This window comes from Arthrobacter sp. B6 (assembly GCF_001663775.1).
In the GTDB taxonomy this organism is placed as follows: Bacteria; Actinomycetota; Actinomycetes; order Actinomycetales; family Micrococcaceae; genus Arthrobacter.
Genome location: NZ_KV467169.1, coordinates 337,118 through 393,876, shown reverse-complemented (window position 1 = coordinate 393,876; position 56,759 = coordinate 337,118). Strand labels below are relative to the sequence as shown.

51 protein-coding genes, 4 tRNA genes and 1 other RNA gene (2 of these 56 running past the window's edge) are annotated in these 56,759 nt (G+C 65.3%); 33 read left to right on the top strand and 23 right to left on the bottom strand.

What is annotated here, in order from left to right; all coding sequences use genetic code 11:
• Both gndA and AU175_RS16460 read left to right on the top strand, forming a co-directional pair.
• Positions 1-1,392: the 3' portion of an NADP-dependent phosphogluconate dehydrogenase gene (gene gndA, locus AU175_RS16465; RefSeq protein WP_066292096.1), read on the top strand. Its footprint begins 45 nt before the window's first position; 1,392 of the gene's 1,437 nt are visible here — the last part of the coding sequence; its start codon lies off the left edge, out of view; it ends in the stop codon at positions 1,390-1,392.
• Positions 1,393-1,536: 144 nt separating this feature from the next.
• Complete coding sequence (locus AU175_RS16460) at positions 1,537-2,373, top strand: oxidoreductase (RefSeq protein WP_066292093.1); 837 nt, start codon at positions 1,537-1,539, stop codon at positions 2,371-2,373.
• 3 nt (positions 2,374-2,376) lie between these two features.
• On the opposite strand, the gene epsC is transcribed toward AU175_RS16460, so the two are convergent.
• The 3 genes from epsC to msrA all read right to left on the bottom strand — a co-directional run bounded on the left by epsC (position 2,377) and on the right by msrA (position 4,526).
• Entirely contained in the window at positions 2,377-2,961 is a 585-nt protein-coding gene (epsC, locus tag AU175_RS16455) for a serine O-acetyltransferase EpsC (RefSeq protein WP_066292091.1), read from the bottom strand.
• 39 nt (positions 2,962-3,000) lie between these two features.
• Positions 3,001-3,936: a cysteine synthase A gene (cysK, locus tag AU175_RS16450; protein ID WP_066292084.1), complete on the bottom strand. Its 936-nt coding sequence runs from the start codon at positions 3,934-3,936 to the stop codon at positions 3,001-3,003.
• 65 nt (positions 3,937-4,001) lie between these two features.
• Complete coding sequence (msrA, locus tag AU175_RS16445) at positions 4,002-4,526, bottom strand: peptide-methionine (S)-S-oxide reductase MsrA (protein ID WP_066292081.1); 525 nt, start codon at positions 4,524-4,526, stop codon at positions 4,002-4,004.
• A gap of 99 nt (positions 4,527-4,625) precedes the next feature.
• On the opposite strand from msrA, the gene AU175_RS16440 reads away from it, so the two are divergent.
• Both AU175_RS16440 and AU175_RS16435 read left to right on the top strand, forming a co-directional pair.
• The gene (locus tag AU175_RS16440) at positions 4,626-5,549 is read left to right on the top strand and encodes a Nif3-like dinuclear metal center hexameric protein (protein WP_066292078.1); all 924 of its coding nucleotides are present in this window, start codon (positions 4,626-4,628) and stop codon (positions 5,547-5,549) included.
• Between the two features lie 98 nt (positions 5,550-5,647).
• Entirely contained in the window at positions 5,648-6,403 is a 756-nt protein-coding gene (locus AU175_RS16435) for a zinc ribbon domain-containing protein (protein ID WP_066292076.1), read from the top strand.
• Positions 6,404-6,447: 44 nt separating this feature from the next.
• On the opposite strand, the gene AU175_RS16430 is transcribed toward AU175_RS16435, so the two are convergent.
• On the bottom strand, positions 6,448-7,212 hold the full coding sequence (locus AU175_RS16430) for a YaaA family protein (protein ID WP_066292074.1): 765 nt from the start codon (positions 7,210-7,212) through the stop codon (positions 6,448-6,450).
• Between the two features lie 58 nt (positions 7,213-7,270).
• Between AU175_RS16430 and rnpB the strand changes: the two genes are divergently transcribed.
• The 4 genes from rnpB to AU175_RS16410 all read left to right on the top strand — a co-directional run bounded on the left by rnpB (position 7,271) and on the right by AU175_RS16410 (position 10,582).
• Positions 7,271-7,662: RNase P RNA component class A (rnpB, locus tag AU175_RS16425), an RNA gene on the top strand.
• Between the two features lie 258 nt (positions 7,663-7,920).
• Positions 7,921-9,399 carry a glyceraldehyde-3-phosphate dehydrogenase gene (locus AU175_RS16420; RefSeq protein WP_082979258.1) on the top strand — a complete coding sequence of 493 codons (1,479 nt, stop codon included), beginning with the start codon at positions 7,921-7,923 and terminating at the stop codon, positions 9,397-9,399.
• Positions 9,400-9,469: 70 nt separating this feature from the next.
• Complete coding sequence (locus AU175_RS16415; RefSeq protein ID WP_066292068.1) at positions 9,470-9,673, top strand: hypothetical protein; 204 nt, start codon at positions 9,470-9,472, stop codon at positions 9,671-9,673.
• A gap of 111 nt (positions 9,674-9,784) precedes the next feature.
• Positions 9,785-10,582: an HNH endonuclease family protein gene (locus tag AU175_RS16410; protein ID WP_066292063.1), complete on the top strand. Its 798-nt coding sequence runs from the start codon at positions 9,785-9,787 to the stop codon at positions 10,580-10,582.
• A gap of 15 nt (positions 10,583-10,597) precedes the next feature.
• Here AU175_RS16410 and def read toward each other — a convergent pair whose 3' ends face one another.
• From def to orn, 3 genes are all read right to left on the bottom strand, one after another.
• Complete coding sequence (gene def / locus AU175_RS16405; protein ID WP_066292056.1) at positions 10,598-11,170, bottom strand: peptide deformylase; 573 nt, start codon at positions 11,168-11,170, stop codon at positions 10,598-10,600.
• Between the two features lie 117 nt (positions 11,171-11,287).
• Positions 11,288-11,360: transfer RNA gene (locus tag AU175_RS16400), tRNA-His, on the bottom strand.
• 130 nt (positions 11,361-11,490) lie between these two features.
• On the bottom strand, positions 11,491-12,141 hold the full coding sequence (gene orn / locus AU175_RS16395; protein ID WP_082979257.1) for an oligoribonuclease: 651 nt from the start codon (positions 12,139-12,141) through the stop codon (positions 11,491-11,493).
• A 155-nt stretch (positions 12,142-12,296) separates the two neighbouring features.
• Between orn and mptB the strand changes: the two genes are divergently transcribed.
• Complete coding sequence (mptB, locus tag AU175_RS16390) at positions 12,297-13,850, top strand: polyprenol phosphomannose-dependent alpha 1,6 mannosyltransferase MptB (protein ID WP_197497160.1); 1,554 nt, start codon at positions 12,297-12,299, stop codon at positions 13,848-13,850.
• On the opposite strand, the gene AU175_RS16385 is transcribed toward mptB, so the two are convergent.
• Entirely contained in the window at positions 13,833-14,528 is a 696-nt protein-coding gene (locus AU175_RS16385; RefSeq protein WP_066292052.1) for a DNA alkylation repair protein, read from the bottom strand. The genes mptB and AU175_RS16385 overlap by 18 nt on opposite strands.
• Positions 14,529-14,637: 109 nt before the next feature.
• On the opposite strand from AU175_RS16385, the gene AU175_RS16380 reads away from it, so the two are divergent.
• Positions 14,638-15,540, top strand: a complete 903-nt coding sequence (locus AU175_RS16380; protein WP_066292050.1) for an aldose 1-epimerase family protein — start codon at positions 14,638-14,640, stop codon at positions 15,538-15,540.
• Here the strand turns inward: AU175_RS16380 and AU175_RS16375 are convergent.
• Positions 15,533-16,162 (bottom strand): GNAT family N-acetyltransferase, encoded by a 630-nt coding sequence (locus AU175_RS16375; RefSeq protein ID WP_066292048.1) that lies wholly within the window; start codon positions 16,160-16,162, stop codon positions 15,533-15,535. The two genes, AU175_RS16380 and AU175_RS16375, sit on opposite strands and share 8 nt — an antisense overlap.
• A 130-nt stretch (positions 16,163-16,292) precedes the next feature.
• Here AU175_RS16375 and AU175_RS16370 point away from each other — a divergent pair, with 130 nt between their 5' ends.
• Entirely contained in the window at positions 16,293-17,087 is a 795-nt protein-coding gene (locus tag AU175_RS16370) for a sugar phosphate isomerase/epimerase family protein (protein ID WP_066292046.1), read from the top strand.
• Here the strand turns inward: AU175_RS16370 and AU175_RS16365 are convergent.
• Entirely contained in the window at positions 17,063-17,809 is a 747-nt protein-coding gene (locus tag AU175_RS16365; RefSeq protein WP_066292043.1) for an alpha/beta hydrolase, read from the bottom strand. The two genes, AU175_RS16370 and AU175_RS16365, sit on opposite strands and share 25 nt — an antisense overlap.
• Position 17,810: 1 nt before the next feature.
• Positions 17,811-18,923, bottom strand: a complete 1,113-nt coding sequence (locus tag AU175_RS16360) for a LacI family DNA-binding transcriptional regulator (protein WP_066292040.1) — start codon at positions 18,921-18,923, stop codon at positions 17,811-17,813.
• 189 nt (positions 18,924-19,112) lie between these two features.
• Between AU175_RS16360 and AU175_RS16355 the strand changes: the two genes are divergently transcribed.
• From AU175_RS16355 to AU175_RS16345, 3 genes are read left to right on the top strand one after another with little or no spacing between them, the layout of a single operon-like run.
• Positions 19,113-20,282 carry a Gfo/Idh/MocA family protein gene (locus AU175_RS16355; RefSeq protein WP_066292038.1) on the top strand — a complete coding sequence of 390 codons (1,170 nt, stop codon included), beginning with the start codon at positions 19,113-19,115 and terminating at the stop codon, positions 20,280-20,282.
• Positions 20,282-21,496, top strand: coding sequence for a dihydrodipicolinate synthase family protein (locus AU175_RS16350; RefSeq protein WP_066292031.1), 1,215 nt, complete (start codon positions 20,282-20,284; stop codon positions 21,494-21,496). Before AU175_RS16355 ends, AU175_RS16350 begins: the two co-directional genes overlap by 1 nt.
• The gene (locus tag AU175_RS16345; RefSeq protein ID WP_066292028.1) at positions 21,493-22,332 is read left to right on the top strand and encodes a sugar phosphate isomerase/epimerase family protein; all 840 of its coding nucleotides are present in this window, start codon (positions 21,493-21,495) and stop codon (positions 22,330-22,332) included. Before AU175_RS16350 ends, AU175_RS16345 begins: the two co-directional genes overlap by 4 nt.
• 136 nt (positions 22,333-22,468) lie before the next feature.
• Here AU175_RS16345 and AU175_RS16340 read toward each other — a convergent pair whose 3' ends face one another.
• Complete coding sequence (locus AU175_RS16340; protein WP_066292024.1) at positions 22,469-23,890, bottom strand: xylulokinase; 1,422 nt, start codon at positions 23,888-23,890, stop codon at positions 22,469-22,471.
• A gap of 83 nt (positions 23,891-23,973) precedes the next feature.
• Positions 23,974-25,161: a xylose isomerase gene (gene xylA, locus AU175_RS16335; protein WP_066292021.1), complete on the bottom strand. Its 1,188-nt coding sequence runs from the start codon at positions 25,159-25,161 to the stop codon at positions 23,974-23,976.
• A gap of 135 nt (positions 25,162-25,296) precedes the next feature.
• Here xylA and AU175_RS16330 point away from each other — a divergent pair, with 135 nt between their 5' ends.
• On the top strand, positions 25,297-26,589 hold the full coding sequence (locus AU175_RS16330; protein ID WP_066292019.1) for an ROK family protein: 1,293 nt from the start codon (positions 25,297-25,299) through the stop codon (positions 26,587-26,589).
• Positions 26,590-26,678: 89 nt separating this feature from the next.
• Here AU175_RS16330 and AU175_RS16325 read toward each other — a convergent pair.
• Positions 26,679-26,754 (bottom strand) — tRNA-Arg (locus AU175_RS16325).
• A gap of 206 nt (positions 26,755-26,960) precedes the next feature.
• Here AU175_RS16325 and AU175_RS16320 point away from each other — a divergent pair.
• From AU175_RS16320 to ettA, 3 genes are all read left to right on the top strand, one after another.
• Complete coding sequence (locus AU175_RS16320) at positions 26,961-27,509, top strand: single-stranded DNA-binding protein (RefSeq protein WP_066292015.1); 549 nt, start codon at positions 26,961-26,963, stop codon at positions 27,507-27,509.
• A 171-nt stretch (positions 27,510-27,680) separates the two neighbouring features.
• A complete protein-coding gene (locus AU175_RS22460) occupies positions 27,681-28,166 on the top strand; it encodes a DUF6993 domain-containing protein (protein ID WP_231938634.1) in 486 nt (161 codons plus the stop codon).
• Positions 28,167-28,211: 45 nt separating this feature from the next.
• Positions 28,212-29,894 carry an energy-dependent translational throttle protein EttA gene (ettA, locus tag AU175_RS16310; protein ID WP_066292012.1) on the top strand — a complete coding sequence of 561 codons (1,683 nt, stop codon included), beginning with the start codon at positions 28,212-28,214 and terminating at the stop codon, positions 29,892-29,894.
• A gap of 93 nt (positions 29,895-29,987) precedes the next feature.
• Here ettA and AU175_RS16305 read toward each other — a convergent pair whose 3' ends face one another.
• Positions 29,988-30,968 (bottom strand): acyl-CoA thioesterase, encoded by a 981-nt coding sequence (locus AU175_RS16305; RefSeq protein ID WP_066292009.1) that lies wholly within the window; start codon positions 30,966-30,968, stop codon positions 29,988-29,990.
• A gap of 63 nt (positions 30,969-31,031) precedes the next feature.
• Here AU175_RS16305 and AU175_RS16300 point away from each other — a divergent pair, with 63 nt between their 5' ends.
• Positions 31,032-31,691, top strand: coding sequence for a hypothetical protein (locus AU175_RS16300; protein WP_066292007.1), 660 nt, complete (start codon positions 31,032-31,034; stop codon positions 31,689-31,691).
• 44 nt (positions 31,692-31,735) lie between these two features.
• Here AU175_RS16300 and AU175_RS16295 read toward each other — a convergent pair whose 3' ends face one another.
• Positions 31,736-32,188 carry a globin gene (locus AU175_RS16295; RefSeq protein WP_066292006.1) on the bottom strand — a complete coding sequence of 151 codons (453 nt, stop codon included), beginning with the start codon at positions 32,186-32,188 and terminating at the stop codon, positions 31,736-31,738.
• Positions 32,189-32,192: 4 nt separating this feature from the next.
• Positions 32,193-32,882 (bottom strand): mechanosensitive ion channel family protein, encoded by a 690-nt coding sequence (locus AU175_RS16290; protein WP_066292001.1) that lies wholly within the window; start codon positions 32,880-32,882, stop codon positions 32,193-32,195.
• A gap of 120 nt (positions 32,883-33,002) precedes the next feature.
• On the opposite strand from AU175_RS16290, the gene AU175_RS16285 reads away from it, so the two are divergent.
• On the top strand, positions 33,003-33,995 hold the full coding sequence (locus AU175_RS16285; RefSeq protein ID WP_066291996.1) for an NAD-dependent epimerase/dehydratase family protein: 993 nt from the start codon (positions 33,003-33,005) through the stop codon (positions 33,993-33,995).
• Between the two features lie 80 nt (positions 33,996-34,075).
• Here AU175_RS16285 and AU175_RS16280 read toward each other — a convergent pair whose 3' ends face one another.
• Entirely contained in the window at positions 34,076-34,549 is a 474-nt protein-coding gene (locus AU175_RS16280; protein WP_066291993.1) for an OsmC family protein, read from the bottom strand.
• Positions 34,546-37,125 (bottom strand): aminopeptidase N, encoded by a 2,580-nt coding sequence (pepN, locus tag AU175_RS16275; RefSeq protein WP_066294316.1) that lies wholly within the window; start codon positions 37,123-37,125, stop codon positions 34,546-34,548. The genes AU175_RS16280 and pepN overlap by 4 nt, the downstream gene beginning before the upstream one ends.
• 140 nt (positions 37,126-37,265) lie before the next feature.
• Here pepN and AU175_RS16270 point away from each other — a divergent pair, with 140 nt between their 5' ends.
• From AU175_RS16270 to AU175_RS16260, 3 genes are all read left to right on the top strand, one after another.
• Entirely contained in the window at positions 37,266-38,276 is a 1,011-nt protein-coding gene (locus AU175_RS16270) for a hypothetical protein (protein WP_066291989.1), read from the top strand.
• A 92-nt stretch (positions 38,277-38,368) separates the two neighbouring features.
• Positions 38,369-38,863: a ribose-5-phosphate isomerase gene (locus tag AU175_RS16265; protein WP_066291983.1), complete on the top strand. Its 495-nt coding sequence runs from the start codon at positions 38,369-38,371 to the stop codon at positions 38,861-38,863.
• Positions 38,863-39,759 carry an Fpg/Nei family DNA glycosylase gene (locus AU175_RS16260; RefSeq protein WP_066291980.1) on the top strand — a complete coding sequence of 299 codons (897 nt, stop codon included), beginning with the start codon at positions 38,863-38,865 and terminating at the stop codon, positions 39,757-39,759. The genes AU175_RS16265 and AU175_RS16260 overlap by 1 nt, the downstream gene beginning before the upstream one ends.
• Before the next feature lie 79 nt (positions 39,760-39,838).
• Here the strand turns inward: AU175_RS16260 and AU175_RS16255 are convergent.
• Positions 39,839-39,912 (bottom strand) — tRNA-Gly (locus AU175_RS16255).
• 148 nt (positions 39,913-40,060) lie between these two features.
• On the opposite strand from AU175_RS16255, the gene AU175_RS16250 reads away from it, so the two are divergent.
• From AU175_RS16250 to AU175_RS16225, 6 genes are all read left to right on the top strand, one after another.
• Positions 40,061-40,135 (top strand) — tRNA-Pro (locus AU175_RS16250).
• A gap of 82 nt (positions 40,136-40,217) precedes the next feature.
• A complete protein-coding gene (tig, locus tag AU175_RS16245; protein WP_066291978.1) occupies positions 40,218-41,615 on the top strand; it encodes a trigger factor in 1,398 nt (465 codons plus the stop codon).
• A 220-nt stretch (positions 41,616-41,835) separates the two neighbouring features.
• The gene (locus AU175_RS16240) at positions 41,836-42,459 is read left to right on the top strand and encodes an ATP-dependent Clp protease proteolytic subunit (protein ID WP_066294313.1); all 624 of its coding nucleotides are present in this window, start codon (positions 41,836-41,838) and stop codon (positions 42,457-42,459) included.
• Positions 42,460-42,495: 36 nt separating this feature from the next.
• Positions 42,496-43,155, top strand: a complete 660-nt coding sequence (locus AU175_RS16235; RefSeq protein WP_066291976.1) for an ATP-dependent Clp protease proteolytic subunit — start codon at positions 42,496-42,498, stop codon at positions 43,153-43,155.
• A gap of 180 nt (positions 43,156-43,335) precedes the next feature.
• Positions 43,336-44,616, top strand: a complete 1,281-nt coding sequence (gene clpX / locus AU175_RS16230; protein WP_066291975.1) for an ATP-dependent Clp protease ATP-binding subunit ClpX — start codon at positions 43,336-43,338, stop codon at positions 44,614-44,616.
• A 51-nt stretch (positions 44,617-44,667) separates the two neighbouring features.
• A complete protein-coding gene (locus AU175_RS16225) occupies positions 44,668-45,282 on the top strand; it encodes a mycothiol-dependent nitroreductase Rv2466c family protein (RefSeq protein WP_066291973.1) in 615 nt (204 codons plus the stop codon).
• A gap of 377 nt (positions 45,283-45,659) precedes the next feature.
• Here the strand turns inward: AU175_RS16225 and valS are convergent, their stop codons facing one another.
• Complete coding sequence (valS, locus tag AU175_RS16220) at positions 45,660-48,335, bottom strand: valine--tRNA ligase (protein ID WP_066291971.1); 2,676 nt, start codon at positions 48,333-48,335, stop codon at positions 45,660-45,662.
• Positions 48,336-48,417: 82 nt separating this feature from the next.
• On the opposite strand from valS, the gene AU175_RS16215 reads away from it, so the two are divergent.
• Positions 48,418-49,191, top strand: coding sequence for an SDR family oxidoreductase (locus AU175_RS16215; RefSeq protein WP_066291969.1), 774 nt, complete (start codon positions 48,418-48,420; stop codon positions 49,189-49,191).
• A gap of 52 nt (positions 49,192-49,243) precedes the next feature.
• Here AU175_RS16215 and AU175_RS16210 read toward each other — a convergent pair whose 3' ends face one another.
• Positions 49,244-50,320, bottom strand: coding sequence for an endonuclease/exonuclease/phosphatase family protein (locus AU175_RS16210; protein ID WP_197497159.1), 1,077 nt, complete (start codon positions 50,318-50,320; stop codon positions 49,244-49,246).
• 40 nt (positions 50,321-50,360) lie between these two features.
• Positions 50,361-51,410: an endonuclease/exonuclease/phosphatase family protein gene (locus AU175_RS16205; protein ID WP_156642454.1), complete on the bottom strand. Its 1,050-nt coding sequence runs from the start codon at positions 51,408-51,410 to the stop codon at positions 50,361-50,363.
• A 392-nt stretch (positions 51,411-51,802) separates the two neighbouring features.
• Between AU175_RS16205 and ileS the strand changes: the two genes are divergently transcribed.
• The 3 genes in view from ileS to AU175_RS16190 are tightly spaced (at most 3 nt apart) and all read left to right on the top strand, a layout consistent with a single transcriptional unit that may run on beyond the window.
• Complete coding sequence (ileS, locus tag AU175_RS16200) at positions 51,803-55,126, top strand: isoleucine--tRNA ligase (RefSeq protein WP_066291962.1); 3,324 nt, start codon at positions 51,803-51,805, stop codon at positions 55,124-55,126.
• A gap of 3 nt (positions 55,127-55,129) precedes the next feature.
• A complete protein-coding gene (locus AU175_RS16195) occupies positions 55,130-56,488 on the top strand; it encodes a bifunctional folylpolyglutamate synthase/dihydrofolate synthase (protein ID WP_066291959.1) in 1,359 nt (452 codons plus the stop codon).
• A 3-nt stretch (positions 56,489-56,491) separates the two neighbouring features.
• Positions 56,492-56,759, top strand: the 5' portion of a protein-coding gene (locus AU175_RS16190; protein WP_066291957.1) for a DUF4233 domain-containing protein. It continues 170 nt past the right edge of the window; 268 of the gene's 438 nt are visible here — the first part of the coding sequence; it begins with the start codon at positions 56,492-56,494; the stop codon falls past the right edge of the window.

Genomic DNA, 56,759 nt, shown 5'->3' with positions numbered 1-56,759 from the left:
AACCTGGCGCGTAACCTGGCCCGGAATGGCTTTACCGTTGCCCTGCACAACCGGTCGGTAGAAAAGACTGACGCACTGCTGGAAAAGCACGGCACGGACGGCGACTTCGTCCGGACCGAGACCCTGCAGGAACTGGTTGACTCGCTGGAGAAGCCGCGCCGCGTACTGATCATGGTCAAGGCCGGCAAACCGGTCGACTCGGTCATCGAGCAGCTGGAGCCCCTGCTGGAAGCCGGCGACATCATCATCGACGCCGGCAACTCGCACTACGAGGACACCCGCCGCCGCGAAGCCGCGCTGGCCAAGAAGGACCTGCACTTCGTGGGCGTCGGCGTGTCCGGCGGTGAAGAAGGCGCCCTGAACGGTCCGTCGATTATGCCGGGCGGCTCGAAAGAGTCCTATGACGCCCTCGGCCCGCTGCTGGAGAAGATTTCCGCCAAGGTCGACGGCGAGCCCTGCTGCGCCTGGATTGGCACCGACGGCGCCGGCCACTTCGTCAAGATGGTCCACAACGGCATCGAATACGCCGACATGCAGGTTATCGGTGAAGCATTCGACCTCCTCCGCTCGGGTGCAGGCATCGAGCCGGCCGAGCAGGCCAAGATCTTCACCGAGTGGAACAAGGGGGACCTGTCGTCCTTCCTGATTGAAATCTCCGCCGAGGTCCTGGGCCACGTTGACGCCAAGACGGGCAAACCGTTCGTTGATGTCGTGGTTGATGCTGCAGGTCAGAAGGGTACCGGACGCTGGACGGTCATTTCCGCCCTTGAACTCGGTTCCCCGGTCTCCGGAATCGCCGAGTCCGTGTTCGCCCGCGCCCTCTCCTCCCAGGCTGAACAGCGCAGGCTCGGCCAGGAACTGCTGGCCGGCGAGGAAGCCTCCGTGGAAATCCCCGACACCTTTGTCGAGGACGTCCGCCAGGCGCTGTACGCCTCCAAGCTGGTCTCCTATGCCCAGGGCCTGGACATGCTGACGTCCGCCGCCAAGGAATATGGCTGGGATCTCAAGCTGGACGAGATTGCCTCCCTGTGGCGTGCAGGCTGCATCATCCGCGCTGAGCTGCTCAAAGACATCACCAAGGCTTACGCCGCAGAAGAGAAGCCGGCCAACCTGCTGTTCGCACCGGCCTTCACCAAGGCCATCGCCGAGGTCCTGCCCGCGTGGCGCCGGGTGGTCGCCACAGCCGTCCAGCTGGGCATTCCCGTGCCGGTCTTCTCGTCCTCGCTCGCGTACTACGACGGCCTGCGCCGCAAGCGCGTCGCCGCCGCCCTGATCCAGGGCCAGCGCGACCTCTTCGGAGCCCACACCTACGGCCGTGTTGACGCCGAGGGCACCTTCCACACCCTGTGGGGCGAAGACAAGTCCGAGATTGAAGCTGTAGACACGCACTAGCCATCGGCTAACGCCTTACAGCACAGTACTGGGACAGCACAGTCCTGAGACAACGCCGGCCGGCAGTTCCCCGCTACTCTGGGAGCTGCCGGCCGGTGCTGTTCCGACGGCAACTGCGGTATCCGCCCAGCGAGGGAGTCCAGCATGGCCAAGCCAGTAGCATTCGTCACCGGAGCCTCGACCGGGATCGGCTTCGAAGCGGCCAGGAAACTCAGCAGTAACGGCTTCACGGTCTATGCGGGGGCTCGCCGCGTTGACCGGATGGAACCGCTGAAGGCCCTCGGGGTCCAGGTCCTGTCGCTGGACGTGACGGACGAGGCATCCATGCGCGCCGCCGTCGGACGTGTATTGGCGGAGCATGGGCGGATAGATGTGCTGGTGAACAACGCCGGGTACGGCTCCTTCGGCGCATTGGAAGAAGTTGACCTGGCCGAAGGGCGCCGGCAGTTCGAGGTCAATGTCTTCGGCCTGGCGAGGATGACGCAACTTGTGCTGCCTGCGATGCGGAAGGCCGGCCGGGGGCGGATCATCAATGTCTCGTCCATCGGCGGGAAGTTCTATGAGCCGCTCGGCGCCTGGTACCACGGCACGAAGTTCGCCGTGGAGGGGATGAGCGATGCGTTGCGGCTTGAGCTGAAGCCGCACGGCATCAGCGTCTCCATCATTGAACCGGCCAGCACCATTTCCGAATGGGGAGGAATTGCGGCCGAAGGCCTGTTGGCAACCAGCGGGAAAGGACCCTACGCCCGGCAGGCGCGGGAAATGGCGGCCACGCTGGCCTCGACGGACAGGGCGGAGACGTCTACGCTGCCGGAGGTCATCGCCGACGCGGTGCTGCACGCGGCCAGTTCCGCACGGCCCCGGACCCGCTACCCGGTGGGGCGCGGCGCCCGGGCCATTCTGGCACTGAGGAGGATCCTGCCGGACCGGCTGTTCGACCCGGTGGTCATGCTCGTGCTCAAGCGGGTGGCCGCCCGGTGAGCCTCAGATGCGGTATTCGATGTCGTACTCGGCCGGATCGACAGCGGGAGTGGTTTCACGCTGGGCATCCCTGTGGCGCCACTTGGCCGGCACCCCGGTAACGATCGATTCCGGCGGGGCGTCCTTCACCACAACGGCGTTGGCACCGACGGCGCTGTCCCGACCAATGGTGATGGGCCCCAGGATCTTGGCTCCTGCCCCGATGGTGACCCTGTCCCCGATGGTGGGGTGCCGCTTGACCTTGGCCAGCGAGCGGCCGCCAAGCGTCACACCGTGATACATCATCACGTCCTCGCCGATTTCGGCGGTCTCGCCGATAACGACGCCCATGCCGTGGTCAATGAAGAACCGGCGGCCGATGGTGGCGCCTGGGTGGATTTCGATCCCGGTCAGGAAACGGCCCAACTGGGACACGAGCCGCGCCGGGAAGCGCAGGGCCGGGTTCTCCCACATCTGGTGCGTCAGCCGGTGGATCCAGATGGCGTGGAGCCCTGAATAGGCGAAAAAGTTCTCAAAAGAACCTCGAGCCGCCGGGTCGTGGGACCGGGCGGCGTCGAGGTCTTCCTTCAGTCTTGCGAAAAAGGCCACAAAGTTCTTTCTACAGGAAACGGCCGGAGAACGGACTAATCAGCCGCGGATGTCGTCATAGAGCACGGTGGAGATGTAACGCTCGCCGAAGTCGCAGACGACGGCGACGATCAGCTTGCCGGCGTTCTCGGGGCGCTTGGCCAGTTCCAGTGCGCCCCAGACGATGGCGCCGGAGGAGATGCCGCCGAGGATGCCTTCCTTGATGCCGAGCTCACGGGCGACGCGCACGGAGTCCTCCAGGGTGGCGTCCAGGACCTCGTCGTATACGTTGGTGTCCAGGATTTCCGGCACGAAGTTGGCGCCGATGCCCTGGATCTTGTGCGGTCCGGGAGCGCCGCCGTTCAGGATGGCGGAGTCCTTCGGCTCGATGGCGACGATCTGTACCTCGGGCTTGCGTTCCTTCAGGACCTGGCCGACGCCGGTGATGGTGCCGCCGGTGCCGATGCCGGAGACGAAGATGTCCACCTTGCCGTCGGTGTCGGACCAGATTTCCTCAGCCGTGGTGCTGCGGTGGATCTCAGGGTTGGCCTCGTTGGCGAACTGCTGGGCCCAGATGGAGTTCTCCGTGTTGGCAACGATTTCCTGTGCCTTCTCCACGGCGCCGCGCATGCCTTCGGAGCCGGGGGTCAGGACAATTTCGGCACCGAACGCACGGAGCATGACGCGGCGTTCCGTTGACATGGTTTCCGGCATGGTCAGGATGACCTTGTAACCGCGGGCGGCACCAACCATGGCCAGTGCGATCCCGGTGTTTCCGGACGTACCCTCAACGATGGTCCCGCCGGGCTTGAGGGCGCCGGACTTCTCCGCCGCGTCAACAATGGCCACTCCGATGCGGTCCTTGACGCTGTTGGCCGGGTTGTAGAACTCAAGCTTGACGGCAACAGTGGCACCCAGGCCTTCGCTCAGCCGGTTCAGTCGGACCAGCGGAGTGCCGCCAACCAGCTGCGTTACGTCGTCATAGATCCGTGCCATGTAGATACGCCTATCTCTCAAGTGTGAATGCTGAGGTCAGCCTAACGAGGGCGGCGCAACCGTTGCTAAGCATTAAGCCATGCAGAGTAATATTTCCTGGCCTTGGCCAGCTTGGGGTTGATGATCACCTGGCAGTACCCCTGCTCGGGGTGCTTGGCGTAGTAATCCTGGTGGAAGTCCTCCGCCACGTGGAACCGGGGCAGGCGGCTGACCTCGGTGACGATCGGGTGCGACCACAGCGCCTGGTTGCGTTCGATGGCTTCCTCGAACAGGATCTTCTCCTCGGTGGTTTCGTAGAACATGGACGAGCGGTACTGCGTGCCGACGTCGTATCCCTGCCGGTTGAGCGTTGTCGGATCGTGCAGCGCGAAGAACATGTCCAGGATGATCTCAGCGGGGATCACGTCCTCGTCAAAGGTCACTGCCACCACCTCGGCATGCCCCGTACCCCCGTCGCAGACAGAGTAGTAGTCGGGATTCGGATCGTGGCCGCCGGTGTAGCCGGAAACCACTGAACTGACGCCCTTGGTTTTTTGGTAGACGGCGTCAAGGCACCAGAAGCAGCCGCCGCCAAGTACAAAAGTTTTCATGACCTCTTCAATGGTTGGGCGCCCCGAATGATTCCCCGACAACCCTGCGGGACGGTGACACATGCAGGACAGGGCGCCGAATGGGGTAAAACTGAGACTATGGAACCTGTAGACAGCGGCGTTGCAGATGCGGAACCGCACGACGACGGCACCTCCCGGGAGGAAGCCCCTGCGGCAGACGAGACGGTCCCGCCCACGCTGGGGCAGGTGTTGCTGGCAGTAGAGGAATTGTGGCCCGAATCCCTGGCCGAGAGCTGGGATGAGGTGGGCCTGGTGGCAGGCCGGCCGTCCGCTCCCATCACACGAATCATGTTTGCCGTCGATCCCACGCTGGAAGTCATCGAAGAAGCTGTGGAGTGGGGAGCGGAGCTGCTCATCACCCACCATCCGCTGCTCCTCAAGGGTGTGACCTCGGTGGCGGCCACTACGGCTAAAGGCAAGGCAATCCACCGGCTGATCGAATCCGGAACCGCACTGCTGACCGTCCATACCAACGGTGATTCCGCCGTCGGCGGTGTCTCAGACGTTTTGGCAGACGCACTGGGGCTGGAAGAGGTTGCACCCCTGACGCTCGCCAGCAACGGCCTGCCCGAAGAGGGCATCGGGCGGGTGGGTCAGCTGGCTGACGTGATGAGCCTCGGGGACTTCGCCGCACGGGTTTTCGGCATCCTGCCCTCCGTGGCCGGGGGAGTGCGCGTCTCCGGCGACAAAGACGGCCTGGTTCGCCGGATCGCGGTCTGCGGCGGCGCGGGCGATTCGCTGTTCAATGAGGTGCTGGCCAGCAATGCGGATGTCTTCGTCACGGCGGACCTCCGGCACCACCCGGCGTCAGAGGCCAGGGAAGCCGCCGTGGACGGCCGGCCCTACCTCATCGACGTCTCCCACTTCGCGAGCGAATGGCTGTGGTTGCCTGCCGCCGCGTCCGCGCTCGGCAATGTGCTCTCCGACCAGGGCCATGACGTGGAGATCCAAGTGAGCACCACCAACAGCGATCCATGGGACTTCATACTGACTCCGGGCTAAGCCTGGTTTGCGAGGCAGGGGAGCAGGCCAGGCGCTAGAGTCTATAGAGCGCCGGTTCGGTGCCCGGCTTCGGCCGGTGGGATCAAGCGGAGGTAACAGTGGCTAAGGCAGCACCGGCGGAACAGTTGAAGTTGCTCGAATTGCAGGGACTCGACGCCAAGCTGAAGTCGCTCGCCAACCGGCGCCGTGCATTGGACACTGATCCCCGGATCACCGACCTCCAGTCCGCCCTATCGGTCGCCAACGGCGAGCTCGGTGCCGCCAAGGTGGCCGTCCATGACGCAGAGGCCGAGCTGAAGCGGGCAGAGGCCGACGTCGAACAGGTCGCCTCCCGCATTGAGCGCGACGAAGCCAGGCTCAACAGCGGAACGGGGCTGTCCAAGGACCTCGTGGCCCTGCAGAAGGACATCGCGTCGCTGAACAAGCGCCGCTCGGACCTCGAGGATGTGGAGCTGGAAGTCTTGGAGCGGCTGGACCTGCTCCGTGCCAAGCAGGCGGCCCAGCAGCTGATTGTGGACAACATCCAAGGCTCCTTCGGCGGAATCCGCGCCGAACTCGACGAGGCACTGGCCAAAGTGGACGCCGAAGCCCGCGAGGTTCGTAGCAAACGCGCTGAATTCGCCGCCAGCCTCGACAGCGGGCTGCTGGCTGTTTACGAGAAAACGCTGGCCAAGCGTGGGGTGGGCGCCGCACGGCTGTTCCACGGAACGTCCGAAGCCTCAGGAATGAAGCTGAGCCCCGGCGACCTTGCCGAGATCAAGGCAGCAGCCGAGGACGACATTGTGTTCTGCCCGGACTCGGGTGCCATCCTGGTGCGCTCCGCCGAGTGGAACGCACCCTCCCCAACTGGGTAGCAGCAGATGCTCTTTTGAGGGCTCATAAGGACATCTGCTGCGACCTAGTTGGGCAGGATGATGTTCAGGGCGTGCGGCTTACGGGCTGTACCGTCAACCAACTCCGCTTCCCACTTCTCGCCGGCCGCCTTCAGCAATTGCAACGGCGTCTGCGGGGCGTTGCCTCGGCGGACCAGCAGGTGCCGCGCCAGTTCCCCGCGGGTGTGCTTCGCGAAGTGGCTCACCACCTTGCGCACGCCGCCCACCTCAGTGAAAACGTTGACGGCCACGGTCTGCTGCGGCGGCGGGGCCCACGCCGCCGAGTAGGTGCTGGAGCGGCAGTCCACCAGCAGATGCCCGGAAGAGGCCTCTGTGAGGGCCTCCGCCAGCTGCGGCTTCCAGAAAGAGGCGAGGCGGCCGACGTCGGGCAGTGCCGTTCCCATCGACAGCCGGTAGGCGGGCACCCGGTCGGCGAAACGGATGGCTCCCCACAGCGCGGAAACCACCAGCACTGAATCGTCGGCCTTTCGGCGTTGCGCCGGCGTCAGGGAGTTGTAACCGAGGGCGTCGTACAGCACTCCGGAATAGATCTGGTGGGCAGGAGCCGCCGGTTCCGCGTGCAGCCGGGTGTTGCGATCGACGTCGTCCTTCAGCGATGACCCGACGCCCAGGAGTGCCAGGGCATCATCGTGGGCGCTCACGGTTCCCAGCGCCTCAAGCACTTTGGCCCGGTACGTGTTGAGTGCCGGGAAGCTGAGGGAGGGCCAGTCGACGGCGGATCCACGAACTGCGGGGGTCTTGCCTTCGGAGGGGGGAAGCAGAATCAGCACCGTACGATCCTACCGGCGACTTCCGGCGCCTACTTCCGACGGTAGAATGGACGCCGGATGGGTTGACCAGGCGGCCGCGCGTCACGCAAGTGGCTCGAGGAACGTCCGGGCTCCGCAGGGCAGGGTGGTGGGTAACGCCCACTCGGGGTAACCCGCAGGCCAGTGCCACAGAGAACAGACCGCCTGTATCGCGCCGGTTTGAAAGCGGCACGAAACAGGTAAGGGTGAAACGGTGGTGTAAGAGACCACCAGCTTCCCGGGTGACCGGGAAGGCTAGGTAAACCCCACCCGGAGCAAGGCCAGACAGGACACGTTTGAGGGCTGCCCGCCCGAGTGTCCGGGTAGGCCGCTGGAGGGCGTCGGCAACGGCGTCCGTAGATGGATGGCCGCTACTCCCGCGCTGGTAACGGCACGGGAGCACAGAACCCGGCGTATCGGTCAACCCATCCACATATCTTCAACCGGCCGGGCATGTGAGTGACTTCACGCCCGCCGGGTCCGTTCAGGGCCCCCCACCGGCTTAGAATGGAGAGCGAACGTAGAAGTTCTGCCGCCGGGTCTGCGTTCGCAGCCGGTGGCTTTTCTTTGCGCTTCTCCAAAATGTCCGGGGAGGACCGAATCCCCGCCGACGCTTGCGCCCCGGAATACCTCCGGCGGCCGCCCTCCGCGTACGAGGACGTATGTGGTTGACCCAAGGAAGGTAGTTCTGTGAGCCAGACGTCAGATTCTTGTCTTGATACGTGGATGGGCCGGGAGGCCCTGGCCGAGGCCATGATTCCGGTGATCGGCCGGCTGTACCGCGAAAACAACGTGGTGACCAGCATCCACGGCCGCAGCCTGATCAACAAGTCCACCATGAACATCCTGAAGGCGCACCGTTTCGCCCGCCGCATGAGCAAGGATGAGCTGCTGCTGGAGGAAACGGCCCCGCTGCTGAATGCGCTCGCCGGCCTGGAGCTGGGCGCGGCAGCGATCGATATTGCCCGCCTGAACCAGAAGTTCAAGGCAGAGGGCGACGGCGTCACCCTGGAAGAGTTCCTCCGCGCCGAACTTGCCGAGGTAGTAGGCAAGCGCGGCGCCGACGACCGCACCAGCACCGACGTTGTGCTCTACGGCTTCGGCCGGATCGGCCGCCTCCTGGCCCGCCTGCTCATCGAAAAGGCGGGCGGCGGCCACGGCCTCCGCCTGCGCGCCATCGTGGTGCGCCGCGGCTCCGACAAGGACCTCTCCAAGCGTGCCAGCCTCCTGCGCCGCGACTCCGTCCACGGCTCCTTCGAAGGCACGATCCGCGTGGACGAGGACGCCAACACCATCACCGCCAACGGTGTCCAGGTCCAGGTCATCTACTCGGACAACCCCGCCACGATCGACTACACCACCTACGGCATCCGTGATGCGCTCGTGGTGGACAACACCGGCCGCTGGCGCGACGCAGAGGGCCTGTCCCAGCACCTGCAGAGCAAGGGTGTTTCCCGTGTTCTCCTGACCGCGCCCGGCAAGGGCGAGCTGAAGAACATTGTGCACGGCATCAACCACGGCACCATCCAGGACTCGGACACCATCGTTTCCGCCGCTTCCTGCACAACGAACGCCATCACCCCGGTCCTGAAGGCCATCAATGACAAGTTCGGCGTGGTCCACGGCCACGTGGAGACCGTCCACTCCTTCACCAACGACCAGAACCTTATTGACAACTTCCACAAGGGTGACCGCCGCGGCCGCTCCGCCGCCCTGAACATGGTCATCACCGAGACCGGTGCCGCCAAGGCCGTGGCAAAGGCACTGCCCGAGCTGCTCGGTAAGCTCACCGGCAGCTCCATCCGCGTGCCCACCCCTGACGTCTCCCTGGCGATCCTCAACCTCAGCCTGGAGAACGGGACCACCAAGGACGAGGTCAACAACTACCTGCGGGAGATGTCGCTGCACTCGGACCTGCGCAAGCAGATCGACTACATCGATTCACCCGAGGTTGTTTCCACCGACTTCGTCGGTTCCCGCCGTGCCGGCATCGTTGACGGCCTTGCGACGATCTCGAACGAGAAGAACCTGGTCCTTTACGTCTGGTACGACAACGAGTTCGGCTACAGCTGCCAGGTGGTCCGGGTCATGGAGGAAATGGCCGGCGTCAACCCGCCGTCGTTCCCTGCCAAGGAACCCGCCGCGGCGCTGGCGGCCATCGCCGTCTGATTCGGCCCTCCCGTGCAATTTCCCGGCTGGTTCTCTGGAATCAGCCGGGAAACGGGACCACACTGGTGGCATGAATAACGAAACTCTTCACGACACCACCCTTGAACACGCCCTGGACGTTGCAAAGGCCAATCACAAACAGGCCATCCGGCTCCTGGAAGACGCCCAGGCCGCCTACAAGGCGGGAGACATCAGCGAGGAGCGAGTGCGCCAGCTCGAAGAGCTCCTGCACATAGCTGCGGAAGATCTCAAGAGGGTGACCCGGGAGCAATAACAACCATCCCGGACCGCCACCTCTCCCCAACACTGTGGATATCGGTCCCGGTATCAGGGCGGTGGCCTAGGCTCTTCTGGTGCACTACGTTTCCGGAAGGGCAGGACGCCCATGACCGTCAGCTGGTCCGCCTACCGAAGGGCACGCCGACGCTCCAGGCAGGCGTGGGCGCTGATCACGGTCCTGGCCATCTCCGCCGCGGCGGCAGTGCTGTGGTTCTTTACGGCCGGCCAGTTTGCCGCAACCGAACCGGCGATCACAGGGCCTACGGAGGCACCGGTCTACGACGCCGGCTGGATGAAGCCCGTGGCGCAGGTCCACGCGGTCCCGCAAGGAGGCGCGCGGGCCGCCCTGGACGGGCTGCCGGTCAAAGGGCGGGCACCGAGCGGCACCTACGAGCGCGAAGCTTTTGGACAGGCGTGGCTGGACGTGGACCGGAACGGATGTGACACCCGCAACGACATCCTCCGCCGTGACCTTACCGGCGTGACATTCACTGAAGGCTCAAAATGCCGGGTGGCCGCCGGCAGCTTCCACGAGCCCTACACGGGACAGTGGGTGGACTTCCGGCGCGGCCAGGAAAGCAGCAAGGCTGTCCAGATCGATCATGTGGTGGCCCTGGGCGACGCCTGGCAGAAGGGTGCGCAGCAACTGACTCCCCGGCAGCGCCAGAGCCTGGCCAACGATCCCGTAAACCTTATTGCCGCGGACGGACCGGCGAACCAGCAGAAAAGTGCCGGTGACGCCGCAACCTGGCTGCCGAGGAACAAAGCCTTCCGCTGCCACTACGTTGCCCGGCAGATCTCGGTGAAGGCGGCGTATGGGCTCTGGGTCACAGAGCCGGAGAAGGATGCGATGAAGCGGGTCCTGGACAGCTGCCCGGGCCAGTTGACTGTGTCTGCGGGCTGACGCCCGCCAGCCTGCCTAGTGGCCGAAAGGATCCGGGTCGACGCCGGGCATCCAGGTCAGGCCCGGGACGCCCCAGCCGCTTTTCTTGGCCTGCTTCATCGCCTTGCGCGCATAACGGTCCATCAGCCGGTTGACGTAGAGCTTTCCGTCCAGATGATCGTATTCGTGCTGGATCACCCGGGCGAACCATCCCGTAGCCTCGAATTCGACCGGTTGCCCGTGGCCGTCGAAGCCCCGCACACGGGCCCATTCGGCGCGCTTCAACGGGTACTGGCCGCCCGGGAAGGACAGGCAGCCCTCCTCTTCCTCATCAGGATCGGGAAGGGCGCCGGAAATTTTGGACAGGGTCAGGACAGGGTTGACCAGGACTCCGCTGGGGGGAGCGCCGTCTTCGTTGGCAAACTTGTAGACGAAGATCCGCTTGCCTACCCCTACCTGCGGAGCCGCGAGCCCGACGCCGTTCGCGGCGTCGTTGGTTTCGAACATGTCGGCAATCAGGGTCCGGAGTTCGTCGTCGAACACCTCAACCTCGGAAGCCCGGCGGTGCAGCACCGGCTCCCCCCAGATGGTGATTGGCATAACTGTCATGTCAGGCGGTCCTTCGGGTTGCGGCGTCACGCCGGCAATTGTGGCAAAAAAAGGAGGCCGCACCGGATATCCGGTACGGCCTCCATTTTTGGACGGCTGCTAGAACCATTCCGTGAGGGTGAGCTACGGGGGTTGAACCCGCGACCTCCTGGACCACAACCAGGCGCTCTGCCAACTGAGCTAAGCCCACCATGTGCCGTTCAGGTCTTCCGGCTAACCGGCTGTCTGGAAAGGCAACTCAAATAGCTTACCTGCTGTTCGGGGGTGCTTTTGCCACTTTTCTGGTTTTGGGCGAAAAATCGAAGAAAAGGTGGTGCAGATTACTTCCCCTGGACCGTTGCATCCGCGTCCGAAGCGGCGGCGTCGGCACCGGCCGCAATGCGCTTGGAGATGCTCTGTGCCGTTGCGCTGTCCGGGCCCGGGGCCGGGACGAACACTGCTTCGCGGTAGTAGCGGAGTTCGTCGATGGAGTCTTTGATGTCTCCGAGGGCGCGGTGGCCGCCCTTCTTTGCAGGGGACTGGAAATAGGCCCGGGCGAACCACCGGCGTGACAGCTCCTTGATGGTGCTCACATCGATCACGCGGTAATGCAGGTGCTCCACCACTGCCGGCATGTCCCGGGACAGGAAGACACGGTCGGTGCCCACGGAGTTGCCGCCCAGCGGCGCCTTGCGGGGGTCCGGGACCCACTTTTCGATGTATTCCATGACAGCGGCCTCTGCCTCGGCCATGGTCTTGCCGTGCGGCAGTTCCTTCAGGAGCCCGGACCTTGTATGCATGTCGCGGACGAAGTCATTCATCTGGGCCAGCGCGGCGTCGTCGGGCTTGATCACCACATCCACTCCGTCGCCCAGGATGTTCAGTTCCGAGTCCGTCACCAAGGCAGCGACCTCGATCAGGGCGTCGTGCTTGATGTCCAGGCCGGTCATTTCGCAGTCGATCCAGACGATGCGTTCATTAGATATAGGCACTTGACAAGCCTACCGTTTAGCCATGTCCGAGCCGTCCGATGCTAGGATTTCGGAAACGCGGCGGTGAGTTTTACGTCGTTGTACCATGCCCCGGGCGGTCCTGTGGGGGCCCGCCGGGTTGAAGCGCGCAAAGCAACAGATTGGACAATCCTGAGATGACGGCGCCTGTGCCTGCAGCGGGGGAAAAGGCCGCCACGATCTTCAAACGGCCAGAGCCCGAGGTTGATAATGCACGGTCTCCACTGATCGCGGGCTTCATCGGTTCGGTTTTTATGATGATCGGCTCGCTGGGTGTCGGCTGGCTTGCTCCCGTTTCGGAACTGCGGCGGATGCCGCTCTTCATCTGGATGCGCACCGAGGCCATCGGCGTTGCACTGTCCATCATCCTCCTGGCCGTGGGCGGCATGCTCCTGGTCCGCGCATGGCTCCGGCTGGGCCAACGTGTCCGGGTGTGGGGCCCCGGGGCGCGTAAGGCGACCCTGCAGGCAGTGGTGGCGTGGGGCCTGCCCATGATGTTCACCGTTCCGCTGTTCAGCCGGGACGTGTACGCGTACATCGGCCAGGGCCGGCTGATGGTGGAGGGCTTCAACCCCTACGAAAACGGCATCTCGGCGCTGTCCAATTACTTCCAGCTCGGTGCCGACAAAATGTGGACCGAGGCGCCGGTTCCGTACGGCCAGCTGTTCCTTTGGATTGAGCAGTTCGTGGTCTGGTCCACCAATGTGCACCCGGAAGCCAGCGTCATGCTGTTCCGGCTGGCCGCACTGGTGGGCATCGTGCTGTGCATCATCTACGTCCCTAAGTTGGCGGACCTCCATGGAGTCAACCCGCACCGGGCCCTGTGGCTCACCGCAGCCAACCCGCTCTTCCTGACTAACTTCATTGCAAGCGTGCACAACGACGCCCTCATGATCGGGCTGGCCCTGGCTGGCCTGTACTACTGCGCCACGCGGCGGGTGGTGCTGGGCATTGTCCTGGTCACGCTGTCCATATCGGTCAAACCGATCACCATCGTCTTCCTGCCTTTCATCGGCCTGCTCTGGGCCGGTAAGGACGCGGGCTGGCCACGGAAGTTCCTGTATTGGGGACTCACTGCCGGCCTGAGCGTGGGACTCCTGTTCGCCATGAGCAGGGTCAACGGCTTCGGTTTCGGCTGGATCAACGGACTCTCAGCTCCCGGCAGCATCTGGATCTGGTACGCCCCGATCGGCCTGATGGGCCTGGTCGTGGCCTCCATCGCCAACGCGTTCAGCCTCGACGGCTGGGGCCTCGCCAAGTGGGTGTACGACGCCGGGAAGCTGCTGGCTGTAGGCATCGTCGCCTGGCAGATCTTCAAGAGAGACCACGACCGGCTCATGCGGCGGCTGACGCTGGCATTTGCCGCCATCGTCCTGCTGGCTCCCATGATCCAGTCCTGGTACGTGGTCTGGCTGATCCCGTTGTTCGCCGTCACCGGCATCCGGGACGACTGGCAGGTCAAAGCCCTCTACTTCATCGTTTCCTTCTTTATGGTCTACGCCATTTCGGACCAGCTGGAGGTCTTCCCGTACCTGCAGACGGAGGACCTGGGCCTTGCGCTGGCCCTGGCACGGAACGCTGCCGCCATCATCGCGCTGATGTTCGCCCTGTACCTGATCTTCCTGGACCCCCGCACCAAGCACCTGTTCAGTAAATCGGACCAGCCGGTCACCTCACGCCCCGTCATCTAGGGGAAGGTTCCGGACCGCTTCCCGGCGGGACAGGGGGCTCAGGCGTTCACCCTGCTCCTCGACGAAAATCCGGACCCACTCCGGATCCGTTTTGCCAAATTCGCGCAAGGCCCAGCCAATTGCCTTCCGGATAAAGAATTCCGGATCCGCCAGATTGGCATCAATGACTTCGCGAAGCAGCCTGCGGTCAGTATGGGCCTTGGCCTTGAGCTGGGCAGTGATGGCCGCCCGCCTGATCCAGAAGTCCCCGTCCCGGCTCCACTCGCCCACAACCCCGGTCATGACCGGCCGGTGCGCCTGGAGGAGGGCGCAGATCCGGTCCGCCACGCCATCGACAAGATCCCACCAGGCGCCGGTCCTGATGATTTCCTCGTACACCGGAAGCATCGCCAGGTCCGCGGCCGCCATCTTCAGGCCGGTGAGGTCTATGGCCGCGTAGCGTTCCTCCCGGACCTTGGCGTCGCGCCAGAGCTCCAGCACCGTTGCCCGCAACTGCTCCAGGGATGCGAAAGGGTGGGCAGCGGCCGCAGCCATCGTCACCCTCCGGACCTCAGGCACCCGGACCCCCAGCGACGGGATGGACGATTTCATGTAAGCCTGCGCCCCGGCCCCGCGTTCGGCGTCGGCCCGTTCCTCCAAAGCCGCCCGGATCGTGTCAAGCACCTCACGGTTAACCATGCTGCAACACTAGCCAGCCAAGGCCGTGCCGTAACAGGAGGCGTGATCACCCGCTCGATACAGTAGTCTGGTTAGCGCTAACAACCAGCTGGAACGCAGAGGATCCATCATGTCGGGCACGGAACACAGCATCGCATTCGGGCCGTACTCGGCCATCATTACGGCTCGCGGCGGCGCACTGCGTGAACTCCAGTATCTGGGGCGCGACCTGGTGGTGACGTTCGGGCCGGAGGGTGACATCCCAGACTACCGCGGCGTCATCTGCGCCCCCTGGCCCAACCGCCTTGCGGACGGTACCTACAGCTATGCCGGCAGGTCCTTCCGGGCGGACCTCAACGAGCCAGAGCGCGGTACGGCACTCCACGGCCTGCTGACCGGCGTGGACTGGGAACTGCGTGACCACTCCGCTGATGCCGTCACGCTCGCCGGCAGCGTCGAAGCCAGCGAGGCCTATCCGTCCGGCCTCGAAGTCTCCGTCACCTACCGGCTCTCGGCCGACGGCCTTGCCGCCACGGTGCGGACGCGGAACAGCGGAACCGAAACGGCTCCGTACGGCCTGTGTCCCCACCCCTACCTCGTGGCCGGGTCCTCGCCGCTGGACGAATGGACCCTGGAGCTTCCCGCCCAGGAATTCCTCGCCGTATCCGCCGACAGGCTGCTGCCGGGGGGCATGCACGAGGTGGGCGGCCACGAGTTTGATTTCCGCGTGCCCCGCCGCCTGGGCAGTATCAGGATCGACCACGCCTTCACCGGAATCATCCGCGGAGAAGATGGCCTCGCGGCTGTCCGTGTCCTTGATCCGGCGGGAACCGGCGTTGAGCTGGAGTGGGACGGGAACTGGCCCTGGGTGCAGGTCCATACTGCCGACAAACCAACTGGCAGGGACAGGCTGGGCCTGGCCGTGGAGCCCATGACCTGCCCGCCGGATGCGTTCAATTCCGGTACGGACCTGGTGCACCTCGCGCCCGGGGAGTCGCACCAGGCCGGCTGGACCATCAGGGCGCTCAGCTAGCCGGGCCTCCGCGAAGGTCCAGTCGCACCACGGCCCGCCCCGGAACGGTGGAGCTGACCAGCTGGAATCCTGCACGCAGGAAGAGGTTCAGCGTGCCGTGATAGAGGTCGGCAGCTCCCGCCTTGGGCCTCAGCCCGCGGTCAACCGGGTAGCCTTCCACGACGCCCGCACCATGGGCCCGGGCGTGGTCGACGGCGGCGTGCAGCAGGGCGTCCGTCACGCCGCTTCTGCGGTGGCCCGGCGCGACCACAAAGCAGGTCACGGACCATATCCCACCCGGCTGCCCGGGACCCGTAGCCGCTGCCTCGGCCGGTGCTTCCGCACTCCGCAGTACGCGGGAACGGAGCACGCGCGGGTAACATGTCCGCGGCTCAACAGCGCACCAGCCCACCGGCAGCCCGTCGCGGAAGGCGAGTACGCCCGGCGCGGGGGAGGCGCCGTCGAACTTTTCCCGCAGCTGCGCTTTGCGCGCGGCCGGTTCCAGTGCGGAGTACTCAGGACCGGTGAACGCGAAGAAACGGCACCAGCAGCGGGACGGCTCGCCGGGCAGCCCGAACAGTCTCTCGACGTCGGACCATTCCGCGGGTGCCCTGGCAAGGTCCCGGGCGGGCTGGTGCTTCATGCCTACAGGGTAGTCCGACCAGGGTGGTCCGCCGCGAAACGATTAACGCGGCAAACGCATTCCCGCTACGCTGGACTGCGACCCTCCCGGCCCGTCAGTTCTCGGGGCCGCAGCTACGGAAAGAGTGCCGATGAACTTTGGACAGCAGACGGAACTGGCGGACTGGAACCGCTCAGCAATTACCCCTGGTCTCTGTTCCGTGACGCTGCGGCACAGCAGTATTGCAGACGTTGCCGGGACTGCGGCGGACGCCGGCCTCGCGGGAGTCGAGTGGGGCACGGATGTGCACATCCGCGATGACGCCTCGGCGGATGAAGCCCGCGAGGCCAGCCTGGCAGCGGACCTCGCGGTCCTGTCCCTGGGCTCCTACTACCGTGCCGGCAGCTTCACCGATTTCGACGCCGTGATGGAACGGGCCGTGCGCCTGGATGCGCCGAGGATCAGGGTCTGGGCCGGTGACAACGGCTCCGCCGCATCCGACGGCGAACTGTGGGCGGACGTTGTCCGCGACACCCAGCGGATCGCGGCGGTAGCCGCCGGGCAGCGGCTGGAAATTGCGTTCGAGTACCACGGCGGGACCCTCACGGACACGCCGGAGTCCACGCTCCGGTTACTCCAGGACGTGGGCCGGGACAATGTGGGGACCTACTGGCAGCCTGCCGTCGGACTCTCCGACCAAGCCGCCTTGGCGGGCCTGCGGCAAGTGCTTCCGTTTGTTTCCGGCATACATTGCTTTTCCTGGTGGCCGGAGCAGGAGCGGCTGGCCCTCAGCGGACGCAAGCAACTCTGGCGGTCAGTGGCCGACGTCCTGCGTGAGGCAGGCCGGCCAATTGACATGATGCTCGAGTTCGTCGCGGATGACCTTCCTGAGAACGTCAGCCATGATGCCGATTTCCTCAATCACATCGCGTTGGGCGAAGACTGAGTCCATCCCATCCGTGCCAGCCACGCCGCGCACAGCGATGTCCACTGAGCCGGTCCCGGATCCTCGGGAGCGAGTCCAAGGCCGTGGCGGCCGTGCGGGAACACATGCAGTTCGGCCGGCACGCCGGCCCTGACCAGCGACCCGGTGTAGGAAAGGCTGTGATGGACCGGCACCGCCGCGTCGTCGGCTGTGTGCCAGACAAAAGCCGGGGGAGTGGCCGCTGTGACATGGAGGTCTGCGGAAACCTCCCGGAGCAGGTCTTCCGACGGCGAGGCCCCGAGCAGGTTGTCCACGCACCCCTGATGGACTTCTTCCGTGTAGGAGACCACGGGGTAGCAAAGCACGGTGAGGTCCGGGACGGCGGCCTCGAGATCGAGCGCTGAATCTCCGGTTGCCACCGCCGTTGAGAGCGTGGCTGCAAGGTGGCCGCCGGCGGAGAAGCCAAGGACCCCTACCCTGCTGCTGTCCACGGCAAGACCGTTGCCTTCGCTGCGGATCTGCAGCAGCGCCGTTTTGGCATCCTCAAGCGGGGCCGGGTGGCGGTGCGGTGCCACCCGGTACCGGAGTACAAAGGCGTGGATTCCCAGCGAGGCGAGCCACTCGGCAACCGGCTCCGCCTCATGGTCAGCCTGATGGCCGTAGCCTCCGCCCGGAAGGACCAGGACAGCTGGGCGCGGCCCGTCGGCGCGGGCGGCTACAGCGGTGAGGGAGACCGCGGCCACCTTAGGAGGCCATCTCGGTGCTGCGGCGCAGCGTCACCCGCCCAGTCACCGGCGGAGACGGTGCGGCAGCGGCGTCGGCTTCGGCTGCAGCGGACCCGGCGGCGCTGCGTGTGGCGATCCTGCCTATGTCCTCGAGGGGAAGGTGGACGGTGGACAGTGCCGGTCGGAAATCGCGCAGCGTCTCGATGTCATCAAAGCCGGCGATGGTGGCGTCCCTGGGGATACGCAGCCCTTCACTCCGGAGGGCGGCCGCAGCACCGATGGCCATGACGTCGTTGACGGCGAAGATGCACAGCCCCCGGGCTTTGCCATGGACCCCGTTTCCCTGGCCCGTTTTCCCCCCCGGGCCGGCAGCCTTGATGCGTGCCGCGAGGGTGAGGCCGGCTTCGTATCCGCCGGCGCGGTTAAAGGAACTGCGCAGGACTTCGGCCGGGGGCCTTCCTGCTTCGGCAAGGCCCTGCTGGAAGCCGCGGACCCGGTCATCGGAGGTGAAGAGTCCGTCCGGCCCGCCGATAATCACGAAGTCGTCGTCCGGCCGGGAGGCGGCAAGTTCGGAGGCAAGGCTGGCGGCAAGTTCCTCGTTGGGTACTTCCACCACGTGGTAGCCCTCCGTCACCGCGGCTCCCACTACCGGGTGGCCCACAACAGCCACCTGGCCGCCGTTGCGGCAATACCTGTCCAGTTCGGCGGCCAGATCGGCGTTGCCTTTACTGTCCTCGGTGCGGGCCGAACGCGAACCGGCGATCACGATCGAATCGGCCCTGCGTGCGGCGAAGGCGGCCACGGCTTCTTTTTCGTCCCCGGGTGCACCGGCAGTGGTGGCAAGCAGGACCATGCGGCCCTGCTCCCGGGCGGCCTCCTGGACGCCGCGGGCGATTGCGGCGAAGTAGGGATCAGCGATGTCGTGGACGATGAGTCCGATCAGGCCCGAGCTTGACTTGGCCAGCCCCTGGGCCTGGGCGTTGGGAATGTATCCCAGGGAGTCCGCAGCCTGCCGCACGCGGTCGGCGATGTCCTGTCCGGGCTTCCGGGCAGAACCGTTAAGTACGCGCGAGGCCGTGGCGGGTGACACGCCGGCCAGCCGGGCCACCTCGGTGAGGGTACTTGCAGCCACGGGATCTCCTTTTATGCGGAACTTCGTGCGGAACTCGGTCGCCAACGGCGTTGACCACATTATGGCAGTTTTAGGCTCTTGCCGGAAAGCGCTTGCCAATTCGCGGCCGGTGGGTGCAGAATGGATGCAGTGGGAATGCGCTTTCCCGAATCAGCTTGAGTAACACTGCTCACTCACCGTGGAGGACACATGGGCTTCGAAACAAAGACGATCCGCATTGCCATGAACGGCATCACCGGCCGGATGGGTTACCGCCAGCACCTGCTGCGTTCCATCCTTCCGATCCGTGACGCCGGAGGCTTCACGCTGGAGGACGGCACCAGGGTCCAGATCGAACCCATCCTGGTGGGCCGCAACGAAGCCAAGATCCGTGAGCTCGCAGAACTGCACAAGGTGGCGGAGTGGACCACGGACCTCGATTCCGTGATCAACGACCCCACCGTGGACGTCATCTTCGATGCGTCCATGACCAGCCTCCGCGCCGCGACGCTGAAGAAGGCAATGCTGGCCGGCAAGCACATCTTCACTGAGAAGCCCACGGCGGAAACACTCGAAGAGGCCATCGAACTGGCACGCATCGGCAAGGAAGCCGGCGTTACCGCGGGCGTTGTGCACGACAAGCTGTACCTTCCCGGCCTGGTGAAGCTGCGCCGCCTTGTTGACGAAGGCTTCTTCGGCCGCATCCTGTCCATCCGCGGCGAGTTCGGTTACTGGGTCTTCGAAGGCGACGTCCAGGCAGCGCAGCGCCCGTCCTGGAACTACCGCAAGGAAGACGGCGGCGGAATGACCACGGACATGTTCTGCCACTGGAACTACGTCCTCGAAGGCATCATCGGCAAGGTCCGGAGCGTCAACGCCAAGACCGCCACCCACATCCCCGCGCGCTGGGACGAAGCAGGCAAGGAATACAAGGCCACCGCCGACGACGCCTCCTACGGCATCTTTGAGCTCGAAACCCCGGGCGGGGACGAAGTCATCGGCCAGATCAATTCCAGCTGGGCAGTCCGCGTCTACCGCGACGAACTGGTCGAGTTCCAGATCGACGGCACGCACGGCTCCGCCGTTGCCGGCCTGAACAAGTGTGTTGCACAGCAGCGCGCCCATACCCCCAAGCCTGTCTGGAACCCGGACCTGCCCGTGACGGAATCCTTCCGCGACCAGTGGCAGGAAGTGCCGGCCAATGCTGAGCTGGACAACGGCTTCAAGCTTCAGTGGGAAGAATTCCTCCGCGACGTCGTAGCGGGCCGCGAACACCGCTTTGGCCTGCTCTCCGCGGCCCGCGGCGTCCAGCTCGCCGAGCTGGGCCTGCAGTCCAACGACGAACGCCGCACCATCGACATCCCGGAGATCACGCTCTGATGACTTCGCTGATCCTTCCCTCCAATGACGGCGGCACCCGGGAGTACCGCCTCCAGGGCGGTGCGTCGTGGGCCAAGCCCACAGCCCCCCTCACGGCCCGCCGCGCCTACGCCGCAGCGCACGTTATTCCCGAGGTACTGGCCGACAACACCCCGGGTGCCCCGGCACGGCTCGACTGGGACGCCACCATGGCGTACCGGCATGAACTCTGGTCCTATGGTCTCGGTGTTGCCGATGCCATGGATACCGCCCAGCGCGGCATGGGCCTTGACTGGGCCGCAACCCAGCAGCTCATCAAACGCACCGGCGTCGAGGCTGCTTCGGTGGTCTCCTCGGGCAATGCCGCGACCGCCGGCAAAACCGTGCGCGACCTCGTCTCCTGCGGCGCGGGCACCGACCAGCTGGATATCGCCACGCTGCCCACAGGCGAGGCCGGACTGGCAGCAGTCCTGGACGCCTACCGTGAGCAGATCGCCGTCGTCAGTGAGGCCGGGCCCAAGGTCATCCTGATGGCCTCCCGGGCACTGGCCCGGGTGGCCACCGGTCCGGAAGACTACCTGAAGGTGTATTCGACTCTTCTTCAGGAAGTGGACCAGCCCGTCATCCTGCACTGGCTCGGGACAATGTTCGATCCGGCGCTGGCCGGCTACTGGGGCAACGACGACGTCGCTGCCGCCACCGAGACATTCCTGTCCCTGATCCGTGACAACGCGGCCAAGGTGGACGGCGTCAAGGTGTCCCTGCTGGATGCCGGCCATGAAGTGGCACTCCGTGCCGTGCTTCCTGAGGGCGTCCGCCTGTACACGGGCGACGACTTCAATTATCCGGAACTGATCGACGGCGACGGCAGCCACCACTCGGATGCCTTGCTGGGCATCTTCGCAGCCATCTACCCCGCGGCTTCCGTTGCGCTGCAGCACTACGACGCCGGGGACGCCGCCAAGGCGCGGGCCATCCTCGATTCAACGCGGGAACTGGGCAAGCACATCTTCAGCGCTCCCACGTTCTACTACAAGACCGGGATTGCCTTTATGTCCTGGCTCAACGGCAAGCAGCCTGGCTTCCAGATGGTGGGCGGCCTGCACTCCGGCCGCTCCGTGGTGCACCTGGCAAAAACCTTCGAACTGGCCGACCAGGCCGGACTGCTGAAGGACCCGGCCCTGGCCGCCTTCCGGATGTCGGACTACCTGCGGATCAACGGAGTGGGAGTATGAGCGATTTCTCGCGCCTTGCGATCAACAGCGCCACCACCAAGAAGTGGACCCTCGCGCAGGTCGTCGACGGCTGCGTCAATGCCGGCATTCCGTCGATCGGCCCATGGCGTGACCGCGTTGCCGAAGCTGGGCTGGACAAGGCCGCCAAGCTGATTAAGGACGCCGGCCTCCGGGTCTCCTCGCTTTGCCGCGGCGGTTTCCTGACAGCAGCCGACGCTGAAGGCCAGGCCGCCGCACTCGCTGACAACCGCGCGGCGATCCTCGAAGCCGCGGCGCTGGACACGCGGGAACTCTTCCTGGTGGTCGGCGGTCTGGCGCCGGGGGAGAAGGACGTGGTGGCTGCCCGCCAGCGCGTCGCCGACCGTCTCGCCGACCTTGTCCCGTTCGCCTCCGAGAACGGGATCCGGCTGGTGCTCGAACCCCTGCACCCGATGTACGCCGCGGACCGTGCCCTGATCTCCACCCTGGGGCAAGCCCTGGACCTCGCGGCCCCGTTCGACACGAAGGATGTTGGCGTCGCCGTCGACACCTTCCACGTCTGGTGGGACCCGGAGCTCAAGACACAGATTGAACGCGCCGGCCGGGAAGACCGAATCGCGTCCTATCAGGTGTGCGACTTCAACATGCCCATCGCCGCGGATCCGCTACTGTCGCGGGGATACATGGGCGACGGCGTCATTGACTTCGCCACCATCGGCACCTGGGTCCGGGACGCCGGATACACCGGCGACATCGAAGTCGAAATCTTCAATCAGGAGATCTGGGATACGGATGGCCATATCGTCCTTTCCACGGTCAAGGAGCGCTACGCGGAGCTGGTACTTCCGTACGCCTGACCTGATGCAGACCGCGGGCGCCTGCTACGTCACGGCAGGCGCCTGCGCCCCACCAAAAAAGGACCTGCACCGCCTTCGCGGTGCAGGTCCTTTTGAATTTGCCGCCGGGCACTCGGGCCGTGTTCTGTTGCCGGACTTAGGCGAGGTAGGCGGCGGCGTGCCTGCGGTACCTGTAGAGGACACCGCCGTCGGAAGATTCCGCCGGCAATTCCACGCCGCTGAGGGTCCAGTCCGGGAAAGTGCCGGCCAGTAGGGCGGCTGCCTGGCGGGCGGCGCCGTCGGCCACGTACTCGCCGGGTGTGGGGACAAAGGCAGGAAGGCCAAGCAGCTGGCTGGCCGCCAACTGCACGGCAGGCGACTGCGCTCCTCCGCCGACCAGGATGACCCGCCGGGCGTCTACGCCCTGCGACTGCAGGGCCGCGAGGCCGTCAGCAAGCGAGCACACCACGCCTTCGACGGCGGCGCGCGCCAGGTTCGCCGGGGTGTAGTTCGCCCGGGTGATGCCGTGCAGGGATCCTGCCGCCTCCGGAAGGTTGGGTGTCCGCTCGCCGTCAAAGTAAGGAACCAGTGTCAGGCCTCCGGCTCCTGCGGGAGCCGCCAATGCCAGCTCATTGAATTCCTCCAGGTTGACATCGAGCAGGGCGGCGGTGGCGTCGAAGACCCGTGTTGCATTGAGCGTGCAGGCGAGCGGCAGGTAGTGGCCCGTGGCGTCCGCGAATCCTGCGACGAGCCCCGATGCATCGGCCGTCGGGGTGTCCGATACCGCAAAGACAGTTCCCGAGGTACCCAGCGAAATGACTACGTCCCCCACGTCCGCGCCGACGCCAAGCGCCGCGGCGGCATTGTCCCCGGCACCCGGTCCGATGAGCGCCCCTTCCGGGGTTTTCCCGGCGATGTCCAGCGGACCGACGACGGCGGGAAGGCGGGGGACGTGGCCAAGGGACCTTTGGAGGGCGTCGGGAAGGTACTCGCCGGAGGAGGCGGAGTAGTAGCCTGTGCCCGAGGCGTCTGAGCGGTCGGTACGGAGTGCGGCCAGGCCCGCCTCGCCGCTGCCGGGACCGAAGCCAGCCAGGCGCCAGGAGAGCCAGTCGTGGGGCAGGCAAAGGGCGGCAACGCGTTCTGCGTTTGCCGGTTCATTGTCTGCGAGCCAGCGCAGTTTGGTGATGGTCAGGGACGCAACCGGAACAGTTCCCGTGGCGCGGGACCAGTAGCGGGCACCTGCGGCCGAGTCGCCGTCGCCGGCCTCCCGGATCAGTTCCAGGGCGGCGGGAGCACTCCTGGTGTCGTTCCACAGCAGTGCCGGCCGGATGACATCACCGGTCGCGTCGAGGCACACCATGCCGTGCTGCTGGCCGCCGACGGAGATGGCGCTGACGTCGGCGAGTCCGCCTGCCTGGCTGATTGCGGCCTGCAGCGCGTTCCACCAGTGGTCGGGGTGGACTTCGCTTCCTTCGGGATGGCTGGCGCGGCCCTGGCGCACCAACTCGCCCGTGTCCGGGTCACGGATCACTACCTTGCAGGACTGGGTGGAGCTGTCGATTCCGGCTACGAGGGCCATGGGGTTCCTTTTGATGCGCCGGTGCCGCCGGATCTTGTCCTGATCCGGCGGCGCCGTGGTGCTGTTGGTTGGGTGCCTGCGGCCTAGCGGGCGTTGAGCAGGTGCTCGATGGCCAGCTGGTTGAGCCGCACGAAGGCGAAGGAGCGCTCGGCGGCGGCATCGGCGTCGAACTCCGCGAAGGCGGACGCGTCAGCGAGCAGGTCCGCTGTGGACTCACCGGCGGCAAGGGTCGGTTCGCCGAGCTCGAACACGCCGGAGGTCTTCAGGGCCTCCTGCACGTCAGGGTCGGCCCGGAAGGCGAGGGCGCGTTCCTTGAGCAGGAGGTACATGGCCATGTTGGACTTCGCGGATTCCCACACGCCGTCGTAGCCGTCGGTACGGGAGGGCTTGTAATCGAAGTGCCGAGGGCCGTCGTACTTGGGACCACCGTTGGGGAACCCGTTTTCGAGCAGGTCGACGGTGAAGAAGGCGCTGGTAAGGTCGCCGTGGCCGAAGACCAGGTCCTGGTCGTATTTGATGCCGCGCTGGCCGTTGAGGTCGATGTGGAACAGCTTCCCTGCCCAGAGGGCCTGGGCGATGCCGTGGGTGAAGTTCAGACCGGCCATCTGCTCGTGGCCGGTCTCGGGGTTGAGGCCCACGATGTCGCCATGTTCGAGCTGGGCGATGAAGGCCAGTCCGTGTCCGACGGTGGGCAGGAAGATGTCGCCGCGGGGCTCGTTGGGCTTGGGCTCCAGGGCGATGCGCAGGCCGTAGCCCTTGTCCTTGATGTAAGCGGCGGCGGTGTCGACGCCTTCCTTCATGCGGTCCAGCGCGGCGGACAGGTCCTTGGAGCCGTCATATTCGCTGCCTTCGCGGCCGCCCCACATGACGAAGGTCTCGGCGCCCAGCTCGGCGGCGAGGTCGATGTTCTGCAGGACCTTGCTCAGGGCGAAGCGGCGGACGGAGCGGTCATTGGAGGTGAAGCCGCCGTCCTTGAAGACCGGATGGCTGAAGAGGTTGGTGGTCACCATGGGGGTTTTGAGGCCCGTCTCGGCCAGGGCGGCCTTAAAGTTCTTGAGGATCAGCTCGCGCTCAGAGACCGACGCGTCGAACGGGACCAGGTCGTTGTCGTGGAAGGTTATGCCGTATGCGCCCAGTTCGCTGAGCTTGTGGACTGCCTCCACAGGGTCCAAGGGTTTCCGGGTGGCAACTCCGAAGGGGTCCGCTCCTGTCCAGCCCACGGTCCAGAGGCCGAAGGTGAACTTGTCGCCGGGGGTGGGCGTAAGAGTCATGATGCGTCCTTGCACTTGGAGGGGAACCATCGTTCCCGCTAGTTAGTTTATTGCTTGAACTATATAAGCGGCCATGAGCTATGGTCAATAGGATGAGGACTGCCCGATGGGCATGAACTTCAAAAGGAGGGCCGGATGGCCAAATCAGCGCCGGCTGCCGGCACCTCCGAGGCGGGGGCCCCGGGAAGCATGGGAGACGTCCGCCGCGGAAACCTGGCCCTGGTACTGGGGCGGATCGCGCAGTCCGGGTCAGGCACGCACCTGACCCGCGCCCAGGTCGCTGCCTTCACAGGTCTCACGAAAGCATCTGTATCGAGCCTGGTGCTGGACCTCCTCGATGCCGGGATTGTCCGTGAAATCGGGCTGAATCCGCAGGGGGAACGAGGACGGCCAGGCGTGGGGCTGGAGCTCAATCCGGCCAGGGGCGTGATGGGGATGGAGATCAACGTCGACTACATCTCCGCGGGCGTGATGGACTTGGCAGGCAACCTGTTGCTCCAGGAATTGCGGGAGCAGGACAACCGCACCGCCACGCCCGGTTCCGTAGCCGCAGCGCTGGCGGACCTCGCCGCCGGGCTCCGGGGCGCGGCGGAGGCCCGGGGGGTCCGCGTTCTCGGCGGCGGGCTCGCCGTTCCCGGGCTCGTTGACGACCAAACCGGCACAGTCATCACGGCTCCCAACCTCGGCTGGGACTCAGAGACCCTGGACCTGGGTGCCCTGTTGCCGCACGTGCCACTGGGCACCAGGCTTTTCAACGAGGCCAACGCCGCTGCCCTTGCCGAGCTGCGATACCGTCCTGCCGGGGACGCGGACTTCCTGTTTGTGTCCGGCGAGGTGGGCGTGGGCGGCGGTCTGGTGATCGGCTCTGAACTGTTTACCGGCCCCCACGGGCATGCCGGCGAACTCGGGCATGTGGTCGTCCAGCCCGAGGGAACAGTCTGTTCCTGCGGCGGCACGGGCTGCCTTGAAACCGTGGCCGGCCAGGACGCGATTTTTGCCGCCGCGGGAATTCCCGCACAGACCCCACCCGCGGGGCCGGCGGCTTCGCGCCTTGCCTCCGGTCCAGCACTGCCAGGCCCCTCCAGATCCGAGAGCCTGGCCCAGTTGCTGGCGGCGCTCGCGGCCGGCGACGGGGACGCGCTTGCCGCAGTCGCGCGTGCCGGCCATTACCTCGGTGTGGCGGTCGCTTCCACCGTCCGGCTGCTGAATATCTCGTCAGTGGTGCTGGGCGGCCACTTCGCCATATTGGGGGAATGGGTCAGGCCGTCGCTGTCGGAAAGCCTGGAAAGATACGCACCTGGCAAGATCCTGCCCGAGCACATCAGCGTGTCGGCAGTGGGGCAGGCAGGCGCGCTGCTGGGTGCGGCCGGCAGCGTTGTCCGTTCCCTTGTGGAAGCCCCGCATCGGCTCTCCGGCCAGGCGCCGTGAGCCCTCCCGCAACCAGCGGGCGGAACGTCACCACAAGCACTGAGGCTTCGGCCTGCGTCATCCGCAGGCCGAAGCCTCAGTGCATTTGCTGGTGCCCCAGGAGGGAATCGAACCCCCGACCGGCGGATTAGAAGGCCGCTGCTCTATCCCCTGAGCTACTGGGGCACGTGGTCTCCGATACCTATATTCGGATGCCTCAAAAAAGTTTACATGCCCCCGGGTCCCGGCGCCGTCACGGCGCCACCTGTCCTCCACAGTGCTGTCCCTGGCTGCGTTGTGCACATACGCAAATCCGCCCCTCGCGGCAGCAAGGCGTCCGCGCGAAGCTGGTTTTGCCCGCTAGGGCATCACCTTCGAGACAGGACACGATCATGACCGACATCATTACCATCCGGGGCTTTGTGGCCACGGACGTCACCACGTCCACCACCACCACCGGCATTGGGACGGCATCGTTCCGGCTGGGGTCCCCGTCCCGTCATTTCGACAAAGCCTCGGGCACGTGGATCGAGGACAACATGAACTGGTTCACGGTCCAGGGGTATCGCCAACTGGCCGGGAACATGGGCTGCAGCATCAAGAAGGGCCAGCGGGTCATCGTGGTCGGCAGGCTGAAGCTGGCAAGCTGGGAGCGGGACGGACGCATCTATCACAAGGCCGAAATCACCGCCGATGCCGTGGGCCACGACCTTAAGTGGGGCTCCGCCAATTACATCCGGACGCCGAAGAATGAATTGCCGGACTCTGAGACTTCCGCCCGGTCCGGCAGCGACGGCTATGACCCGGCAGGCGTGGACTCCGGTCCGGACGACTACCCGGAGGAAGACGGCACGCCGGAGGACATCGTTTTCGAGGATGCCACCGGCAGCTACGTTTCAGTGGACACTGAAACCGGCGAGCTCGCAGGAGCGGCGACCTGAAGGCACTGCCTGCGTGCTGCGGAGCGCCAAGCTGCGGCCCGCCGCGCGGCAACAAACACCGCCGCGCGGCGTGGCAGAATGGGCGGCATGACGAGCAGCACGGAACGCCGGCGGAAACATTCAAAATTTCCCGGACCTTGGTCCCCGTCATCAGTCGGCACATCCTCCCGCATGCTTCTCTTCACAGTCGCCGGCTGCCTGGCGTGCGTCGCAGCATTGTCCGCGTGCAACGGAGGGAACCAGTCCGGGACCGCCACGTCCGCGGCCGACACAAGCGCCACGTCGTCGGCCCGGACCGCAGCGCCTTCCACTGCGCCGGCCCCTTCTGCCCCTGCATCCGTTCCCGCCGCGGACGCCACCCCGGCGACGGCCGCGCTGAAGCAGACCCTCTCCGACGCGCTGAACCGGCTGGCTGCCGGCACCCCCAGGCCCGCCACGGCCCAGGTGAGAGAAGCGGTGACCGGGGCCGGGATCCCGGGCGCGGTCCTGGAGATCTCCGAAAGCCGGACGCCTACCGGTCTGGAAGCGGATGCCATCGAAGCGGCCGTCCTGGACGGTGCCGAGTGTGTCATCGGGCAAATCCGGGACGGCAGTGTAACTGTCACGGTGCTGCCTGTGCTGGCGAGCGGCAAGTGTTTTGTGGGAGCTCCCGCCTGACGGACGAATGTGAGATATCCCTGCCAACCCACTAGATTTGGAAGCATGGCGGAATTTATCTACACAATGACCAAGGCCCGTAAGGCCGTTGGCGAAAAACTTATTCTCGACGACGTAAGCATGTCCTTCTTCCCGGGCGCCAAGATTGGTGTCGTTGGCCCGAACGGTGCCGGTAAGTCCACCATTCTCAAGATCATGGCTGGACTGGACACCCCCTCGAACGGCGAAGCGCGGTTCAGTCCCGGGTACACGGTGGGCATCCTGCTCCAGGAACCGCCACTGAACGAGGAAAAGACCGTCCTGGGCAACGTCCAGGAAGGTGTTGGCGAAATCTACGGCAAGATCCAGCGCTTCAACGAGATCTCCGAGGAAATGGCCAGCCCCGACGCTGATTACGACACACTCCTCGAAGAGATGGGCCACCTGCAGGAAGCCATCGACGCTGCCGACGCCTGGGACCTGGACTCCCAGCTGGAACAGGCCATGGACGCCCTTCGCTGCCCGCCCGCAGACGCGGACGTCACGCTCCTCTCCGGTGGTGAACGCCGCCGCGTGGCCCTCTGCAAGCTTCTCCTGCAGAAGCCTGACCTGCTGCTGCTCGACGAACCCACCAACCACCTGGACGCCGAGAGCGTGCTGTGGCTTGAACAGCACCTTTCCAACTACGCCGGGGCAGTGCTGGCAGTCACCCACGACCGGTACTTCCTGGACCACGTGGCTGAGTGGATCGCCGAGGTTGACCGCGGCCACCTTTACCCGTACGAGGGCAACTACTCCACCTATCTGGAGAAGAAGCGCGCCCGGCTTGAAGTCCAGGGCAAGAAGGACGCCAAGCAGGCCAAACGCCTCACGGAAGAACTTGAGTGGGTCCGCTCCAACGCCAAGGGACGCCAGACCAAGTCCAAGGCCCGCCTTGCCCGCTATGAGGAAATGGCCGCCGAGGCGGACCGTACCCGCAAGCTGGACTTCGAAGAGATCCAGATCCCGCCGGGACCGCGTCTCGGCGGCCTGGTGCTGGAAGCCAAAAACCTGCAAAAGGGCTTCGAGGACCGCACGCTCATCGACGGTCTCTCCTTCACGCTTCCGCGCAACGGCATCGTCGGTGTCATCGGCCCCAACGGCGTCGGCAAGACCACCCTGTTCAAGACGATCGTAGGGCTGGAGCCGCTTGACGGCGGCGACCTCAAGATCGGCGACTCCGTCAAAATTTCCTACGCGGACCAGAGCCGCGGCGGCATCGACCCCAACAAAACCCTGTGGGAGGTTGTGTCCGACGGCCTGGACTACATCCAGGTGGGCCACGTGGAGATGCCGTCCCGCGCCTACGTTGCCGCGTTCGGTTTCAAGGGTCCGGACCAGCAGAAGAAGGCCGGCGTGCTCTCGGGCGGTGAGCGCAACCGCCTGAACCTGGCCCTGACGCTCAAACAGGGCGGCAACCTGCTGCTCCTGGACGAACCCACCAACGACCTCGATGTCGAAACCCTCAGCAGCCTGGAAAACGCACTGCTGGAATTCCCCGGCTGCGCTGTGGTGGTTTCCCACGACCGCTGGTTCCTGGACCGGGTGGCCACCCACATCCTCGCCTACGAAGGCGACGAGGAGAACCCCTCCAAGTGGTACTGGTTCGAGGGCAACTTCGAATCCTACGAGGAGAACAAGGTGGAGCGGCTGGGTCCCGACGCTGCCAAGCCGCACCGCGTCACCCACCGCCGCCTCACGCGCGACTGATTCCATGCCGTGAGTGGAACAGGCCGGCACCCTACGGGGTGCCGGCCTGTTTTCGCGCCTGAGTGCCAGTCGCAGGCAGGTACGTAAGCGGGGCTAGTCCCTCCCGGCCTTCCGGATCTGGTGCCCGAGGACTTTGGACTGGAAGGCCCCTACCACTTTGTTCTTCAGGTCGGTGGGAACGCGGACCATTCCCTCCTGGGCGACGGATGCAACGTGTTGTCCGGCCCGGTTGAAAATCTTTCCGGTGGCCAGTCCGCGGGCACCCTGGGCGCTGGGGGATTCCTGGACGTAGAGCAGCCACTCGTCCACGCGGGCCGGGCGGTGCCACCACATGGCGTGGTCCAGGCTGGCCACGTTCATGCCCGGGGTGATCCAGCTCAGCCCATGCCGGCGGAGGATGGATTCCAGGATGGTGTAGTCGCTGGCATAGGCCAACGCCGCACGGTGCATGTTGGTGTTGTCCGGCATGGGGCCAAACGTCTTCATCCACACGGCGTTCCGGGCTTCCCGTTTTCCCTTGGCCGAGACATACAAGGCCGGATCCACGTGGCGGATGTCGAACGGCCGCTCGTATGACCAGTGCCGGGCCACGGGGTGGTCAAACTTGCCCAGGAGGTCGGCCGTGCTGGGCAGTGATTCAGGATCCGGGATTCCCTTCGGCATGGCTGACTCGTGCTCGATGCCTTCATCGTCGCCCTGGAAGGACGCGATCATGGAGAGGATGGGCACACCCTCCTGGTAGGCGTGGACCCGGCGTGCGGAGAAGGAGCGGCCATCCCGCAGGCGCTGGACGCCAAAGGTGATGGTTTTGTTGGCATCGCCTGGCCGCAGGAAGTATCCATGCATGGAATGCACGTGGCGCTCAGGATCCACCGTCCTGTTGGCAGCGATGAGGGACTGGGCAAGAACCTGGCCACCGAAGACCCGCTGATGCGGTTGCTGCTGCGAGGGCCCCAGGAAGATGTCCTCGTCGGTGCGCGCCCCCTCCAGTTCGCCAAGGTCCAGGAGTTTGATGAGCGATGAGGTGGGGTCACCGCTGGGCGGGGCCAGCAATCCGGCGTCAGCTTCAGTCATGGTTCGACTCTAGACGCCACCCCGGCAGCGCTCAAACATGGTGCAGCCGGTAGTGTTCTTAGTGTGTCTGATCTACTCACCCAGTCCTTCCACTTCGCCGATCCGCGTGATCTAGCCGATCTGCGCACCTTCGTTACACGCGCCAAAACAATAGACGACGGCGCCATCCGGCTTCAGGCTGCGGGCTCAGTCCTGGCCGCCTACGTGTGCGTGCTGAGGCCGCGGCTGCTGGGCGAATCAACCCCCACCATCCTGGGATTGCGCACCATGGGACTTGCGGAACGGTCCGGCACCGATGTCACGGTCCCGCTGTCAGCGGTCCTGGACCGTCTTGCCCGGGCAGGGGAGGGCGACGTCGAGCTGCCGGTTCCGCCGTCCACCGTCACCGAATCGTGGACCGGGGTCAGCGCCCCCAGGACAGGTTGGGAGCTGATAGGGCCCGTTCCGGATGCCGACCTGCGGCAGGCCGCCGAAGCGGGAATCGCGGAAGTGGCCGGCATTGTGCCGGACAAACCGGGGGCCCTTATCGTCAATAATGCCCGGGCTGCAGTCTGGGGCCGGCCGCTGGATACCCTGGGGCTTCCGGCCGGAGCCGCGTTTGCCGCGCTGGCGCTGGGGTTCCTTGGCGACGGCGACCAGAAGCTTTTCCGTGCAGGCCGGTGGTTCCGGCTCACGGGCGCCCGCGGGCACGTCCTTGCACGGACCGGGAGCGGGCTGGGCTAAACCGGGCCTGGAAACAGTCCGGCCTGGTCAGGCCGGACCGGCAATCAGCTCCCTGACGGGCTGTTCACCATGGACAGGGCTGCGCGCTCCATGTAGTCCCACAGCGTGCCTTCGTACAACGGGGGCAGCCGTAACGTATCCACGGCCGTGCGCATATGGAACAGCCAGCGGTCCTTCGCCTCCGGCGTGACGCGAAATGGCATGTGCCGCATCCGCAGCCGAGGATGGCCGCGTTCCTCGCCATAGGTGGTGGGTCCGCCCCAGTACTGCTCCAGGAACATCAGGAAACGGCGCTTGGCCGGGCCAAGGTCCTCTTCCGGGTACATCGGGCGCAACAGCGGGTCGGTGGCCACGCCGTCGTAGAAGACGTCGATGAGGCGGACGAACGTGTCATGGCCGCCCACGGCGTCATAGAAGTTGTCCGTGTAGCCGGGCTGGCTGAATGGATCGTTCTGCATTAGCTGGCGCGGCTGCTGCGGCTCGGTGGGTATGCTCATGTCCCTATTCTCCGGCTTTCTGGTCAGTCTTCTTAGTCTCGGTGTTGGTGGCAGGCTCGTGCAATGCAGCTTCGGTTTCGGTGGCCGGATCAGGCACAGGCACGTAGTTCCCCTGGGAACGGTTGCCGACGCGGAGGATCTCGCCGTTGCGCAGGTACCAGATGGCGCCGTCCTCGGACCGGACCCGGGTGATCCGAAGGCCCATGGATTCCACAACGCCCACTACCTCGCTGGTTTCGATGACATCGCCGATTCCGTACTGGTCCTCAATGGTGATGAAGATGCCTGCCAGGAAATCACGGATCAGCTGCTGGGCGCCGAAGCCAATGGCCACACCCAGGATTCCGACGCTGGTCAGCAGCGGAGCGATGTTCACGTCCAGGTTCTGCAGCACATACATAATGGTGATGACCGCCACCAGGACTCCCACAATGCTGTTGAGCAATGAGCCGATGGTCTCCGCGCGCTGCACGCGCCGCTCGTGGTCCAGCGCCCGCAGTGCCGGGGCAACCCACTTGAAATGGGGCTTCTTGAAGAAGTTGCTGCCTGAGGCCACACGCCGGCTGATGCGGGATATCACAAAGGTCGCCACAAGCCAGACGGCAACGCCGATGCCCAGGCTGATCACAATGCCGGGGACACTGATTCCATCGGATTCAGAGGTGAGGGGGGTGATTGACAACGTGCTGAACATAAACGGTAAAACTCCTGGGGGTCTCCGGCGGGGGCCGGGATGATGTTCGCCCTGGGCGCGGGTTTCGCCCGGCGCGGAAGGCTCTGTTCTCTTTCAACCCTAGCGCCGTAGCGTGAACCCATGCGCATCCTTGTACTCGGCGGAACCGCCTTCCTGTCCGAAGAAATCGTCCGGCAAGCAGTGGCCGCGGGGCATGACGTCACGTGCCTGGCGCGAGGATCGGTGGCTCAACCGCCGGAGGGAGCCCGGTGGTTGCGGGCCGACCGTTCACTGGGCGCGAACGCATATGACGGGGCCACCGGCGTATGGGACGAAGTCATCGACGTAGCCCGCGATGCGATGCAGGCCACGGATGCGCTGGCGGCCCTGGCCGGCAGCGCCCGGCACTGGACATTTGTCTCGAGCTGTTCGGTCTACGCCGACCATTCGACGCCGGGGGAGGCGGAGGATGCCGCCCTCCTGGAGCCCTTGCCTGCCGGGACTGAATCCACCCCCGAGAACTACGGGGAATCGAAGTCGGCCATCGAGCAGGCAACCCTGGCTGCGGCGGGGGACAAGGCACATCTCTGCCGGGCGGGCCTCATCAGCGGTCCTGGCGACGTAACGGACCGCTACGGCTACTGGCCGGCGCGGTTCGCCCGGGACGGGGGACCGGTCGTGGTCCCGGACATTGCCCGCCACCCCACCCAGGTCATCGACGTCCGCGACCTTGCCGCGTGGATCCTTGCTGCGGCATCGCACGGTGTCACGGGAGCACTGAATGCCGTGGGGGACCAGGTGCCCTTCGGCCACTACCTTGAGGCATCCCGCACCGCCGCCGGGTACCAGGGCGATGTCCTCACCGCGCCGGAGGACTGGCTCGTGGAGCACGGGATAGATTACTGGGCCGGGCCGGACTCCTTCCCGTTGTGGCTGCCGCCGGGCCACGATGGCTTCTCCGCGCGCAGCAACATCGCCGCGAGGGCCGCCGGGCTCACGACCCGGCCCTGGCAGGAGACCGTGGCGGACACGCTGGAGGACGAGCGCCGCCGCGGCCTGAACCGCCGGCGCAAAGCCGGGCTTGCGCCCGCAACGGAAGCCCGGCTCATAGACGAGCTTCGTCGAATCCCTTGAGGCCCGCTTACCCCAAGTAGGTAGCAGCAGATGTCGTATTGAGGGCCCAGAACGACATCTGCTGCTACCCAGTTGGGCGGTCAGGGCGTCAGCGTCACAGGTTCGTGCCGCACCGGGAAATTGACGCTCCGGGCGATAAAACAGACCTGGTTGGCTTCGTGGTGCAGTTGCCCGGCGAGAGCAACGTGGGCCGGGTCCGACAGGGTCACCCGCGGGTGCAGCGTCACCGACTCAAACTGCCCGCTGCCGTCGCGGTTCAGCCGCATCGTCCCCGTGGCCTCGTCGAGGTAGCCGGTAACCACCACCCCGTGCCGCACAGCAACGTGCAGGAAGGAGAGCATGTGGCACTGCGCCAGGGCGGCCAGGAGCAGCTGCTCGGGGTTGTAGCGGGACCTGTCCCCATGGAATGTCGGGTCGGCGGATCCCGGGAGCGCCGGCAATCCCGGGATCAGGACGTCGTGGTCCCGCGAATAGCCCCGGTACGACGACGTTCCCTCGCCCAGGTTGCCGGTCCACTGCACCGTCAGCGAATACCGGTGCTCACCCAGGGTCATGGGCCGGCCTGGGGATCGCCGGGAAGGACATCGGCAGCGCGGGCCCGCAGTGCCCGGGCGACGCCGTCGCGGTTTTCCAGCATCATGCGGCGCAGCGCGGCGCTTTCTGCCGGCAGGGCGGCCAGGAAGCCGTCCGTGCGGTCAACGGTGGCCTGGGTGGTCAGCAGTGCAGGGTAAAGCCCGACGACGATCTGCTGGGCCAGTGCGTGGGTCCGGGTTGCAACGATCCCGGGAACGGCCTCGAAGTACTTTTCTGCGTACGGTTCCAACAGCGACCGGTCCAGGACCCGCGTGAAGCCCGCGACCGCAGAGCCCTGCAGCGCGTTGGACAGTTCACCCTTGACCACGATCGACTCCCACGCGGCTGCTTTGGCGTCGGGCGTGGGGATCGCGGCCTTCGCCAGGGCGGCGGCGTTCTGGCCGCTGGCGGTGTTGTCCCGCTCCAGTTCGGCGTTGATGTCCTCGGTGCCCAGGCGGCCGCCCGCCACCAGTGATGCCACGAGCTCCCACCTCAGGTCCTGGTCCACCACCAGCCCCTCCAGCGTGGCCGAGCCCGAGAGGAGGTCTGCGACGGTATCCAGCTGCCCGGTGCTGCGGGCCAGCAGGGCATACGATTTCACAAATTGCAGCTGTGCGTCAGAGCCGCCGGGCACCGAGTTGGCCAGCTCCCAGAGCGTGTCCACGGCAGCCACAGTGGTGGCCTCGCGGTGCTGCTCGGCGACATAGAAGTTCAGCGTGGTGGCCAGTTGCCGCAGCTGGACCAGGATCACCGAGGAATCCGATTCCGCGGCGACGTTGGCCAGGATCAGCTCCACATAGCGGCGTGCCGGGGTCTCGCCGTCGCGCGCGGCATCCCAGGCGGAATTCCATACCAGGGTGCGCGGCAGGCTCTCGCTGAAGTCCCTCAGGTGTGCCGTTGCCGTCGCCAGGGACTTTTCGTCCAGCCGGACCTTGGCGTAGGCGAGGTCGTCGTCGTTGACCAGGATCAGGTCCGGTTGCGCCAGCCCGATCAAGGCAGGCACCTCGGTGCGCCCGCCGTCGACGTCGAGCTCCTCACGGTGTACGCGCTCCAGCTTGCCGCCGCCGTTAAGGTTGTAGAACCCGACGGCGAGGCGGTGCGGACGGATGGTGGGCCAGTCATCCACCGCGGATTGGACGATGGCGAAGGACGTGAGGTTCCCGTCGCCGTCCACGTCCAGCTCGGGCTTGAGCGTGTTGACGCCGGCCGTTTCCAGCCAGAGCTGCCCCCAACGGTCAAGATCGCGGCCGCTGGCTTTTTCCAGTTCCACCATGAGGTCGTTGAGCTCGGTGTTCTGCCATGCGTGCTTGCTGAAGTACTCCCGGACACCGGCCATGAACTGCTCCGGTCCGACCCACGCCACCAGCTGGCGCAGCACGGAGGCGCCCTTGGCGTAGGTGATGCCGTCGAAGTTGACCTCCACATCCTGAAGGTCGTTGATCTCGGCAAAGATCGGGTGTGTGGTGGGGAGCTGGTCCTGGCGGTAGGCCCAGGACTTTTCCACCGAGGCGAAGGTGGTCCACGCACTGCTGAAGGATGTGTTCTCCACAGCCGCAAGGTGGGACATGTACTCAGCGAATGATTCGTTCAGCCAGAGATCGTTCCACCAGCGCATGGTCACGAGGTCGCCGAACCACATGTGCGCGAGTTCGTGCAGCACCGTAATGGCCCGGCGCTCGATCTGCGCGCCGGTGACTTTGCTGCGGAAAACGTAGCCTTCGAGGATGGTGACTGCTCCGGCGTTTTCCATGGCGCCCGCGTTGAACTCGGGCACAAACAGTTGGTCGTACTTCTCGAACGGGTACGGGCAGCCGAACTGGGCCTCGAAGAACTCGAAGCCCTGCCGGGTCAGGTCAAAGATGTTGTCCGCGTCCAGGTACTGCATCAGGGACTTCCGGGCAAAAACACCCAGTGGGATGACGCGCCCGTCCGAGCTGGCCACTTCGCTTCGGACCGACTGGTAGGGCCCCGCGATCAGGGCGGTCACGTAGGAGGAGAGCCTGGGCGTCGCCGCGAACTGCCAGATGGAGCGGGCACCGCCGTTTTCCCCGGGGGTGGTTTCCTGCGGGGCGGGAGTGGGGGAGTTGGAGATGACGTCCCAGTGCGACGGCGCCGTGACGGTGAACTTAAAAGTGCCCTTGAGGTCCGGCTGCTCGAAGACGGCGAACATCCGGCGGGAATCGGGCACTTCGAACTGCGTGTACAGGTAAACCTCGTTGTCCACCGGATCCACGAAGCGGTGCAGGCCTTCGCCGGTGTTCATGTACGGCGCGTCGGCCACCACCGTGAGCTCGTTGGCGGCGGCCAGGTCCGGCAGCTGGATCCGGATGCCGTCGGATACGGCCCCAGGGTCCAGTTCACGCCCGTTGAGCGTGATGCTGTGGACCGTGTGGGTTATCGCGTCGATGAACGTGGAGGAACCCGGGACGGCCATGAACTTCACCGTGGTGGTGCTCCCGAAGACCTTCTCACCCTTAGTCAGGTCCAGCCTGACATCGTAGGAGTCAACGGTGATCAGTTCGGCACGTTCGCGGGCTTCGGTGCGCGTCAGGTTCATACCCGGCAAGGGGGCCTCCAGAAGGGTTGCTGTTGCCGGCGGGGAGTGGGCTGCACCGGCACTGGTCATTCTTCCATGACGCCGGCGGTTGGCAAGTTGCTTCCGATCACATCGGGACAGGCCCGGAGTAGCGTTAAGGCATGGGCAGGTTCAGGGATGCGGTTGATGCCAAAGCACTTCGGTTCGCGGTGGGCTTTCCCGTGGTGCTGGCCGCCGCCTTCGTGTTCTGTGCCTTTCTGCTCCGCCCCAGCCTTCCGGATCCGGTGGCAGTGAGCTGGACGGACGACGGCGGTGCCTCCTTTGCCCCGTTTGGCGCGTACGCGAGCGGCGGGGCGCTGATCATCGTGGCGGCCGGCTGGCTGGTCCTCTCGCAGGCTGTCCCGGTGTCCCGTCCTGTCATCATGCGCAGGATCATGATGGGGGCAGGGCTGTCCCTGTGCCTTTTCATCACGAGTGTCCTGGCCGCCGGGCTGGTAGGCCAGTCCGGGCTCGCCGACGCACGTGAGTCCCGCGTGGACCTGACAGTCCTTGCGTTGGGCAGCGGGGCGGCATTGTCACTGGGCGTCATCATGGGCTTCGTTTTCAAGGCTGACCGGCAATGGTCCCCGGATGACGACCGGGCCTTCGAGCTGGCCCTTGCCAGGGAACTGGACCCGGACCTGGCGCGGGACTCGATCCGGCTCTGGGTCCATGCCCGCAGCTCGGTGTTTGTGATGATCGCCGTTGCCGTGCTGTTTCCCGCGTCCCTGATCGTTATCGCCCTGCCGTGGCTGGGCGCGTTCCTGGCTGCCCTGGCCGTGGTGGCCGCTGCGTTCCTCTTCGCCAGGGTAAAAGCCGACCGCAGCGGCCTGCGGGTCCTCGTGGCGGGGGTGCTGCCGGTGATGTCCGTGCCCGCAGCTGCGATCTCGGAGGCAAGCGCCTCGGAAGTGAAGGCGGCTGACTACGGCGGGTGGGGCTACCGGAACCACAGCGGCACGGCCGCCATGCTGGTCAGCAGCGGCCCCGCCGTCGTCGTGCGCAAAACAGACGGCCGCAGCCTCGCCGTGAGCGGCGGCAGCCCGGCGTCGGCTGCCCGCCTGGCCGAAGTCCTGACCCGGGTAGCGGCGCGGGCGCACGGCGGCGCCTCGGGCGCAGCGGGTGCAGAGTCCTAGTATTCTTGTCCTGTTGATCTGACCCTGGCCCGAACAGGCACTGTTGGACAGGCGCTGCCGGCCCCCACCGCTAAAACCGAACGGATACCGTCGTGACTTCTTCCCCTGCCTTCCCGCGGGTACACATCGCCACCGACCACGCAGGCATGGAACTCAGCGCCCACCTGGTGGGGCACCTCTCAGCCAAGGGCTACGACGTGGTGGACCACGGGCCGAAGGAGTACGACGCGCAGGATGACTACCCATCCTTCTGCATCAACGCCGCGCTCGCCGTGGTGGCTGACCAGCAGGCAGGCGTCCACGCCCTCGGAATCGTGCTGGGCGGCTCGGGCAACGGTGAGCAGATTGCAGCCAACAAGGTCAAGGGAGTCCGTGCCGCCCTCGCCTGGAACCACTCCACCGCCACCCTGGCACGCCAGCACAACGACGCCAACGTCGTGGCGGTCGGCGGACGCCAGCACACCGTCGAGGAGGCGACCGCGCTGATCGAGGCATTCCTGGCCGAACCGTTCAGCAATGACGAACGGCACGTGCGCCGGATCGGCAAGATCGCCGCCTACGAAACCACCGGCGAGGTCATCGAGTAGTGCCGGAAGGCCACTCAGTACGCCGGCTGGCGCGCCAGTTCGACGACGTTTTCGCGGGCGAGACGCTGGCCGTGAGCAGTCCGCAGGGACGGTTTGCGGCCGGCGCTGCCCTGTTGGACGGCCATACGCTGCTCGAGCCCCAGGCCCACGGCAAACATCTCTTCCTGCAGTTTGACCACGCCCTGGTCCTCCACGTGCACCTGGGACTCTACGGAGCCTGGGATTTCGGCGGTGACGCTGCGTTCCGCGGTGCGTCCAGCATCGGCGCGCCCCGCAAAGTGGGGGAGCGGGAAACGTTCGACGACGGCGGCGGGCCTGGCTATGCCGGCCCGCCCGCCCCGGGCGGCGCCGTCCGGGTCAGGCTTGTGGGCCGGCACGGCTGGGCAGACCTGCGCGGTGCCACCACCTGTGCTGTCATCACCGGGGCTGAGATGTCTGCCGTGCTCGCCAGGCTGGGACCGGATCCGCTGCGGAACCTGCCGCCGGACCGGGAACGCTTTGTGACGGGCGTGACGTCACGTAAGACACCCATTGCCGCGCTGCTGATGGACCAGAAAGTGATTGCCGGCGTCGGAAACGTCTACCGCGCCGAAGTCCTTTTCCGGCAGCGGGTCGACCCCTTGCTGCCGGGCAGTTCGCTGTTACGCGACGCCGCCGGGCTGTTGTGGGATGACACTGCAGCCGTGATGCGTGACGGTGTCCGCGACGGCAGGATCATCACTACGCCGGCCTCGTATTGGACAGAAGGCGCCGCCTTGCCTGCCGGCGATGAAGCGCACTACGTCTACAAGCGCCAGGGGCTGCCGTGCCGGATCTGCGCTGTTCCGGTCGCCCTGGCTGAGCTGGGAGGCCGGAAACTGTACTGGTGCCCCGGCTGCCAGCAGGACGGGCGCTAGCAAAGGCAGCGCAAGGGCAGAACACAAAAGCAGGGCCCCGCCGGTGAATATCTGAGCGGGGCCCTGCTTTGTGTTTACTTGGAGGGGACGACGGGAATCGAACCCGCGTAATCAGTTTGGAAGACTGAGGCTTTACCATTAAGCTACGTCCCCGGGAGTACAGCAGTTCTAGCATTATCAATGTTAGCTGCCGGACTTTCGGGCTGGCTGATCAAGCCGGATACAACTAAACCTAATTCATGCCCCACGTGTCAAATGTGCATTCACGGCCGGTATGACCGTAGACTTGCCTGTGCACTTACGGGGTGTAGCTCAGCTTGGCTAGAGCACCTGCTTTGGGAGCAGGAAGTCGCAGGTTCAAATCCTGTCACCCCGACTCTGCGGCCCGGGCCGGACGGCCCGGGCAGAACGCCCGCGTTTGCAGAAACCCATCCCACAAACCCAGGAGTACTTAGACCGTGAAGAGCGCTGTCGAGAACCTCACCCCCACGCGGGTCAAGCTCAATGTTGAGGTCCCCTTTGAGGAATTGAAGCCCAGCATCGATGAGGCATACAAGACTGTTGCTTCGCAGATCCAGGTCCCTGGCTTCCGTAAGGGCAAGGTCCCGTCCAAGCTGATCGATCAGCGCGTCGGCCGCGGCTACGTCCTGGAGACGGCCATCAATGAAGGCCTCAACGGCTGGTACCAGACTGCGGTGCAGGAATCAGGCATCCGCCCGCTGAGCCGCCCCGAGGTCGAGATCACCGAAGTTCCGGACCCCACCTCCACCGACGGCGAACTGAAGTTCCACGCCGAGGTTGATGTCCGCCCCGAGATCGAGCTGCCTGACTACGCCGGCATCAAGGTTGAGGTTGCTGCTGCAGAATCCTCCGACGAGGACGTCGACAAGGCCCTCGATGAACTCCGTGGCCGCTTCGGCACGCTGAAGTCCGTGGACCGCCCGGCCGCTGATGGCGACTTCCTGACAATAGACATCACCGCCACTGTTGACGGCGCCGAGGTGGATTCCGCCGCCGGCCTGTCCTACCAGGTTGGTGCCGGAACCATGCTCGAAGGCCTGGATGAGGCAGTCACCGGCCTGAGCGCCGATGAAGACGCCATCTTCGACACCACGCTTGTGGGCGGCGACCACGCCGGCGAAGCAGCCCAGGTCAAGGTGGTCCTCAAGGCTGTCAAGGAGCGCGAGCTCCCCGAAGCCGACGACGACTTTGCCCAGCTGGCCTCCGAATTCGACACCCTGGCCGAACTCCGCGAGGACCTCGCCAAGCAGGCTGCCGATTCGAAGGTTGTTGAGCAGGGCGTAGAGGCCCGCGACAAGGTCCTGGACAAGCTTGTTGAGCTCGTCGAGGTTCCGGTTCCCGACTCCGTGGTTGAAGAGCAGCTTGAAGCGCACTTCAAGGAGGGCAGCGGCCACGGTGAAGGCGAGCACGACACCGAAGAGCACCGCGCCGAGGTCAAGGCCAACACGGCCCGCGCCTTCCAGAACGAGATCATCCTTGACGCCATCGCCGAAAAGGAAGAAGTCAACGTCAGCCAGAACGAGCTGATCGACTACATCGTCACCACCGCCAGCCAGTACGGCATGGACCCGAACCAGTTCGCCCAGATCATCGATCAGAGCGGCCAGGTCCCCATGATGGTTTCCGAGGTGCGCCGCCGTAAGGCACTGGCCGTGGTACTGGGCCAGGCAACCGTCACCGACACCGCCGGCAACAGTGTCGACCTGAGCGACTTCGTCCGTCCCGGCGGCGAAGAGGAAGCTCCCGCCGTCGAGGAAGAAGCAACGGAAGCTGTTGCTGACGAAGCCACGAGCGGCACCGCAGCGAACGACGACCCCGCTGCAGTGAAGTTCTAGTACGGCATTAATTTCCGCCGCCCGCCCCTGGACCTGACCGGTCCGGGGGCTGGGTGCTTTAACAGGCGGTTTTCCGGCTCGTGCGCCGTCAGCGAACAGCGCGATTCGGGCGAACAAATCGGCCAGCAAAACGGTTAGTGTCCAAGTAGTGAAGTTCAGTGATGTCACCGTCACCAGCGAGAGGTAAGTACACATGTCACAGCACGCAGAGGCCCCACGGATGGCGACAGTCGATCCTGCAGCCCAGGACAACTACATCTACAACCGCCTCCTGAAAGAGCGGATCATCTGGCTGGGCTCCGAGGTGCGCGATGACAACGCCAACGCGATCTGCTCACAGCTGCTGCTCCTGTCCGCTGAAAACCCGGACAAGGACATCTACCTTTACATCAACTCTCCAGGCGGCTCCGTCACCGCCGGCATGGCCATCTACGACACCATGCAGTTCATCCCCAACGACGTCGTCACCGTGGCCACCGGCCTCGCAGCTTCGATGGGACAGTTCCTGCTGTCCTCGGGTACCAAGGGCAAGCGCTACGCCACCCCGAACGCCCGCGTCCTGATGCACCAGCCTTCAGGCGGCATCGGCGGTACGGCCTCGGACATCAAAATCCAGGCCGAGCTGATCCTGCACATGAAGAAGGTCATGGCCGAACTGACTGCGGAGCAGACCGGCCAGAGCGTGGACACCATCCTCAAGGACAACGACCGCGACAAATGGTTCACGGCCACGGAAGCCCTCGAGTACGGCTTCTTTGACAAGATCGCGGCCCACGCCGGATCGGTGTCCGGCGGCGGCGGAACCGCCAACGGCACGTCCGGCGAGTCGGCTTCCGAGAAGTAAACCGGCACTAAGAACACCCAGATCAGGAGCAATAAAATGACCTACAACTTCGGATCGTCTGCCGGTAATCTTCCGACCAGCCGCTACGTCCTGCCCCAGTTCGAGGAACGCACGCCCTACGGTTTCAAGCGCCAGGACCCGTACACCAAGCTGTTCGAGGACCGCATCATCTTCCTCGGCGTTCAGGTGGATGACGCCTCAGCGGATGACGTCATGGCACAGCTGCTGGTCCTGGAGTCCACGGACCCGGACCGCGACATCACGCTGTACATCAACTCACCGGGCGGTTCCTTCACCGCCATGACCGCGATCTACGACACCATGCAGTACATCCGGCCCGAAATCCAGACCGTCTGCCTCGGACAGGCTGCCAGCGCAGCCGCCGTCCTGCTGGCTGCCGGCACACCGGGCAAGCGTCTGGCACTGCCCAACGCCCGTGTCCTGATCCACCAGCCGGCACTGTCCGGCGGGCAGGGCGGCCAGGCTTCGGACCTTGAGATCCAGGCCGCTGAAGTTATGCGGATGCGTTCCTGGCTTGAGGACACGCTGGCCCACCACTCCGGCCGGACGTCGGAGCAGGTAAACAACGACATCGAGCGCGACAAGATCCTGACGGCGGAAGAGGCCATGAACTACGGCCTTATCGACCAGGTCCTGGATTCGCGCAAGATCAAGCCACAGGCAATCACCAGGTAGTAAGACTCTCCGACAGGCCGGTGCGGTCCAGTTCATTTGGGCCGCACCGGCCTTCGCTTTCCACCTTTGAGGCCCAATGTGACCTAGAGTGGATGTTGTCACGGCCGGCCCTCCCAGGCCGGTTTAGATTCCAGCAACGGTGCACAGCTGCCTGGCAGCAAGATACTAAGGGGTTCACATATGGCTCGGATTGGCGAGAGCACGGATCTGCTGAAGTGTTCTTTCTGCGGAAAGAGCCAGAAGCAGGTACGGAAGCTTATTGCCGGGCCCGGTGTCTATATCTGCGACGAATGCATCGAGCTCTGCAATGAGATCATCGAGGAAGAGCTCGCGGAAGTCGCCGATCTGGGAAGTTTCGAACTGCCCAAGCCCCGGGAAATCTTCGACTTCCTGCAGGAATACGTCATCGGCCAGGAACCCGCCAAACGCTCCCTCGCCGTCGCCGTCTACAACCACTACAAACGTATCCAGGCAGGCCACGCCCCCAAGAGCGGCAGCCTTGCAGACGGCGGCCACCACGACGACGTCGAAATCGCCAAGTCCAACATCCTCCTGATCGGGCCTACCGGCTGTGGCAAAACCTACCTCGCGCAGACCCTTGCACGGCGACTTAATGTCCCCTTCGCCGTCGCCGATGCCACCGCCCTGACCGAGGCCGGCTACGTAGGTGAGGATGTGGAGAACATCCTCCTCAAGCTCATCCAGGCCGCGGACTACGACGTCAAGAAGGCCGAACAGGGCATTATCTACATTGACGAGATCGACAAGATTTCCCGGAAGAGCGAGAACCCTTCCATCACCCGGGACGTGTCGGGCGAGGGCGTCCAGCAGGCGCTCCTGAAGATCCTCGAAGGAACTGTCGCCTCTGTCCCGCCGCAGGGCGGGCGCAAGCATCCGCACCAGGAATTCATCCAGATCGACACCACCAACGTGCTCTTCATCGTGGCGGGCGCTTTCGCCGGCCTGGAAGAGATCATCGGTTCCCGGTCCGGCCGCAAGGGCATCGGGTTCGGCGCTCCGCTCAACGAGGCGAGCAACAAGATCGACTCTTATGGCGAAGTTATGCCCGAGGACCTCCTGAAATTCGGTCTCATCCCTGAATTCATTGGCCGGCTCCCGGTCATCACCACGGTATCCAACCTTGACCGTGATGCCCTGATCCAGATCCTCTCCACCCCGAAGAACGCTCTGGTGAGGCAATACCAGAAGATGTTCCAGATAGACGGCGTGGAGCTGGTCTTCGATGACGACGCACTGAACGCCATTGCCGAGCAGGCCCTCGAACGGGGCACCGGCGCACGCGGCCTGCGCGCCATCATGGAGGAAGTGCTGCTCCCGGTCATGTTCGACCTTCCCAGCCGCGAGGACGTCGCGAGCGTCGTGATCACGGCCGACGTCGTGCTCAGCAAGGCAGAGCCCACCATGATTCCGCACGTGACCAAGCGCCGTAAATCCGCCTGACAGCACCCGCAGGCCATCCCCATCACGTTGAAGAAGGCAGAGGACTCACGCATGACTGAAACCGCCCGCAACCAGGCCGACTTCTGGTTCGACCCGACGTGCCCGTTCGCGTGGATCACGTCACGCTGGATCGGCGAGGTGGAGGCTGTGCGGGACATCAGGACGGTCTGGCACGTCATGAGCCTCGCGGTCCTCAACGAGGGCCGCGACCTGGACCCCGCCTACCGGGAGTCGATGGACAACGCCTGGGGCCCGGTACGCGTCATCATCGCGGCGAAGGAACAGCACGGCGACCACGTCGTCAAGCCGCTTTACGACGCCATGGGAACCCAAATCCACGACGCCGGGCAGAAGGACTTCGCCACCGTCATCAGGAAGGCCCTGGCCGAGTGCGGGCTCCCGGCCGGACTGGCAGACGCCGCCACCTCCGACGCGTTTGACCCCCAGCTGCGCGCCAGCCATGAGGAAGGCATCTCACTGGTGGGCCAGGATGTCGGCACCCCTGTGGTCGCCTTCAACGGAACAGCCTTCTTCGGCCCCGTGCTGACCCGTATCCCCCGGGCCGAGCAGGCCGGGCAGCTGTGGGACGCGACCGTGACGCTGGCCTCTTACCCGCACTTCTTCGAGATTAAGCGGAGCCGTACCGAACGTCCCCGTTTCGATTGATGTACGCGCCCTGAGGGCAAGGAAAGAGCCCCGGGAGAACTACTCTGATGTAGTTCTTCCGGGGCTCTTGCGCATCCCCGCCAGCGGGACCAGAATGGTTTTTACCCACTTCGAAAGAAGTGGGACGCAGGAACCAAAGATTCAGTGATATGTATCTAACGCAGCCTTTGGCAAAGTCAGATACAAGCTACCAGTGACGAGGTAGGAAGACCTGAAAATCAGCGGATCCTGCCAGACCATCAAAGACGTCACCAGATGGCCGAAAAGTCGAAGCCCCACCAACGGCAAAACGCTGATGGGGCTTCCCCTTTGCCCAAAAACAGGGCTCCTGCCCAGGACGGGCCCCGAAACCTCTGCCTGAACGGGCGCGAACCCCGTCAGACCTGCGCGGGCTCCTCCGGGGCCGCCAAGACGACGTCGCTCACAGTCAGTTCGCCTTCCCCCGCCACAAGCGTGAGCTCGCGCGCGTTCGACGCCGCCTTCAGGTCGGCGAGCCCGGCCTTCAGTTGGGTGGTCAATGACTCAGAGGCGGTGATGGTCGCCGACAGGACTTCGGTGCGCTGCTTGACCTTTGCCTCGGACTTGGCCTTGCGGACGCCGCTGAGGGCAGTGCCCACGGTGGCGAGCAGGGTGGTGTCGCCGTCGATCTCTACGGCAGTGGGCCACTCGGCACGGTGCACCGAACCGTTGCGCCACCAGCTCCACACCTCTTCGGTGGCGAAGGGCAGGAACGGGGCAAACAGCCGGAGCAGAGTGTCCAGGCTCGTCGCGAGGGCGGCAAGGACCGAGGCCTGCTCCTGGTCGCCGGCCGCACCGTAGGCGCGGTCCTTGATCAGTTCGACGTAGTCGTCGGTGAACTGCCAGAAGAAGCTCTCCGTGATCTGCAGGGCACGGGCGTAGTCGTAGTCGTTGAACGCCTTGGTTGCCTGGCGCACCACGTCGGCAAGCTGGGCGAGCAGGGCCCGGTCCAAGGGGTTGGTCAGGGCTCCCGACGCGGGTGCTTTTTCCGCGTTGGGCAGACCAACCCCGGGGTTGGTCAGAACGGAGAGATCCGAGGAAACAACAGAATCCTCGGTCGCACCCAGGTTCAGGACGAACTTGGACGCGTTCAGCAGCTTGATCGCCAGGCGCCGGCCAATCTTCATCTGGGCAATTTCGTATGCCGTGTCAGCACCCAGCTTGGCCGAGGTTGCCCAGTAGCGCACAGCGTCGGAGCCGAATTCATTGAGCACGTCGGTGGGCACCACCACGTTGCCCTTGGACTTGGACATCTTCTTGCGGTCCGGGTCAAGGATCCAGCCCGAGATGGCCGCGTGCTTCCATGGGGCGGTGTCCTGGAGGGCATCGGCCCGGACAACGGACGAAAACAGCCAGGTCCGGATGATGTCGTGGCCCTGGGGGCGCAGATCGAACGGGTAGACCTTGGCGAACAGTTCCTCGTCGCGGCTCCAGCCGCCCACGATCTGGGGGGTCAGCGACGAGGTGGCCCAGGTGTCGAGAATATCCGCGTCGCCTGTAAAGCCGCCCGGAACATCCCGTTGCGCTTCGTCGAAGCCTGGTGCCGCATCCGCCGCAGGGTCCACCGGCAGCTGGTCGTCCGACGGCACGATGGGGGCGTCGTAATTGGGGTTGCCGTCGGCGTCCAGCGGGTACCAGACGGGGATGGGCACACCGAAGAAGCGCTGGCGGGAGACGAGCCAGTCGCCGTTCAGGCCCGAAATCCAGTTCTCGTAGCGGGAACGCATGAATGCAGGGTGGAAGTCGATCTCATGTCCACGCGCGATGAGCCGTTCGCGGCGGTCCTCTTCGCGGCCGCCGTTGCGGATGTACCACTGGCGGGACGTGACCACTTCGAGGGGCTTGTCGCCCTTTTCGTAGAAGTTCACGGGGTGCATGATCTTCTTCGGCTCACCGTCGATGAGGTCCCCGGCAGCCAGGAACTCCACCACGGCTTCCTTGGCACTGAAGACCGTCTTGCCGGCGATGGCTTCAAAGGCGGCGCGTCCGGCGTCGGTGGTAATCCAGTCCGGGGTGTCACCGATGATCCGTCCGTCCCGGCCCACGATGGCGCGGGTGGGAAGCTGGAGTTCGCGCCACCAGGTGACGTCGGTGAGGTCACCGAAGGTGCAGACCATGGCGATGCCGGATCCCTTGTCCGCTTTGGCCAGCGGGTGGGCCTTGACCTCAACCTCAACGCCAAAGACTGGCGACGTGACCTTCTTGCCGAACAGCGGCTGGTACCGTTCGTCGTCGGGGTTTGCCACCAGGGCAGCGCAGGCCGCCAGCAGTTCAGGCCGGGTGGTTTCGATGTAGATCTTTTCGCCGTCCTCCGTGAAGAACGGATAGCGATAGTAGGCTCCTGCCACCTCGCGGTCTTCGAGTTCGGCCTGCGCCACGGCAGTCCGGAACGTCACATCCCACAGGGTGGGGGCTTCTGCCATGTAGGCGTCACCGGCGGCCAGGTTGGCCAGGAACGCACGCTGGGACACTTCGCGGGAGGCGTCATCGATGGTCCGGTACGTCAGCTGCCAGTCCACGGAGAGGCCAAGCTGCTGGAACAGGCTTTCAAAGACCTTCTCGTCCTCCACGGCCAGCTCTTCACACAGCTCGATGAAGTTCCGGCGCGAGACGACATCGAAGTCGCGCTGGTTCTTGGCAGGCTGTGCGGGGGGACGGTAGGCGGCGTCGTACGGGATGGCCGGGTCGCAGCGCACGCCGTAGTAGTTCTGCACACGGCGCTCGGTGGGCAGTCCGTTGTCGTCCCAGCCCATCGGGTAGAAGACGTTCTTGCCGGTCATCCGCTGGTACCGGGCCAGCACGTCGGTCTGGGTGAAGGAGAACATGTGCCCCACATGCAGCGAGCCTGATGCGGTAGGTGGGGGAGTGTCGATCGAGTAGACCTGCTCCCGGGTGGTGTCCGGGTTGAACTTGTAGGTCCCTTCGGCAAGCCAGCGCTGCGTAAGCGCAGCTTCGAGCCCCTCAAGGGCGGGCTTGTCCGGAACGTTGATAGGGGCGGTGGAGGGCGTGTCTGTACCCTGAGTGTCTTCAGCCATCTGCCAATTGTTTCATGGTCCGGACTTCATCCGGCGACATCGCCTGAGGCTTGGCTCCGGCCGGTCCCGTTAGGGTGGTGCCATGACTGAGGATTCACGCACCGCGGGAACGCAAAATAAGGCAGCAGTAGTTACCGGGGCCAGCACGGGAATCGGCGAGGCCACCGTCCGCGCACTGACAGCGCACGGCTGGACCGTTTTCGCCGTGGCGCGCCGCGCTGAACGGCTGGCAGCGCTGGAAGCCGAGACCGGCGCCGTCGGGATTCCTGCTGACATTGCCGAGGACGACGACGTTGCCCGGCTCCTTGCCCGCGTCACGGAAGCGGGAGGGGCCGGGACGCTCATCAACATCGCCGGCGGGGCGCGGGGCGCCGACCCCCTGGGCGCCGCCAACACCGAAGATTGGGAGTGGATGTATAGGGTCAACGTCCTGGGCACCATGAAGCTCACACGTGCCTTCCTGCCCATGCTCCGCGCCAACGGCGAAGGCACCGTCCTGAACCTGACATCCACGGCAGGACTGGCAGCCTATGAAGGCGGCGCCGGCTACAACGCCGCCAAGTTCGCACAGCACGCCATCACCGGGGCGCTCCGGCTGGAGGAGGCGGAACACAATGTGCGCGTCATCGAGGTGGCGCCCGGCCTGGTCCAGACCGAAGAGTTCGCCCTGAACCGCCTTGGTGACCGGGAGGCAGCCAGCAAGGTCTACCAGGGCGTGGAGAAGCCCCTGACGGCAGCCGACGTTGCCGACGTGGTCAGGTATGCCGTCAGCGCACCGCACCACGTCAACCTGGACCAGATCGTCATCCGACCCGTGGCCCAGGCCTCCAATTACAAGCTCATCCGCAAGGGCTGAGCCTCGGACCGGTCCGGGCTAGTGGGGGCCGCCGCGCTATGAGCTGAACCGGTCAGCCGGCCGGGAGCGCGAGTGTGGCCAGCACGGCCGCGTGGTCGGTTCCCGGAACACCGTGGACCTGGTAGCCGGAACTGCCCACCTCCGGGCTGGTGACCAGGTGGTCGATGGTGATCCCGGGCAGCCGCGGCCCTTCCATGGGCCAGGTGGGCAGCAACCGGGAACCTGAGGCCGCCGCCACATCCACCAGTCCCGGACCGGAGTCCAGGAGCTGCCGGAACTCGGAATGGTCGTACGTGGCGTTGAAGTCACCGATCAGCAGCCTGTGGCCCGGGCGCCCGGCCAGCCTGCCCACGGCGGCAAGGTCGCTACGCCACTGGTCAACCCTGAGATCCACCGGAGGCAGCGCGTGGACATTCGTTACTTCCAGGACAGCGACTGACCCTTCTGCCTCCGCGGTGAGCCGGACCGTCGGCATCCGGAACGGGGTGTCAGGGATGAGGCCAACCTCTTCGAGGGCGTGGCTGGAGTACACGGCGCTGCCCGCGCCGTCATCGGAGGGGTCGCTGATCCGGTGCGGCAGGAGGAGGTCCAGGCCGGCTGCCGTCAGCCGGTCCTGAAGGGCCTGTGAATGTTCCTGGACGGTCAGGAGCCCGATCCCGTTGTCCCTGACCAACTGCACGATCCGCTCGGCGTCCGCCTGGCCAAACTCCGCATTGATGGTCATCGCCCTGAGCTCCACCGTGGCCGCGGCGTCCGGTGCTGCGGCTGGCCGGGCGGCATCAAACGGAAAGAGCCAGAAGGCCTGGCACAGCAGCAACGCCGCTGTGAACACCTGCAGCCACCGGCTCCGGCCCACCAGCGCCAGGATAAGAGCCACCGTGGCGGGCACGGCCAACCACGGGGTAAAGGACAGCAGCTGGACGGCCAGGACCGGCCATTCTTCGGGAAGCGCCCGGATAACCGACATGGCCAGCACCGGTAATGCGGCCAGGAACGCCAGCCAGCGGCAGGCCGCCGCCAGGAATTTCTTCGCCGGGCCCGAAGCCGGGGGTGGTGTTTTGGCCGGGGCTGCCTCGGCCAGCGCCGTGTGCGGTGGCACGGCGGTGGAGCCGTGGGCGGAAGCAGTCATGGCTCCGAGTCTAGGCAATGACGCACCCTCCGGCCTGTACCTAATCCCGGAAGGCCAGTACCGCGACGACGGCAGCATGGTCCGAGCCCGGAACCTTAAAAGTCGCAAAATCCAGGATGCCGATGCCAGGGGTGACAAGGACATGGTCCAAGGCAACGAATGGCGGGACCTGTGAATGGGCCGGCCACGTGGGCGCCAGGCCTTTGGCGGCAACCTGCGCGGCATCAGTGAGCCCTGTCGCCAAAAGGTCCCGAAACTCGCGGTGGTCCTGGCTGGCGTTGAAATCGCCCAGCAGGATGGCCGGCGGGGAGCCGGGCAGTGCCAGCTGAAGTTCACCCAGCTGACGCAGCTCCTGCCGCCAGTGCGGCGTATGGCCGGGCCGGGGAGAATCAACGTGCACGGCAGTTAAGTGAACGCCTCCCCGGACGCCGGGAACGGCCGCCACCGCCCTGCTCTGGTAGAAGATGGTGTCCGGCACGCGCTCTTCGGTGTCCAGGGGGAAGGCGGAAAAGATTGCGCTGCCGGTGCCGGCCCAGTCCACGTCCAGAGCCCGGTACGGAAGCTCCGATGCCAGCCCGGCCACCTCCAGCGCTTCGAGGCCCGGGGGCGCCAGTTCCGGCAGGGCAAGGATCTCGATGTTCCGGACGCGCACCTCGGCCAGCAAAGCCTCCACGTCGACGCCGGTGGGGCCCACGTTGAGGGCCATGACCGACACTGTACGGACGGGTGCAGGCTGGCCGGCCGGCGAGGCCTGCGATGGCCTGCCTGTTCCGCCCGTGGGCAGGACACGGGGGAGGACCATGGCCAGTTGCAGCAGCATCATGGCGGTCACTGTTGCCGCCAGGACCGTTCGGTTCAGCCGGGGATCCAGGCAAAGTGCCAGGACGGCGGCCGCGAGCGCCGCCGCCGTGAGCACCAGGCTGGCAGGAAACCCGGACAGCAGCTGGATCCACGGAGTCCCGATATCCCAGGGGATAAGCCGCAGCATTGCCAGGGCGGCCCCCGGCACGCACAGGATTGCCGCGGCGACCCCAAGCCAGGTCCCGCTTCGGCGCCGCATGCCGTGCCCACGTGAGTCGCCTTCATGCATACCCCCATTATTGGCGGCAGGGCAGGGACTTCCCACGGAACCCGGCCCTGGAAAGCGTGCGCGCCGGGGAATGGCGGCGGACAGCCCGGCGATAGTAGACTTGAAGACGGCTACGACCCGGCTATCACCGGTGAGCTTCCGGAAGAACGCACGGACCGCCAGGCACCTGGCGGCCAGTGTCAGTAGAACCGGACGGGTAAGCCCGTCACAGCAGTAATGAGCGGCCGGCGCAACAGCACAATCCCCCGTGGAGCGTAATGGGATGCCGGTAAGTGAGGTGGTACCGCGGTAAGCGTGCAGTCCCCGGACTGCGCAGGAGCCGTCCTCGCATCCTGAACGGAACCCGGCAGCAACGGCTGGACGGTTCACCAGCTCAACCCAGGATGTCGAGAATGACGTATTACCCCAAAGCCTCAGCCACCCCTTCGGCCGCACCGGGCTCCGGTGTCTCCGCTTCCGTGAAGTTCCCGGAAATCGAAGAACGCATCCTCAAATACTGGGACCAGGACGGAACCTTCCAGGCCAGCATCGACCAGCGCAGCGCTGACGCTCCCGGCGGCGAACCCGGCAGCAACGAATTCGTCTTTTACGACGGGCCGCCCTTTGCCAACGGGCTGCCGCACTACGGCCACCTGCTGACCGGTTACGCCAAGGACCTGGTGGGCCGCTACCAGACCCAGCGCGGCCGCCGCGTGGAACGCCGCTTCGGCTGGGACACCCACGGGCTGCCGGCCGAACTGGAAGCCATGAAGCAGCTGGGCATGACGGACAAAACCCAGATCGAGGCCATGGGCATCGACAGGTTCAACGACGCCTGCCGCGCCTCGGTCATGAAGTACGCGGACGAATGGCAGAGCTACGTCACCCGCCAGGCCCGTTGGGTGGACTTCGACAACGATTACAAGACCCTCAACGTCGAGTACATGGAATCGGTCCTGTGGGCGTTCAAGCAGCTGCACGAAAAGGGCCTGACCTACAACGGGTACCGTGTGTTGCCGTACTGCTGGAAGGACGAAACGCCGCTGTCCAACCATGAGCTGCGCATGGACGACGACGTCTACAAGAACCGCCAGGACCAGACCGTGACGGTGACGTTCCCCATCACCGCCGGGGAGTCCGCCCTCTCCGTGCAGCTGGCCGGTGTGCAGGCGCTCGCCTGGACCACCACCCCGTGGACCCTGCCCACCAACCTGGCGCTCGCCGTCGGGCCTTCCATTACCTATGCCGTGCTGCCCGTTGGGCCCAACGGGATCAAGGCCGCCTCACCGGATGCGCCCGTCGCGGGAAGCTTCCTGCTGGCGGCGGACCTGCTGGCCACGTACGCCAAGGACCTGGGCTACGAGGATGTTGAGGCCGCCGAAGCCGCCGTCACGTCCACCCACACGGGGGCCGAACTTGAGGGCCTGCAGTACCAGCCGCTCTGGAGCGACTTCAGCGACACCGAAAAGTTCGGCACCCAGAACGCCTGGCGCATCCTGGTGGCGGACTATGTCACCACTACCGACGGCACCGGCATCGTCCACCAGGCGCCCGCGTACGGTGAAGACGACCAGAAAGTCTGTGAAGAGGCCGGCATCCCCGTGGTCCTTTCCGTGGACGAGGGCGCCAAGTTCCTTCCCCTGTTCAAGCACGGCGACCTGCACGACATCGCAGGCCTCCAGGTCTTCGAGGCGAACAAGCCCATCACGCAGGTACTCCGTGCCCAGGGCAGGCTGGTCCGCCAGGCCAGCTACGAGCACAGCTACCCGCACTGCTGGCGCTGCCGCAACCCGCTGATCTACCGCGCCGTGTCGTCCTGGTACGTGGAGGTCACCAAGTTCAAGGACCGGATGTCCGAACTGAACCAGGAAATCAACTGGATCCCGGGCAACGTGAAGGACGGCCAGTTCGGCAAATGGCTGGAAAATGCCCGCGACTGGTCCATCAGCCGCAACCGGTACTGGGGCAGCCCCATCCCCGTGTGGCAGTCCAGCGACCCCGAATACCCGCGAACGGACGTCTACGGTTCGCTGGCCGAGATCGAGGCCGATTTTGGCCGGCTGCCGCTGAACAAGGACGGCCAGGTCGACCTGCACCGCCCGTTCATCGACGAACTCACCCGCCCGAACCCGGACGACCCCCGGACCCCCGAAGAGGGCCAGTCCGTCATGCGCCGCGTTGAGGATGTCCTGGATGTCTGGTTCGACTCCGGCTCCATGCCGTACGGCCAGGTGCACTACCCGTTCCAGAACGAGGCCTGGTTCGATACCCACAACCCGGCTGACTTCATAGTCGAGTACATCGGGCAGACCCGCGGCTGGTTCTACATGCTGCACATCCTGTCCACGGCACTGTTTGACCGCCCGGCCTTCCGCAACGTCATCAGCCACGGCATCGTGCTGGGCTCGGACGGGCAGAAGATGTCCAAGAGCCTGCGCAACTACCCGGACGTCTCCGAGGTGCTGGACCGCGACGGCTCCGACGCCATGCGCTGGTTCCTGATGTCCAGCCCCATCCTTCGCGGCGGCAACCTGGTGGTCACCGAACAGGGAATACGCGACGGCGTCCGCCAGGTCATCCTGCCCCTGTGGAACGTATACAGCTTCTTCACCCTGTACACGAATGCCGCAAACGGCGGTGCCGGCTACGACGCCTCGCTGCGCTACGACGGGTACACCGACACGCTGGACCAGTACCTGCTGGCCAACACCGGCGAACTGGTCCGCAACATGACCGTCCAGCTGGACAGCTACGACATCTCCGGAGCCTGCGACGAACTCCGCAGCTACCTGGACATGCTCACCAACTGGTACGTCCGCCGCAGCCGGCAGCGCTTCTTCGACGAGAACGTGGACGCCTTCGACGCTCTCCACACCGCTCTGGAGACAGTCTCCCGCGTGGCCGCGTCCTTGCTGCCGCTGGTCTCGGAGGAAATCTGGCGCGGCCTCACCGGCGGCCGCTCCGTGCACCTCGCCGACTGGCCGGACGCGGACCTGTTCCCATCCAACGCCGCCCTCGTCGAAGCAATGGACCGCGTGCAGCAGATCTGCTCCACCGGTTCCTCCCTGCGCAAGGCGGCCAACCTGCGGGTCCGCCTGCCGCTGCAGGAACTGACCGTAGTGGCACCCGGTGCGGATGCGCTGGAAGGCTTCGCCGCCGTCGTCGCCGACGAACTGAACATCCGTTCCGTCCGCCTGCTCGACGCCGACAGCGCCTCGCCGGAGGAATTTGGCATCGAGCAGAAGCTCGTGGTCAACGCCCGCGCTGCGGGACCGCGGTTGGGGAAGAACGTCCAGCAGGCCATCAAGGGCTCCAAATCCGGCGACTGGTCAGTTTCCGACGCCGGAGTGGTCACCGCGGGCGGCCTGGAGCTGGAACCTCAGGAATACACCCTGGAGACCGTGGTGGCGGAAGCAGCGGCGGGCGCCGGTGCACGCGCGGCTGCCGTGTTTCCCGGCGGCGGTTTCGTGGTGCTCAACACCGAGGTCACTCCTGAACTCGAAGCCGAAGGCGCCGCACGCGACATGGTCCGCGCGGTCCAGCAGGCCCGCAAGGACGCCGGGCTGAACGTGAGCGACCGGATCCGCACCATCATCCGGGCTCCGAAGGATGTGTTCGATGCCATCAGGGCCAACGAGGAGCTCCTCACCACCGAAACCCTGACCGTCGAACTCGATCTGGGGTCCTCCGGCGACGACACTGAGCTGCATGTAACTGTTGAAAAAGTAGAGGCCTAGGACATGACCGACGAATTTTCCGTGGAGAGCGTCTACGCCGAGCTCCTGGGCCGGGCGCCCGAAAACAAGATGGAACCGCGGCTCGCGCCGCTGTTCCGTGCCATGGATGTGCTGGGGGAGCCAAACAAGGCGTTCCCGATCATCCACGTGACCGGCACCAACGGCAAGACCTCCACCGCGCGGATGATCGAAGCCGGGCTGCGTGCACATGGACTGAGCACCGGCCGCTACACCAGCCCGCACCTGTCCAAGGTCACCGAACGGATCAGCATTGACGGTGCCCCGGTGCCCGACGAGACCTTTGTCCGCATCTGGGATGAGATCCGCCCTTACCTCCAGATCGTCGACGACGAACTCACCGCGGCTGGGGAGCCCCGGCTAACGTACTTCGAGTGCCTCACCATCCTCGGCTTCGCGGTCTTCGCAGACCAGCCCGTCAACGTTGCAGTGATCGAGGTGGGACTCGGCGGCATCACCGACGCCACTAACGTGGGCGACGGAGACGTCTCCGTCATCACGCCCATCTCGCTGGACCACACTGACCTGCTGGGGGACACCACTGAGGACATCGCCTACGAGAAGGCCGGCATCATTAAGCCGGGCGGCTTCCTGGTCAGTGCGGCGCAGCCCCTTGATGCTGCCCAGGTCCTGCTGGAGAAGGCCAAGGACGTCGGCGTTCCGTTCCGCTTCGAAGGCGTGGAGTTCGGGGTCGAATCCCGCACCGTTGCCGTTGGCGGCCAGATCGTCAGCATCCAAGGGCTGGCCGGCCGGTATCCGGAACTGATGGTGCCGCTGCACGGCGCCCACCAGGCACAGAACGCCGCCGTCGCCGTCGCAGCGCTGGAGGCGTTCTTCGGCGGCGAAAAGGAACTGGACGCCGAGGTGCTCCAGGAGGCCTTCGCGGCCGTCACCTCACCGGGACGGCTTGAGGTGGTAAGGACCGCCCCCACCATCATTGTCGACGCGGCGCACAACCCCGACGGCATCCGGGTCTCCGCCGAAGCCATCGAGGAGGCGTTCAGCTTCAGCAAGCTCGTGCCGGTGGTGGGTGTGCTGAAGGAGAAGGACGCCGAGGAGATCCTGCGCCAGCTCAAGGACTCCCTGGGCGGTTTGGCTGAAGAGTACTGCTTCACGCAGTCCAACTCCCCGCGCGCCGTGGCGGCCGGCGAGCTCGCCGAGCTGGCCGTGGAGCTGGGCTTCGGCGAGGAGAACATCCACATCGCGGAGAAGCTGGACGATGCGCTGGAATGGGCAGTGGAGCGCGCAGAGTCCAACGATGACCTTGCCGGCGGCGTGCTGGTGACCGGTTCCATCACGCTGGTGGCCGAAGCACGGATCCTGCTCGGAAAGACGGAGGTTTAGGCCATGGCAAAGCTGACCAGGGCCCAGCGGGAATGGCGCCCGGGAATGCCCAAGAAGCGCCGGTCCACCAAAGTGATGTTCGCCTCAACCGTCCTGCTGCTGGAGGCGTTCGTGGCGTTCTTCGCCACGCTGGCGGTCTTCGGCCTCAGGCGCGGCGAGTTTCCGCCGGCGTTGATCCTCGGCGTCGGAATTGGCCTGAGTGTCATCATGATCCTCGCCTGCGCCGTCCTGTCCAGGCCATGGGGCGTAGGGCTCGGATGGATCCTGCAGA

Bases quoted from the DNA above. Each gene is read 5' to 3' on its own strand.
- AU175_RS16460 (WP_066292093.1), top strand. From the start codon at position 1,537: ATGGCCAAGCCAGTAGCATTCGTCACCGGAGCCTCGACCGGGATCGGC.
- cysK (WP_066292084.1), bottom strand. From the start codon at position 3,936: ATGGCACGGATCTATGACGACGTAACGCAGCTGGTTGGCGGCACTCCG.
- msrA (WP_066292081.1), bottom strand. From the start codon at position 4,526: ATGAAAACTTTTGTACTTGGCGGCGGCTGCTTCTGGTGCCTTGACGCC.
- AU175_RS16440 (WP_066292078.1), top strand. From the start codon at position 4,626: ATGGAACCTGTAGACAGCGGCGTTGCAGATGCGGAACCGCACGACGAC.
- AU175_RS16415 (WP_066292068.1), top strand. From the start codon at position 9,470: ATGAATAACGAAACTCTTCACGACACCACCCTTGAACACGCCCTGGAC.
- AU175_RS16410 (WP_066292063.1), top strand. From the start codon at position 9,785: ATGACCGTCAGCTGGTCCGCCTACCGAAGGGCACGCCGACGCTCCAGG.
- def (WP_066292056.1), bottom strand. From the start codon at position 11,170: ATGACAGTTATGCCAATCACCATCTGGGGGGAGCCGGTGCTGCACCGC.
- mptB (WP_197497160.1), top strand. From the start codon at position 12,297: ATGACGGCGCCTGTGCCTGCAGCGGGGGAAAAGGCCGCCACGATCTTC.
- AU175_RS16385 (WP_066292052.1), bottom strand. From the start codon at position 14,528: ATGGTTAACCGTGAGGTGCTTGACACGATCCGGGCGGCTTTGGAGGAA.
- AU175_RS16380 (WP_066292050.1), top strand. From the start codon at position 14,638: ATGTCGGGCACGGAACACAGCATCGCATTCGGGCCGTACTCGGCCATC.
- AU175_RS16375 (WP_066292048.1), bottom strand. From the start codon at position 16,162: ATGAAGCACCAGCCCGCCCGGGACCTTGCCAGGGCACCCGCGGAATGG.
- AU175_RS16370 (WP_066292046.1), top strand. From the start codon at position 16,293: ATGAACTTTGGACAGCAGACGGAACTGGCGGACTGGAACCGCTCAGCA.
- AU175_RS16355 (WP_066292038.1), top strand. From the start codon at position 19,113: ATGGGCTTCGAAACAAAGACGATCCGCATTGCCATGAACGGCATCACC.
- AU175_RS16350 (WP_066292031.1), top strand. From the start codon at position 20,282: ATGACTTCGCTGATCCTTCCCTCCAATGACGGCGGCACCCGGGAGTAC.
- AU175_RS16345 (WP_066292028.1), top strand. From the start codon at position 21,493: ATGAGCGATTTCTCGCGCCTTGCGATCAACAGCGCCACCACCAAGAAG.
- AU175_RS16340 (WP_066292024.1), bottom strand. From the start codon at position 23,890: ATGGCCCTCGTAGCCGGAATCGACAGCTCCACCCAGTCCTGCAAGGTA.
- xylA (WP_066292021.1), bottom strand. From the start codon at position 25,161: ATGACTCTTACGCCCACCCCCGGCGACAAGTTCACCTTCGGCCTCTGG.
- AU175_RS16330 (WP_066292019.1), top strand. From the start codon at position 25,297: ATGGCCAAATCAGCGCCGGCTGCCGGCACCTCCGAGGCGGGGGCCCCG.
- AU175_RS16320 (WP_066292015.1), top strand. From the start codon at position 26,961: ATGACCGACATCATTACCATCCGGGGCTTTGTGGCCACGGACGTCACC.
- AU175_RS22460 (WP_231938634.1), top strand. From the start codon at position 27,681: ATGCTTCTCTTCACAGTCGCCGGCTGCCTGGCGTGCGTCGCAGCATTG.
- ettA (WP_066292012.1), top strand. From the start codon at position 28,212: ATGGCGGAATTTATCTACACAATGACCAAGGCCCGTAAGGCCGTTGGC.
- AU175_RS16305 (WP_066292009.1), bottom strand. From the start codon at position 30,968: ATGACTGAAGCTGACGCCGGATTGCTGGCCCCGCCCAGCGGTGACCCC.
- AU175_RS16295 (WP_066292006.1), bottom strand. From the start codon at position 32,188: ATGAGCATACCCACCGAGCCGCAGCAGCCGCGCCAGCTAATGCAGAAC.
- AU175_RS16290 (WP_066292001.1), bottom strand. From the start codon at position 32,882: ATGTTCAGCACGTTGTCAATCACCCCCCTCACCTCTGAATCCGATGGA.
- AU175_RS16285 (WP_066291996.1), top strand. From the start codon at position 33,003: ATGCGCATCCTTGTACTCGGCGGAACCGCCTTCCTGTCCGAAGAAATC.
- AU175_RS16280 (WP_066291993.1), bottom strand. From the start codon at position 34,549: ATGACCCTGGGTGAGCACCGGTATTCGCTGACGGTGCAGTGGACCGGC.
- pepN (WP_066294316.1), bottom strand. From the start codon at position 37,125: ATGAACCTGACGCGCACCGAAGCCCGCGAACGTGCCGAACTGATCACC.
- AU175_RS16270 (WP_066291989.1), top strand. From the start codon at position 37,266: ATGGGCAGGTTCAGGGATGCGGTTGATGCCAAAGCACTTCGGTTCGCG.
- AU175_RS16240 (WP_066294313.1), top strand. From the start codon at position 41,836: ATGGCGACAGTCGATCCTGCAGCCCAGGACAACTACATCTACAACCGC.
- AU175_RS16235 (WP_066291976.1), top strand. From the start codon at position 42,496: ATGACCTACAACTTCGGATCGTCTGCCGGTAATCTTCCGACCAGCCGC.
- clpX (WP_066291975.1), top strand. From the start codon at position 43,336: ATGGCTCGGATTGGCGAGAGCACGGATCTGCTGAAGTGTTCTTTCTGC.
- AU175_RS16225 (WP_066291973.1), top strand. From the start codon at position 44,668: ATGACTGAAACCGCCCGCAACCAGGCCGACTTCTGGTTCGACCCGACG.
- valS (WP_066291971.1), bottom strand. From the start codon at position 48,335: ATGGCTGAAGACACTCAGGGTACAGACACGCCCTCCACCGCCCCTATC.
- AU175_RS16215 (WP_066291969.1), top strand. From the start codon at position 48,418: ATGACTGAGGATTCACGCACCGCGGGAACGCAAAATAAGGCAGCAGTA.
- AU175_RS16210 (WP_197497159.1), bottom strand. From the start codon at position 50,320: ATGACTGCTTCCGCCCACGGCTCCACCGCCGTGCCACCGCACACGGCG.
- AU175_RS16205 (WP_156642454.1), bottom strand. From the start codon at position 51,410: ATGCATGAAGGCGACTCACGTGGGCACGGCATGCGGCGCCGAAGCGGG.
- ileS (WP_066291962.1), top strand. From the start codon at position 51,803: ATGACGTATTACCCCAAAGCCTCAGCCACCCCTTCGGCCGCACCGGGC.
- AU175_RS16195 (WP_066291959.1), top strand. From the start codon at position 55,130: ATGACCGACGAATTTTCCGTGGAGAGCGTCTACGCCGAGCTCCTGGGC.